The 57671-nt window shown below is 62.3% G+C and carries 35 protein-coding genes (1 of these 35 running past the window's edge); 30 read left to right on the forward strand and 5 right to left on the reverse strand.

Annotated elements, in window-relative coordinates; genetic code table 11:
• The 5 genes from HYT87_07770 to HYT87_07790 form a co-directional block, all read left to right on the forward strand.
• On the forward strand, positions 1-24565 hold a 24565-nt coding region (locus HYT87_07770), incomplete at its 5' end, for a hypothetical protein (GenBank protein ID MBI2059651.1).
• A complete protein-coding gene (locus HYT87_07775; protein MBI2059652.1) occupies positions 24562-25128 on the forward strand; it encodes a hypothetical protein in 567 nt (188 codons plus the stop codon). The genes HYT87_07770 and HYT87_07775, both read left to right, overlap by 4 nt.
• The gene (locus HYT87_07780; GenBank protein MBI2059653.1) at positions 25115-28732 is read left to right on the forward strand and encodes a right-handed parallel beta-helix repeat-containing protein; all 3618 of its coding nucleotides are present in this window, start codon (positions 25115-25117) and stop codon (positions 28730-28732) included. Before HYT87_07775 ends, HYT87_07780 begins: the two co-directional genes overlap by 14 nt.
• Before the next feature lie 128 nt (positions 28733-28860).
• Positions 28861-29163: a type II toxin-antitoxin system Phd/YefM family antitoxin gene (locus HYT87_07785; protein ID MBI2059654.1), complete on the forward strand. Its 303-nt coding sequence runs from the start codon at positions 28861-28863 to the stop codon at positions 29161-29163.
• Positions 29164-29201: 38 nt separating this feature from the next.
• Entirely contained in the window at positions 29202-29576 is a 375-nt protein-coding gene (locus tag HYT87_07790) for a type II toxin-antitoxin system VapC family toxin (protein MBI2059655.1), read from the forward strand.
• 37 nt (positions 29577-29613) lie between these two features.
• Here the strand turns inward: HYT87_07790 and HYT87_07795 are convergent, their stop codons facing one another.
• From HYT87_07795 to HYT87_07805, 3 genes are read right to left on the reverse strand one after another with little or no spacing between them, the layout of a single operon-like run.
• Positions 29614-30162, reverse strand: a complete 549-nt coding sequence (locus HYT87_07795) for a pilus assembly PilX N-terminal domain-containing protein (protein ID MBI2059656.1) — start codon at positions 30160-30162, stop codon at positions 29614-29616.
• Complete coding sequence (locus HYT87_07800; GenBank protein ID MBI2059657.1) at positions 30159-30869, reverse strand: hypothetical protein; 711 nt, start codon at positions 30867-30869, stop codon at positions 30159-30161. The genes HYT87_07795 and HYT87_07800 overlap by 4 nt, the downstream gene beginning before the upstream one ends.
• A complete protein-coding gene (locus HYT87_07805) occupies positions 30866-31621 on the reverse strand; it encodes a hypothetical protein (protein MBI2059658.1) in 756 nt (251 codons plus the stop codon). The genes HYT87_07800 and HYT87_07805 overlap by 4 nt, the downstream gene beginning before the upstream one ends.
• Positions 31622-31680: 59 nt before the next feature.
• Between HYT87_07805 and HYT87_07810 the strand changes: the two genes are divergently transcribed.
• The gene (locus tag HYT87_07810; GenBank protein MBI2059659.1) at positions 31681-32658 is read left to right on the forward strand and encodes a four helix bundle protein; all 978 of its coding nucleotides are present in this window, start codon (positions 31681-31683) and stop codon (positions 32656-32658) included.
• Between the two features lie 42 nt (positions 32659-32700).
• Positions 32701-33876: a tRNA pseudouridine(13) synthase TruD gene (gene truD / locus HYT87_07815; protein MBI2059660.1), complete on the forward strand. Its 1176-nt coding sequence runs from the start codon at positions 32701-32703 to the stop codon at positions 33874-33876.
• Between the two features lie 89 nt (positions 33877-33965).
• Here the strand turns inward: truD and lysA are convergent, their stop codons facing one another.
• Positions 33966-35210, reverse strand: coding sequence for a diaminopimelate decarboxylase (lysA, locus tag HYT87_07820; protein ID MBI2059661.1), 1245 nt, complete (start codon positions 35208-35210; stop codon positions 33966-33968).
• 67 nt (positions 35211-35277) lie between these two features.
• Positions 35278-35868 carry a hypothetical protein gene (locus HYT87_07825; protein ID MBI2059662.1) on the reverse strand — a complete coding sequence of 197 codons (591 nt, stop codon included), beginning with the start codon at positions 35866-35868 and terminating at the stop codon, positions 35278-35280.
• A 279-nt stretch (positions 35869-36147) separates the two neighbouring features.
• Here HYT87_07825 and pilM point away from each other — a divergent pair, with 279 nt between their 5' ends.
• From pilM to HYT87_07940, 23 genes are all read left to right on the forward strand, one after another.
• Positions 36148-37200, forward strand: coding sequence for a type IV pilus assembly protein PilM (gene pilM / locus HYT87_07830; GenBank protein ID MBI2059663.1), 1053 nt, complete (start codon positions 36148-36150; stop codon positions 37198-37200).
• Positions 37201-37204: 4 nt separating this feature from the next.
• A complete protein-coding gene (locus HYT87_07835; protein ID MBI2059664.1) occupies positions 37205-37849 on the forward strand; it encodes a PilN domain-containing protein in 645 nt (214 codons plus the stop codon).
• Complete coding sequence (gene pilO / locus HYT87_07840) at positions 37849-38523, forward strand: type 4a pilus biogenesis protein PilO (GenBank protein ID MBI2059665.1); 675 nt, start codon at positions 37849-37851, stop codon at positions 38521-38523. Before HYT87_07835 ends, pilO begins: the two co-directional genes overlap by 1 nt.
• Positions 38504-38989: a hypothetical protein gene (locus tag HYT87_07845; protein ID MBI2059666.1), complete on the forward strand. Its 486-nt coding sequence runs from the start codon at positions 38504-38506 to the stop codon at positions 38987-38989. Before pilO ends, HYT87_07845 begins: the two co-directional genes overlap by 20 nt.
• The gene (gene pilQ, locus HYT87_07850; GenBank protein MBI2059667.1) at positions 38973-41168 is read left to right on the forward strand and encodes a type IV pilus secretin PilQ; all 2196 of its coding nucleotides are present in this window, start codon (positions 38973-38975) and stop codon (positions 41166-41168) included. The genes HYT87_07845 and pilQ overlap by 17 nt, the downstream gene beginning before the upstream one ends.
• A gap of 1 nt (position 41169) precedes the next feature.
• Positions 41170-42336, forward strand: coding sequence for a chorismate synthase (gene aroC / locus HYT87_07855; protein ID MBI2059668.1), 1167 nt, complete (start codon positions 41170-41172; stop codon positions 42334-42336).
• A 5-nt stretch (positions 42337-42341) separates the two neighbouring features.
• Positions 42342-43091 (forward strand): hypothetical protein, encoded by a 750-nt coding sequence (locus HYT87_07860; protein ID MBI2059669.1) that lies wholly within the window; start codon positions 42342-42344, stop codon positions 43089-43091.
• Between the two features lie 32 nt (positions 43092-43123).
• Positions 43124-43795, forward strand: coding sequence for an ABC transporter ATP-binding protein (locus HYT87_07865; protein MBI2059670.1), 672 nt, complete (start codon positions 43124-43126; stop codon positions 43793-43795).
• A 122-nt stretch (positions 43796-43917) separates the two neighbouring features.
• Positions 43918-45012 (forward strand): tRNA 2-thiouridine(34) synthase MnmA, encoded by a 1095-nt coding sequence (gene mnmA, locus HYT87_07870; protein ID MBI2059671.1) that lies wholly within the window; start codon positions 43918-43920, stop codon positions 45010-45012.
• A gap of 88 nt (positions 45013-45100) precedes the next feature.
• On the forward strand, positions 45101-46507 hold the full coding sequence (mtaB, locus tag HYT87_07875; GenBank protein MBI2059672.1) for a tRNA (N(6)-L-threonylcarbamoyladenosine(37)-C(2))-methylthiotransferase MtaB: 1407 nt from the start codon (positions 45101-45103) through the stop codon (positions 46505-46507).
• Complete coding sequence (recO, locus tag HYT87_07880; protein ID MBI2059673.1) at positions 46488-47321, forward strand: DNA repair protein RecO; 834 nt, start codon at positions 46488-46490, stop codon at positions 47319-47321. Before mtaB ends, recO begins: the two co-directional genes overlap by 20 nt.
• A gap of 62 nt (positions 47322-47383) precedes the next feature.
• A complete protein-coding gene (locus tag HYT87_07885) occupies positions 47384-49081 on the forward strand; it encodes an arginine--tRNA ligase (protein ID MBI2059674.1) in 1698 nt (565 codons plus the stop codon).
• A 97-nt stretch (positions 49082-49178) separates the two neighbouring features.
• A complete protein-coding gene (locus HYT87_07890; protein ID MBI2059675.1) occupies positions 49179-49403 on the forward strand; it encodes a hypothetical protein in 225 nt (74 codons plus the stop codon).
• Between the two features lie 93 nt (positions 49404-49496).
• Positions 49497-50216 (forward strand): SPOR domain-containing protein, encoded by a 720-nt coding sequence (locus tag HYT87_07895; GenBank protein ID MBI2059676.1) that lies wholly within the window; start codon positions 49497-49499, stop codon positions 50214-50216.
• Positions 50217-50288: 72 nt separating this feature from the next.
• On the forward strand, positions 50289-50810 hold the full coding sequence (locus tag HYT87_07900) for a nucleotidyltransferase domain-containing protein (protein ID MBI2059677.1): 522 nt from the start codon (positions 50289-50291) through the stop codon (positions 50808-50810).
• Positions 50807-51232 carry a HEPN domain-containing protein gene (locus HYT87_07905; GenBank protein ID MBI2059678.1) on the forward strand — a complete coding sequence of 142 codons (426 nt, stop codon included), beginning with the start codon at positions 50807-50809 and terminating at the stop codon, positions 51230-51232. The genes HYT87_07900 and HYT87_07905 overlap by 4 nt, the downstream gene beginning before the upstream one ends.
• Before the next feature lie 190 nt (positions 51233-51422).
• Positions 51423-51656 carry a type II toxin-antitoxin system prevent-host-death family antitoxin gene (locus HYT87_07910; GenBank protein MBI2059679.1) on the forward strand — a complete coding sequence of 78 codons (234 nt, stop codon included), beginning with the start codon at positions 51423-51425 and terminating at the stop codon, positions 51654-51656.
• Positions 51653-52036 (forward strand): type II toxin-antitoxin system VapC family toxin, encoded by a 384-nt coding sequence (locus tag HYT87_07915; GenBank protein MBI2059680.1) that lies wholly within the window; start codon positions 51653-51655, stop codon positions 52034-52036. The genes HYT87_07910 and HYT87_07915 overlap by 4 nt, the downstream gene beginning before the upstream one ends.
• 114 nt (positions 52037-52150) lie before the next feature.
• The gene (locus tag HYT87_07920) at positions 52151-52708 is read left to right on the forward strand and encodes a prepilin-type N-terminal cleavage/methylation domain-containing protein (protein MBI2059681.1); all 558 of its coding nucleotides are present in this window, start codon (positions 52151-52153) and stop codon (positions 52706-52708) included.
• 579 nt (positions 52709-53287) lie between these two features.
• Complete coding sequence (locus HYT87_07925; protein MBI2059682.1) at positions 53288-53773, forward strand: type II secretion system protein; 486 nt, start codon at positions 53288-53290, stop codon at positions 53771-53773.
• A gap of 140 nt (positions 53774-53913) precedes the next feature.
• A complete protein-coding gene (locus tag HYT87_07930) occupies positions 53914-54618 on the forward strand; it encodes a prepilin-type N-terminal cleavage/methylation domain-containing protein (GenBank protein ID MBI2059683.1) in 705 nt (234 codons plus the stop codon).
• The gene (locus tag HYT87_07935) at positions 54618-55430 is read left to right on the forward strand and encodes a prepilin-type N-terminal cleavage/methylation domain-containing protein (GenBank protein ID MBI2059684.1); all 813 of its coding nucleotides are present in this window, start codon (positions 54618-54620) and stop codon (positions 55428-55430) included. Before HYT87_07930 ends, HYT87_07935 begins: the two co-directional genes overlap by 1 nt.
• Positions 55430-57671, forward strand: the 5' portion of a protein-coding gene (locus HYT87_07940) for a hypothetical protein (GenBank protein MBI2059685.1). Its footprint extends 1220 nt past the window's final position; only the first 2242 of its 3462 coding nucleotides appear in the window; the start codon lies at positions 55430-55432; its stop codon lies beyond the right edge, outside the window. Before HYT87_07935 ends, HYT87_07940 begins: the two co-directional genes overlap by 1 nt.

The raw sequence follows: 57671 nt of genomic DNA on the forward strand, positions 1-57671 counted from the left end.
CGATCCTAATTCAAACGATTTCGGCGACCTCAACGTGGTGGAGTGGAGGGGTACCGTCTACACGACCCTCGCGGACTGGCAGGGGTCCGGCAACGGCTTTGACGCGAATGCCACGGAGGGCGCCCCGCAGTTCATCAGCACGCAGGCTCCATTCGATTTTCACGAGCGGTCCAACTTTGGAACGTGGTGCCCCTGCGGGATGCAGGACGACCCCCTCGACGGCTATCCGGCCACTCCGATCTGCAACGGCTGCTCCGCGGGTGTGAACGCGGCCTGTGACCGGACCACCGCAGACCCCGATTGCTGGTTCACCTTCTCCAACCATTCCCTGGCCATCGATACCGGAGCGAACGCCGGTTCATACACCAGCTTCTCGAATGAAGTGAAGGACAACGGCGGACGGCGGAACGCCGGCCGCTACGGGGATACCACCGAGGCCTCCCTCTCCGGCTGTCTCACCTTCGACAACTCCTGGGTGGGGAAGACGAACACGTCGTGGAGCACGGCGAGCAACTGGTCCACGGCGGGCGTACCCGGCGCGGGCCAGGCCGTCTGCATCGGCGACCCCGCCGGCTTCGCGAACAATCCGATCCTTAACGCGGACAGCATCATCGGCTCGCTCACCGTCCGCTCCGCATTCGGGTCCGGGCTTCTCGCCGGGGTCCTCGTCATGGACAATGCGAGCGGCACGGGAGGCGGCGTCTGCGGAGGCGCCACGCGGGATTGCATTCTCACCGCGACGGGTAGTGTCGATTTGCAGACCGGCGCGACGCTCACCTTCACGGCAGGCGACGCGGGACGCCTGCGTATCGGGCGCAACTTCACCCAAACCGGCGCCTTCGGCACGAACAGCGGAACGGTTGAACTCTGCGCGGGCGCCGATGACGCCGCCGTGCCTGGAAATCCGGATTGCGGCACGGCCGCAACACAGTGCATCGACGCCTCGGGCGATTTCTGGACGCTCAAAGTGACGAACGCGCTCGGCGCCTCCGCCGCCTGCCCGGCGCCGTGCGCGGGGTCCGGGTTCGTCTGCACCGGATCGAACTTCGGCATCAAGAACTCTTTCGACTCGAACGGCAAGTTCCTCGCGTCCGGTGGCGCCGTCACACTGAACGGCGCGAGCGCCGAAACGATCACCGGCGCGGCGGGCGACGCCTTCGCCACGCTCACGATCAACGATGCGAGCGATCCCGGCACGATCACGATGGACTTCAACGGGACCGTTCAGGTGAATACGGCGCTGAACGTGGCCGACGGCAAGCTCTCGATGACGGGTCCCGATGTCCTCGCGTTTGCGAACGGCGCCGCGCTCTCGGTGACCATGCCCGACGGATACCTCACGACGAATCTGACCGGCGGCAAGCCGACGATTCGCGGTCCCGTGGACGGCGGCAACAACTGCACGGGCACGTATGGCTTCAACCTGGACGGCACGGCGTCCACCCTCGACGTCAACGGCGTCGTCCTCCGCTGCCTCAATGACACGGGCCTGAATTTCTCGGCGGCCGCCTTCGCCCGATTCCAGGATGCCGAGTTCCTTCGCCCCGGACTGGTGGTCACCAACACCTCTCGCCACATCAGCCTCCCGGCGGCAGCCGCTTTCACCCTCATCGGTCCCACCTTCGACGGCAACGCCAACTACAACATCTACGAGGCGGCCGCGTCGACGGCCACGGTGACCGTGGCGGGCGGGCTCGGCGCGAAAGGTGAAGAGACGGAGTCGGGAGCCGACGGAACGGGCGAATCGAACGATTGCGACAACGGCGACGATACCTACAGCTCGGGGCTGTTTGGTTTCGCCGCGAACAACGGTTGCGGCGACAACTCCACCGCCTCGGAAGGAAAGATTTCGTGGACGTATCCCCATTTCACGTGGACGGGCACGATCAACTCCGATTGGAACAACCCCGGCAACTGGAACCGCATCGACAAGGGGGACTCCTGCACCACCGCCACCGAGCTCTGGCCGGGGCAGAGCGCGGTCTCCCAATACTGCGACGTCCTCATCATGGACCAGGCCAACGACCCGGTCATGAACGTGGACGGCATCACGCGCGACCTGACCGTGGCCAACAGCGGCGTTCTGAATCCAAACGGCAAAATCCTGTCCGTCTACGGCAACCTCACCAAGGATTCCAGCTCGACCTTCTCGTCCAGCGTCGACCTTCGGGCCGTGGGCGGCAACAACCAAAACTTCGTTTTCTCGGGCGCCTCCACGCAGACGATCTCCCAGCTCACCACGAACAAGACCGTGGGCAAAGCGATGACGCTCAACACGAGCCTGATTGTGAGCGGGACGACAACGGTGACCTCGGGAACCTTCCGATTGGGCGGCGGAATCACGTTCGAGCCGCAGGCCGCCCTTACGGTGAGTTCGAACGGGACGTGGGATCTCGGATCGAGCTCCACCACGAAGCGCGGCAACAACGTCACCCTCGACGGGACCTTCGCGTCGGCTGGAACCAGTGTCATCACGACCAACGCGCGCAACGCCGTGGAAGCCTCCGCCGATCCCTGCGGCGCGCGCAATGCCTTCAATGTCGGCGCCGGCGGCGCCGGAACCCTGAACGTCTCCGGGCTGACGTTCCTCTGCGCCGATGCAAACGGGTTCCAGATCCAGAACGGCGTGACGCTCACCGCGCTCAACAACGTCACGTTCCGCCATGCCCCGTCGGGTGGGACCCATCTTACGATCAACCGCGCGGCCGGCTCGGCAGCGAAGACATTCACCGGCATGGCCTTCGATCCGACCTTCAACGAAACCGGCTGCGCCGGGGCCTCGGGTCAAATCGTCCGCAGCACGGGCGGCGCGGGATCGGGAGCGATCACGATTCAAGACTACGAGTACGGCGGCACGTGTACCGACCCGGATGCGATGGATACCGAAACGACCATCGACAATGTCTGGCGCAGCAAGACCAACTGGTCGGGCAACTGGCGGAAACGTCTTCCCGTCACGATCAACAATACGACCGGCGCCGCCTTCGACGAAGGCCGAAGCGTACACTACAAAACCAGCGTCGCGGCCTCGCCGGGGAACGCCGTCTGCAATGGGAGCGAGGACGCCACCGGGCCGGACAAGCGCGAGGATTTCCGGCTGATGGCTTCCGATGGCGCCCAAATGGACCACATTCCGGTCGAGATCAAGAACTTCAATTGCCCGGGGGCCGGCACTCACGACATCGAGTTCTGGTTCAAACTCCCGCGCCGGGTCCCCGCCGGAGGGTCGGACACCGGAGTCTCCTTCATGTACGGCAACGACGGGAGCGCCACGACGTCGCCTTCCCAGCCGACCTACGACGACAGCGAGCTCACGGCCTCGGCCGTCGATTGCGACGCCGTGGACGGCGCGCCCGACTACTGCGGAGAGGGCGCCGAGGTCACGATCACCGGCCTCTGGAACGAGACTCATAACTGGACGCCGTGCTTCCTCCCGGACGCCTACACGCAGGTCGTGATCGACGAAGGAGTCACTCCCTTCCGTTTTTCACCCACGGTGAACGTGCCCGTGACGATTCGAAAACTCGACGTGATCGATTCCCGCGCCACGGCCGATACCACCGACGCCCTGGTCGTCACTACGAACAACCTCACGGCCAGCGGCAATATCGAAATCCTGACGAACGGGAAGATCGATGCATCCGCGTCCTCCGCCGCCATCACGCTCGCCGGTTCGTGGGGAAACTCCGGCTCGTTCCTGGCCGGGCAAACCACGGTCACTTTCAATGGAACGGCGAGTCAGTCCATCTCGGACACCAAGGGCACCCCGGACCCCTTCTACAACCTCACGATATCCGATCGCGTGAACGGCACGTGCGCCGATCGGAAGGTTTGCGCAAGCACGTCCTTTACCATCAAGAAGAACTTCGTTTCCTCCGGCGATTTCGAGTCCACGAGCGGAACGACCACCTTCGGCGGAACGACGACCCAGACGCTCACCGCCGCCGCGGGGGACATTTTCAACAACCTCACGATCAACAACTCCGGCGCAACGCAGGCCGACGAAACCGTGACGGCGACCAACTCAACGTTTTCCGTTACCGGTTCCGCGGGCGGCACGCTGGCGGTCTCGGATGGAACCCTGAAACTGGTCGGCGCCACCATCGCGAAAGTCAAGACGGCGGTGGACGTCCAGTCCGCCGGCACGCTGCGAACGGAAACGTCCGGCGGCACCCCATGCTTCACCAATCCGCAGAGCACGTCGTGCGGCGCCTCCTCGGCCGGGAACAACTTCGCGTTCACCGTATCGGGGACGTTCGACGTGAGCGGACTTGCCGTGGACCGCGCCGATGCGAGGGGATTGGACGTTCAAAGCACGGCTACCGTGACCCAGGCGAGCGAACTGTTGTTCACGAACAGCCTGGGCGGGGGCGCCTCGGCCTACATCAATCTGCCCAATTCGGCGCTCGCCTATTCATTCCTCCTCCCCAGCTTCGACGCGGCGCCCACCTACAACATCCGCGCCACAACGGTGAACCCCACCGCCGGCGTGATTGGAGCGGGAGGAGCCAAGGGGCAGGAGGATTCCACGGGCGGGAACGGGATCGGCGGCGAGGAAAACGATTGCGACCCGAGCGACGCCGGCTACACGGGCGCCGGCGCCGGATGTGGAAGCACGGTGGACGGCAGCCAGGGCCAAATCACGTGGTCCTACCCGAACTTCATCTGGGAAGGGGATTGCAGCGCGGCGTGGGACGACGGCCGAAACTGGAAGACCCATTCAAACGCCGCCGACTATCCGGGGTGCACCGGCGGCGCGCCCTGCACGGCCGGGTCGCATGACGTGTTGATCCAGGCGCCGATTGCCGCCGGTCCCGATCAGGACGGCGACGGCTGCACGGCCTCCAACAACCCCACGCTGTCCGCCCCGGCCGCGATCACCCTCCGCGATCTTACCCTGGCCGGCGGCGCCAACCTCACGTTGAGCAACACCTCTCTCACGCTCTCCCGCACCTTCTACAAGTCCGGCGCGGCCGCGGTCTCCCACACGGCCGGCACGCTCATCCTGAACGGCGCGGATGTTGGGGGAGCGACACACGACGTATCGATCTACGGCGCCACGGAGCTCAAGAATTTCCAGATCAGTCACGCGAACATCACCGCGCGGTTCATGGGCGGCCCGCTGACGATCGACAACAGGCTGAACGTCACCGTCGGAACGTTCGATCTCAACGGCAACCGCGTCATCGTGCAGGGAACGACCACGCCGGCCTCGGCGCTGACCGTGACGGGCACGCTCTACATGCCGGGGTCTTCGAGACTGGAGCTGGAAGACGTGGCCGCCTCCCTCACCGCCTCCATCACCACCGGCCGGCTCACCACGCTGAAAAATACACAAGGCACGCCCACGATCACCGCCAAGCCGCCGGGAAGCGCGCCGGTGTGCAACGCAGACCGCTCCAAGAGCTTCGCCTTCAACTTGACCGGGACGTCCATCCTCGACGTGGACGGCCTCAACTTCTCCTGCGCGAACATCGCGGGCTTCACCGTCGCCGCCGGGACGAACATCTCCAAGTTCAACAACGTCAGCTTCACGAACGCCACGCCGTCCTCCGCCTACAACGGCGCCACCCACATGACCATCACCGGCCCGGTGACGGGCACCACCTCCTTCAGCTTGATCTCGTTCGACGACAGCTACGTGGAGCAGGGAGTCGTGTCCGTCGGCGCCGTCGTTCGCGCCCGAGGGGACAACGCTCCGGTACAGGGCTCCTGCAACTCCGATCCGCCGGGGGGGGGGTGCGAACTCTTCACGTTCACTCAGTACAGCTACGGAGGCCTCTCCGCCCCCCAGACGGTGGATGAAACGCTCAACGGAAGTTTCATCCGGTGGACCCGCACCGCGAACTGGGCCGCGCGGTGGGACAAGAAACGGCAGATCACGATCCGCGAGTGCCCGGCCGGCGCGTGCGACGCGAACGACGTGGCCCGGCTCTACTTCGACTCCACCACGGTTCCGACCGGCTCGGACCTGTGCGCGGCCAGCACGAGCGCCGTGAAGGGCAACGACATCCGGATCTACTACGCAGCCTCGCCTCCGCAGGAAGTCCCCCGCCAGATGGTCCAGATGAACTGCACGACCAATGTCGTGGAGATCAAGTACAAACTGGTCAATACGATCGGCGGCGTGCCCAACAACGACTACTTCCTCATGTACGGCAGCTCGAACGCGCCGGATCCCTGCACGCAGAACCCGACGATGTGCGTCACGCTGGACGAAACCCTTTTTTCCGACGGCTTCGAACGGGGCAGCCTGACGACGAACTGCTCCGACAGCGGCGCGGGATCGTGCAACGGCGATACCGGCATCGGCGCGGGCTGGATCGAGAACCAGTGCAACGCGACGCTCGATGACGAAGCCATCATCAGCGACGCCTCGGACAACCCGAACGTGGTCGGCGGCGGCCGCGGCCTGGAGGTCGGGGGCCTCAACAACGGTCCCGGCGTCGTCTGCGCCGACACGCCCCAAATCAACACCACCGGAAGACGGGATGTCCACGTCATCTACTACCGCCGGACGATGGACAACTTCGCCGGCGGCAACGACAACTACCGAGTCCAGTTCCTGGATGTCACCAGCACCGTCCGCGCCATTGAAGGTCCCACCGGCTCGGGCAGCCCGTGGACCAAGATGGACTTTCTAATCACCACGCCCGCCTGGATCGACAATGGCGCCTGCGCCCCCAACTGCAACGTTCGAGTGAGGTTCAAGGACGACGGCCGGAGCGATCCCCAACTGGGCGAGGACATGTGGGTGGACGATATCCAGGTCGTGGCGCTGCCACTCGATCTGGACGGAAACGTCGCGTTCGGCGGCTCTTGCGGCCGGCGGATCTGCTTCAGCGCCGTAGAAACGGACGTCCGGGGCAAATGGTCCGAACCCTTCAACTGGTCGCCCAAGCAGGCCACGGATGCCAACACGGACGTGATGATCAACAACGCAACCACGGCGTTCCGGTGGGATCCGGACGTGGACGTGGCCAGTGCGGCTTTTTCCATCCAGGTGGTGGACAGCCGCTCCTCCGAGGCCTCGGATGCAAATCAACTCTCTCTCTCTCCCGCGGCGACCCTCACCGTCACCTCCGGTTTCACCGTCGGCGCGAACGGGAAGGTCGGCGGGCTCCGGGAGGACAACCTCACGCCCGGCATTGAGGCCAATCTCGATGTGAACGGGATGCTGAGCGTGGACGCCGGCGGCACTCTCGATTTCACCGGATCGAGCAACACGTTGACCGTCGCCGGAGATTTCACCTCGAACGGAACGTTCTCCCCCGGGTCGAACACGATCACCCTCGACGGAAGCAGCGCGTCCAATCAGGTTCTTACGACGGCTCCGGCAACCGCATTCAATCATTTGACGATCTCGTACACCGGAACGGGCGATGTGACGACGGCGTCCACCTTCAGCGTGGCGGGCAATTTCACCTCGAACGGCCAGCTCAATCAAAGCGCGGGAACGATCACAATGAACGGCACGGGTGCCCAAACGTTCGCCACCGCGGCAGGGGACATCCTCGGCGCCCTCACGGTGAACAACACGGCCGACCCGGCCATCAACCAGGTCGTGATGACCAATTCCACCGTCCGAATCAACGGGGCCGTAACGATTTCCCAAGGGGCGTTCAAGATCCAGGGATCCAGCGTGCTCAATGGAGGCACGGGGCTCACCGTCGGCGCGAACGGCCGGCTGATCGTGAACTCCACAGGGGCAGGAAAGCCGCTCATCGATTCAACGGGCGCCGGCACGAATATCAGCTTCGCGGTCACCGGCAAGCTGGACGTCAACGGCCTCACGCTCCGGCGCCTCAACAACTTCGGCCTCGTCGTCAACAGCGGCGCCCAGGTCCTGGCCTTGAACGAAGTCGGCTTCGAGACGGGGCAAAACGGCGCGGGATCCGTCTACATCGGCCTGCCGACGGATGGCGTCGACTATTTCTTCCTCCTTCCTACGTTCGACGCGAATGCGGCCTACAACATCAAGGTCGCCGCGGGCTATCCCGGCGTCAACACCGTTCGCGTCGAGGCGGCCGCCGGAGCGAAAGGCCAGGATGACTCCACCGGGGGCAACGGGATCGGCGGCGAAGAAAACGATTGCGATCCCGGTGATGCCGGGTACACGGGAAGCGGGGCAGGGTGTGGCAGCACCACCGATGCAAGCCAGGGACGCATCGCGTGGAGCTACCCCAATTACATCTGGGACGGCGACAACGGCGTCGGCGGCGATTCGGATGGCCTCTGGACGACGGCGTCCAACTGGAAGAGCGGCCTCGCGCCGTCCACCGGGGACTGCCCGAGCACCGACGACGTCCTGATCGCCACGCCGGCCGTGAACGATTGCAGCGGCGGCACCGCCCCGTGCTGGCCCGCCTTCGGCGCCGGATCGGTGTTCGTCAACAACCTCACCTTGGCCGCGGGAACGACCCTCACCGTGAGCACGGCCGGGACCTTCGGGATCTGCGGCGACTTTTTCAAGAGCGGCACGGCCGCGCTTTCCCACACGGCAGGAACGATCGAAGCCAGAGGAGCGAACAGCAAGGATTTTACCCTCCTCGGGAACGCGACGTTCAATGCCTTCCGCCTCAACAAGGGCGCCGCAGCGACAACGCTCACGCTCAAATCGGGCGATCTCACGGTGAACACCGTCACGAATCTCGACGTCGGCACGCTCGACCTGGCCGGGCGGACGTTGACCTCGGTCGGAAACCTCACCGTCGCCGCCAATGGAGTCCTGAACCTGACCTCGGTTTCAGCGCTCAAGATGGGAAACACCGCCGCGGCTGCCGTCAACGGGAAACTGACGAGTCCCTCCGGCAGCAACCCGACCATTACCGGGAACGGCGCGCCTTGCACCGCGGGCCGCTATGGATTCACGGTGTCCGGCGCGGGCGCCATATTGGACCTCTACGCGCTGAACTTCTCGTGCGCCAACGCCAGCGGCTTCAACGTTCAATCGACTGTTCCGGTCGGCGGATTCGTGAGGATGGACAATGTCAACTTCACCAACGCCTTGTCCGGGGGAACGCACTTCCGCGTCGATCGCTCCGCCGGGCCGGACGGCTTCACGTTCTCCCTCCAGAATCCGTCGTTCGACAACTCGTTCACGGAAGGGTCGGGCTTCATCGTTCGGGCCGTGGGCAACGGCGCCCCGGCGCAGGCTTCGTGCAATCCCGATCCCCCCGCCGGCGGCTGCGAAATCATCACGTTCAACAACTTCTCCTACGGCGGGAGCGGCAGCCCGCCCAACCTGGACGAGCAGACCAGCGGCATCCTTGCCCGCTGGACGCGCGCCCAGCGGTGGAAGGGCAACTGGCAGAAACGCCGGCAGATTACGATCAACAACACGGGCTCGGCCGCGGATACCGTCCGCCTGTACTTCGACGGGACAACCAATCCCACGGCGTCCTCGCTGGTCGGCCAGACGTTCTCGGCTCCAAATTGCGACGACCTCCGCGTGTACTACAACGGAGCGCCGAAACAGGACGTGGCGCGGTCCGTCCTCCAATGCACAAGCAGTGTCATCGAAATCAAGTTCAAGCTGGTGAATGCGATCACGAGCGCGCCGAACAACGAGTATTTCCTCTACTACGGCAACCCCGCGGCGGCGACCCCCCCGACCTACACGGCCGATACCGTGCTTTTCCAGGACGGCTTCGAGCGGCCTACGGGAGCCACCGTGGGCAATGGGTGGGTCGAACAGGTGGCCGATCCTGAACTCACCGGTATCTGCGCCGCGGGGGGATCGAGCGCAGGCGTCGCCGTGGGCCACACCAACAGCGACCCGAACGGCGGCGGCGCCGCCGGCGGTTCTCTGGCGAACTCCTTCCTCTACCGAACGTTGTCCACCTCCGGATCCAGGCGGATCGTCGTGACCTACACCCGGAAAACGACCGCGGATAACAACTTCGACAACAACGATTTCTTCCGGATGGAGGCCTGCTCCGCGGCCGGCGCCTGCGCCCCCGTCACCGAAACCGCGGGATACCCGTGCACGGCGCTTTCCGGCTCGCTCTCCTGGGTCGGGGCGCGGACGAGCATCGACTACAACCAGCAGTTCGCCACGGTGGAGTGCGTTCTCGGGGCGGCCTACGAAAACAACGCCAACTTCGCCCTCATGTTCGACATGGATCGGGACATCGCTTTCGACGAGGACCTGTGCGTCGACGACGTCAAGATCGAGTCCAAACCCCTGAACATCGACATGAAGACGGGACAGGCCTCCGTGAGCGCCGTGGAGGAGCCGACAACGGGTGAATTCACCGATCCCTTCAATTGGACTCCGTTCGGCTCGCCGGACACCACCACACTGGCCCGCATTGAATATGGTGAATTGATCTCGGGCGTGGCGAACAATTTCCGCCACGGGCCGGATGTGGATGCCGCGACAACCGTGTTCTCGCTGGACGCCATCAACACCCAGTCGGCCGTGGATGGCGCAGGGGATGCCCTCAACATCACCACCGCCGCCCTAAGCACCATCGGGTACATGAACGTCGGGACGAACGGGAAGGTGGATGCCTCAACGTCGTCCGTCACGCTCCAGGTGGGAGGCAATTGGACCGACGCCGGCGCGGTCGGCAAGGGGTATCTGGCCGGAACGACCACGGTGCAGCTCAACGGCGCGGGCGCTCAAGTCGTAACCACTTCGAAGGACCTGTACAACCTGACCGTCTCCAATACGGCGGCCGCCGGAATCAATGTGACGACGGCCTCCAGCTTCAAAGTAACCAATCTCTTCAGCTCGAACGGCAAGTTTGTCGCCTCCACCCCCAGCACGATCACGCTGGAGGCCGCCGCGAACAAGGCGTTCGCCGCCACGGGCGCCTGCACGGGACCGGGATACACGGATTGCGATGCCTTCTTCAATGTCACCTTCAACAACACCGGCGCCGCGGGGTCGGATCGGTACAGCGCCTCCGACTCCCGATTCCGCGTGAACGGCGTGATGGCCCTCACGGACGGCGTCTTTGTCCTGAACGGCGATGGCGCGGATGCCGATGCCCTCAACGGCCAAATCATCTTCGGACCTTCGGCCCTCCTCGATCTCCAGGCCGGGGCGGAACTCGAAACACGCAAAACCAATGCCGCGAAGCACTGCGACGCCAACGATGCGGCGCCCTGGGCGATCGACGATCCGGCCAATACCTTCCCGAAACTGACCACCAGTTCGGCCGCGTCCTATTTCGCTTTCAACAGCGCCGGCACCATGGACTTCGACGGCCTGATCGTCGAACGCCCGAACAACAACGGTCTGACGATCACCTCCACCGCGAGCGACCGACTCGTGGCCTTCCGCGATGTCTGTTTCGTGAGCGGGCAAAACAGCGGCGCCCATGCCCGCTACTTCGCCGCGCCGAACGCGAGCGTTTCCTACTTCCTCCTCCGGCCGTACTTCGACGCCGGCGCGATCTACAACGTCTACACGCCGAACGCCGTGCCCACGGTAACGATGGCCCAGGCCCAGGGTCCGACGGGGGAGGAGACCGAAAGCGGCGCCGACGGCACCGGCGAGTCCAAAGATTGCGATGGCGGCGACGCCTCCTACGCGCCCACCCCCAGCGCCGCCGCGCCCACCAACGCCGGTTGCGGCGATGCGGGCGCCACCTCGCAGGGTCGCGTCATCTGGGTCTACCCCGGCTTCATCTGGACCTCGGCCACCGGCGTGGCCAACAAATGGGACGACGCGGGCAACTGGTCGTGCGCCGTCACTCCGACTTGCACGGACGCCATGTGTGACACGGATGGCAACGGCGGCGGGGACGTGACCGGCGCCAAGTGGCCGGATGTCACCACGCCGGGATGCACGATCCTCATCTTGGATCAGGACGACGACCCCGATCTCTCAGGCGCGCTGAATGCCGTGTCAAAAGACCTGGTCGTGGCGACCGGAACGCTGAACATCACCACGTCTGGAAATCTCGACGTGACCGGCGATCTCTTCCGCGGCGCGGATTCGGACCCCGCCACCTTCAATACGGGGAACGGCGACGCCGAGATCAACCCGTCCGTCGCCGGCGGACCGATCCGCATGGGAACGGCGGCCGGAACGGATGCGGCGCTCCAGCGGATCACGCTCTCGGGCGGAGGCGCCCTCCGGAAACTGACGATCCGCAATGGGAACAACGGCGCGGACACGACCCCCAACACGCCGGACGACGGAACGGTCCGCCTCGAAGACAACATCTCGATCCGCAATGTCGTGAACGTGGATGACGGCATCCTCGACCTGAACGGCAAGACCGTCTCGATGGACGATGCGGCGAGTTTCAGCGTCAACCTGAACGGCCGGCTGAAAACGAGCGGGGTAAGCACGATCACCGCCATGGATTCGAACACGGCCACTCCGGAGATCGATTGCCAGGCCTCCCGCTTTGTATTCGACATCAACGGCAGCGCGGATATCGACGGGCTTGACGTGGCCTGCGCCAATTCGAACGGCATCCATGTCGCCTCGACCGCCACGTTGACCACCGCCGCCCCCCAACTGGAGAAGTTCCGCGATGTCCGTTTCCACCAGGGCGTGTCGGGCGGAACCCACTTCACCATCGAACGTCCAAGCGGCTGGAGCAACGATTCCGCCGGCACGCTCGACTGCCCGGACGCCGGACTTGTCCTGTTCCGCGACTTCAAGTTCGACGGCACGTTCAATGAAGCGACGGGCCATATCGCGCGCGGCAGCGGCGTGGCGGGAGGGGCCGAAGAGCGCATCCGGTTCTGCGACTACTTCTTCGGCGGCGTGAACGATCCGTCCGGTCTCGATCAGGAAACGAACATCACCCTCCTGTGGGGCCGCTCGCCCGTGTGGAACGGCAACTGGGACTACAAGCGCGCCGTCACCGTCTGCCCGCCGGGGATCTGTCCCGCGCCCCAGAGCACCGCGAAGAAGGGCCGCGCGCGCATCCATCTGACGGGCGCCGACGCGGCGGACGTGTTCGGCAACAGCCGGGCCGACGCGAACGACGTGCGCATCGTCGGCTTCGTGGCGAACACCGGCAAGTTCGAGGTTCGCGAGGTGCAGCGCGTGATCGACACCTTCAACGCGACGGACGTCATCCTCCGATTCGACCTCATCCAGGACGCGAGCGTGGACAACCGCGACTACACCCTCTACTTCGGGAACCCCGGCGCCGCCGCCCCCGCGGCGTGGACGCCGCCCTCGAATCCCCCCGTCACGCGCGATCAGGACAGCGGCCATGTGACCGTTGCCGCCCGCTCCACGATCGCCGGTCTTTGGTCCGAACCCTTCAACTGGACGCCGATGGGGGCGCCGGATGAAAACAGCACGGCCGTCATCGACGCGTCGACTCAGTGCTTCCGGAATGCGCCGACGCTCGATGCCGCCGTGGATCTGGCGAAGGATTCCACCAACGATGACGACTACAAGGTGTTCTCGATCCTGGCGAGGGACACACGCACCGGTTGCCCCCCGGCGGCCGCCGCCGCGCTGACCCTCACGGCCGAACCGTTCCAGGTCCAACGCGACATGTGCATCGGCATCGGCGGTTCCACCTGCGCGGGCGCAACGGGACTCAGCGCCCAGGTGGATGCCGCCGGCCTGACGACGACTTTCAAAATCGGCCGCCACTGGCGCGACAAGGCCCCGGCGGCGCAGGGATTCCTGCCGGGCAATACGACCATCGAACTCAACGGGACCGGCCTCCAGGAAATCGATATCTCCAACAACAAGGATTTCTACAACCTTACGGTGACGAATTCCTCCGCGGCCGTCAGTTGCGCCGGACCGACGAGCGGAGTGTGCACCGATGATTCGTTCGGCGTGCTCAAGAACCTGACCTCGAACGGACGCATGGGCGTGGGGCCGGGCGTTCCGGGAACCGTCACCTTCAGGGGGAGCGCGAACCAATCGCTTTCCCTCAACGTGGACGGCGCCGCGCCGGACGACAATCTCAACAGTGTGACCGTCGACAATTCGGGCGGGGTCCCCAACAACGTGGTCACTTTGACCGCCAACGGGCGCATGGACGGAGCTCTGGCCGTCAACGGCGGCGTTTTCTCCATCACGGGCCTCAAACAGATCAAGGTCGGCTCGGCCGTGAGCGTGGCCTTGGGCGGGACGTTCCGCGCGGCGCCCGACGGGGGAGGAAAGCCGATCCTGGTGGACACCAGCAGCTCGGATGGGGCGGCCGCCAATTGTTCGAGCGACTATTCTTTCGATCTGGACGGCGTGGCGGACGTGAGCGGGTTGGAAGTCCGGTGCGTCGACGCGGCCGGAGTGGACGTGAGCGTTTCGGGCACTCTGACGGCTTGGAATGAAGTCGAGTTCTCCAGGCCTTCCAGCCCCGGCGCCGGCTCGCGATACATGAACTTCGCCAACGTCGCGAGCATCTGCGCGGGGGCGACGTGCTCGATCCTCCTCAACAGTTTCGATGCCAACACGGACAAGAACGTTCGCATCGCCGCCGGCGCCGGCCTCGCCCTGGACATGGTCAATGCCCTCGGCGCGAAGGGCCAGCGGGAGGCCTGCCCGGGCGCCGGAGGCAATAACCTGGGCGGGGAGGAGTACGACGACGACCCGGATGACGTGACGGGCGGCGGGAGCGTCGATTGCCCCTTGACCGAAGGCCGCATCACCTGGCGCTACGCGCACTACCTGTGGCTCGGAGGCGCGGGGGCCGGTTGCGCCACGGCCACCGCTCAGGCGATCTGCTGGGAGAACGCCAACAACTGGCAGGTGAACCCGACCTCGGGCGGAACGTGCGATGCGCCGCCCTCCTATCCGAACAACGCGGCCGCAAGCAACGGGTGCGACATCCTCATCCTGGACCAACCCAACGATCCCACCTTGGTGACGGATATCGACATCCGTGACCTCCTGCTGGTCGGCGGCACGGTCCTGACCGTCAACGCCGGATCCACGACCCAGTCGCTACGCCGCGAATTCTTCAAGAGCGCCGCCGCCGACATCGCCCACAACAGCGGCACCTTCACACTCTCCCAGGCGGGCAACGCCAACCTGACCGTCTTCGGAGGGGAAACATTCCAGTCCCTCCGGTTGGACAAGGGAGTCCTGGCCGACACCATCACCCTGAACGGAGGCAATCTTGCCGTGCTGGGGAACACGACCCTTGACAGGGGCACGCTCAACCTGAACGGATACAGTCTGACGCAAGGGACGGCGGGCGGTGGGAACCTGACGGTGACGGACGGCAACGGCGGCCTCACACTCACCGGAGCGTCCCAACTCGTCATGGCCGCGGGACGAACCGCCCTCGTGGCGGGCAGTTTCACGTCCACGCCTTCCGGGGGAATTTCCCCGACCGTCACGTCCACGGCGCCCGGCGGCAGCGGCGCGGACTGCGTCGACCGCTTCGGAGCGTTCGATGTCACGGGCGGAACGGTGAACGTGACGGGCATGAATGTCTCCTGCGGAAACAGCGGCGCCGAGGCGGACGGATGGAATATCGGCGCCGGCGCGACACTCGCCAATTTCAACAACGTGTCCTTCACCAAGACCCGTCCCAACACGACGCATTTCACGATCAACCGCGCCGACACCGCCGCCGCGGCCACCCTCACGGGCCTCTCGTTCGATTGCTCCTACTATCAGAACTGGACGGGAACGCCCGCGTCCTGCACCACGCTCGGAAGCGGCCGTATCGCGCGCGGCGTGGGCGGCGGCACGCCGACACAGCCCACCTGCGATCCCGATCCGCCGGGGGCCAACTGCGAACAGGTTACCTTTGCGCAGTACACCGTCCCTGCCGGCGTGAACCCGAGCGCGCAGGATGAGGCCCTGAACGGCATGTTCATCCGATGGACCCGGATCCTGCGATGGGGGGGCGACTACGCGTTCAAACGCGCGCTGACCGTCGCGAATCCCGGCCCGGGGAACTACGCCGCCGGTGACGTGGGCGAGGTGGAGCTGACCGGAGCAGCGGCCACGCAGATCTACGGGGCGTCGCAAACGGACGGGGACGACTTCCGACTCTTCTACGCGGGTTCCGGCGCGCCCGTCGAGAGATCCATCGACCGGGTGAACTCCACGTTCTCGCTCACCCTCGTCAAGTTCCGGTTCCAGATCAACCCCGCCGTGAACTCCACCGCTTCGGATCCCAACTACCTTCTCGTCTACGGCAATCCGAGCCTGGCCGCCGGTCCATCGGTCGATCTGGGTGACAAACTGCTCCAGGACAAATTCGAACGCGCGGCAAGCACCAACCTCGGCAATGCCGAATTCCCGGCGGGCGCACCGGGACCGTTCGCATGGTCCGAAACGGTGGGCGATTCGGACATCAAGGCCGGCGTTCTGGAAGGGGTGGGGACTCTCGTGGTCGGCGGGGCCGTGGCGGGTCTGAACGCGGACGTCCAGATCCCGAGGCCGACGACCACCTACGCGAGTATTTCCGTATCCTACAACCGGTCCTCCGGCACGAATTTCGGCGGAACGCTCGCCGATCAGTACATCGTCGAATGGACAACGGCGAACCCGCCCGTCGGCGCCTGCGGCACCTGGAACGTCGTCGAGTCCATCGGCAACTCCGTCGGCGGAACCGTTTCCTTCAACCTCGGCGGCGGGGCCAGCAACAGTCCCGATTTCCGTCTGAGATTCTGCCAGATCAAAGACAGCGGATTTGACGGCAATCTGGCCATCGACAACCTCCTCCTCACCGCGGGAAGCGTCGATGCGCCGCCTTCGAGCATGTCGGCGGGAGCGGCCGTTTCCATCAAGGGCGACATGAGCGAGTACTTCAACTGGACCGTGAGCGGCGCGCGGGCGGGCAACGGCGCCATCGGATCGGATACCAATACCGAACTGGAAATCGACTCCGTCGCCCAGGCCTTCTACTACCGCCCGGAACTCAACGCGAACATCGGCGTTTTCGCGCTGCGGGCTCTCAGCACCACGTCGGGCGATCCCACCGATACCAACGCCCTATACCTCCACGATCCCGACTCGAATCCGGCCGCCAACAGCGTCACGCTGACCACGCAGGGGCAGGTCAAGATCGGCGACAACGCGGCGGGAAAAACCGCCCTCGTTCAGAACGCCCTGCAAGTCCTGGACGTGGGCGGGGAGTTCCTCGTGGATACGGGCAGCACCGTCAACGCCACGCTCCCGGCGGTCGGGACCGGCACGATCCGGACGGCCGGCAACTTTACGATCAGCGGCACGTTCACGCCGGGGAGCACGACCGTGGAGTTGGATGGGACCGGGACCTCCGATCAGACGATCAGCCATACGGGCGACTTCTACCATCTGACCGTCTCGCGGACGGGAACGGGAAAAGTGATCACGAGCAATTCGTTCGCCGTGAAACGCAACTTCACCTCCAACGGCAAGTTTGCCGCCTCGGCCGGAACCGTCACGCTCAATTCCTCCAGCGAAAACCAAACGCTCACGACGGCCTCGGGAGACGCCTTCTTCGGCCTCACCGTATCGAACACCGGCGGCGGGACGACGGTCTCCACCGCCACCTCCTTCGCGGTAAAGAAGGACTTCACGTCCAACGGCCGCTTCGTCGCCTCCGCCGGAACGGTGGACTTCAGCGGCACGACCAATCAATCCGTTTCGGCGGCGGCCGGAGATCAGTTCTTCGGTCTCACCGTATCGAACGGCGGCGGCGGCACAACGGTATCGACCTCCTCCTCTCTCGCCGTGAAGGGGAATTTCGCATCCAACGGCAAGTTCTCCGCTTCGGCCGGAACGATGGACTTCAATGGGACCGCCAACCAGACGATCACCACGACAAGCGCGGATACCTTCAGCGGTCTCACCGTCTCCAACAGCGGGGTCGGGGCAACCGTGTCCACCGCAACGTCTTTGGGCGTCCTGGGCGGCTTTGCCTCCAACGGAAAGTTCAGGGCCACGGCCGGCACGATCACCCTGAAAGGGACCGCCAACGCGGGCCTGACCGTGGCGACGGGCGACGAGCTCTGGACGCTTGCGATGGACAAGACCGGTACGGCGGGGAACGACATCCTGACGGTCTCGGGAGGGTCCGCCAAGGCGCTGGGCGGGCTCACGCTGACCGACGGGATTTTCCGGATGACGGGTCCGGTATCGCTCACGGTCACGGGAGCGATCAGCCAAGCCTCTGCCGCAACGTTGCAAACGGACCAGACGGGTGGGAAACCGACGCTCTCGGGTCCGGCCGCCGGATATCTGGCCTACGCGCCTTCCGGGCCGCTCAATCTCGACGGCCTCGCGCTGAACCGACTCACCAACCCCGGGCTGGACCTCTCGGCGAACCCGACGCTGACGTTTTTCCGCGACGTGGATTTCACGAATGGGCAGAACGGCGCCTCTTCGCGCTACGTGACTCTGCCGGCGGCGGCCGTGAACTGGACCTTCCGCCGCCCGGGCTTCGACGCAAGCGCCGTGTACAACGTCTACACCACCTCGGCATCGCCGATCGTGTTCGTAGCGGGTGCAACGGGGGCGAAAGGTCAGGACGACAGCACCGCGGGCAACGGCATCGGCGGCGAGGAAAATGACTGCGACCCGAGCGATACCGGCGGCTGCGGCGACACCTCGGACGCCCTCCAGGGCCAGATCTCCTGGGCGTACGGAACCTACATTTGGGAGGGCGACGTGAGCAGCAGTTGGGCAACGGGCGCGAACTGGCTCGGCAACCCGGCGGGTCCGCCCACCACCGCGGATGACGTCCTCATCATTGCGCCTCTTCCCGGCGGGTTTGACCCCGTCATTGGCGCGGCGGCGACGGCCAAGCGGCTCTGGATAGCCGGCACGGGGAACCTGACTGTGGGTGCAAACCTGGCCATCGAAGGGGATCTGATCAAGGCGGCTACTTCGACGTGGAGCCACACGGCCGGGACCGTGACGTTCCAGGGCGGGGTGAACCAGACGATCAACGTGGGCGGCACGCCGAACTTCCTGAACCTGACGATCGCAAAGGGGGGCGGAACGGTCTCGACCGCAAGCAGTTTCAACGTGGCGGGGAACTGGAGTTCGGACGGCACGCTGAGGGCCTCGGCGGGAACCGTGACGTTCAATTCCGCCACCGCCGATCAAACGTTTGCGGCCGTTGGCACGGACGAGTTCTACAATCTTGCCGTCTCGAAAGCAGGCGCCTTCAAAGTCACCACCGTCTCCTCCTTCAAGGTCAAGAACAACCTCGCCTCCGACGGCCGGTTCGAAGCCACCGCGGGAACGGTCACCTTGGAAGGAACAGGGAACAAGACGTTCACGGCGGCGTGCCCGACGCCCTACACGACGTGCGACGAGTTCTTCAACCTGAGCCTCAACAACAGCGGTGGGGCGGGATCCGACCAATACAATCTCGGAGCGTCGGACTTTGAAGTCAAAGGCGCGCTGACGCTCGTCGACGGCGTGATCAACCTCACCGGCACGGCCAACGTCTACTTCGGTCCGGGTGCGACGCTCAACGTGCAGGTCAACGCCGAACTGGAAGCGCGCAAGTCCACCGCAAGCGAGCACTGCGACGCGGATGACGCTTCCCCATGGAGCATCGGCGCCGCATCCTTCCCGAAGCTGACGACCTCCGCCGGAAACTTCGCGTTCAGCCCGAACCCGGCCGGCAAGCTCGACTTCGACGGCCTCATCATCGACAAACTCAACGACAACGGTTTGACGCTGGCGGCCGGGACCAATCTCGTGGCCTTCAACGATGTCTGCTTCACCGGCGGGCAGAACGGCGCCTCCTCCCGCTACATCGCCGCGCCCAGCGCCGCCGTGTCGTACCTCTTCACGAGGCCCTATTTCGACGGCAGCGCCGTCTACAACGTCTACACCCCGGACTCCACGCCGCTGGTCGTCATTTCGGGGGCGCAGGGCGTGAAGGGTCAAGAGGACGCCGTGGATGGCGACGGCATCGGCGGCGAGGAGAACGACTGCGACGCGGTGGACTACGGCTACGCTCCGACGCCGAATGCCGCCGCGCCGACGAACGCGGGTTGCGGCTCGACCGGCAACTTCGCGCAGGGCCGCGTCATCTGGTCCTACCCGGCCTTCACGTGGACTTCAGCCACCGGTGTGGCCACGAAATGGGACGACGCAGGCAACTGGTCCTGCGTCGTGACGGCGACCTGCTTCGACGCGGACTGCGACACGGATGGAGCCGGCGGGGCCGACACGACCGGCGCCCAGTGGCCGATTGCGACCACGACGGGATGCACCGCCTTGATTGTCGATCGGGACGATGACCCGGATCTCTCGGGCGCGCTGAGCGCCGCCGTGAAGGATATGGTCGTCGCGTCGGGCACGTTGAACGTTTCCACGAGCGGACTCCTGATGGTCTACGGCAACCTCTTCCGAGGGCAGGACAATACCCCCGCCACGTTCAACGCAGGAGACCGCGACGCCGAGATCAACCACACATCGGGAGAGGTTCAAATGATGGGGGCGAGCGCGTTGCAAAGCGTCATTCTCGTGGGGGGGGGGAGCCTGTGGAATTTCACCGCCGCCAACGCGAGCAACGGCGCCGACACGTTCAACAACACGGCGGACGACGGGACCGTTCGCCTGGAGGACAACGTTTCCATCCGAAACGCCATCACGGTCAACGACGGCATCCTCGACCTGAACGGAAAGACGGTCCACGTGGACAACGGCAAGACCTTCACGATCAACACGACCGGCCGGTTCAAGGCCGCCGGCACGTCCACCGTCACCGCGATCGATTCGAACACCGGAACCCCCTACGTGGTGGACTGCCAGGCCTCCGGATTCGTCTTCAACGCGAACGGAGCGCTGGACGTGACGGGCCTGGACTTCTACTGCGCAAACGACAACGGCTTCAACATGGCCGCCACCGCCCTCACCGGGGCGTCGGAGAACTTCCGAAGCGTCGCCTTCCACGACGTGGTGGACACGGCCGGCATCGCCGGGGCGCCCACTCACCTCACGGTGGCCCGTCCGGAAGGGTGGAACAACGACAACGGCGGCGCCTGGGATTGCAGCAACCCGGGCCTCACCCTCTTCAAGAGCATGCAATTCGACGGAACGTTCGGGGAAGGCACGGGACAGATCGTCCGCTCTTCCAGCGCCGCGGGCGGCGCCCAGGAACGCATCCGCTTCTGCACCTACTTCGCGGGCGTCATCTCCAACCCCGACAAGGACGACTGCGACGTGGACACCAAAACGCCGGTCCCGCCGTGCAGCGCCGATGCGGACGAGATCGACAATGTCTGGGAGCGGTCCGTCTACTGGGCGGGCAACTGGGATTCCAGGAGGTCGGTGTTGATCCACCCGTCCACGCCCGCCAGGGGCGAGGTCATCATCCACCTGACGGACGGCTCGAACGGAAACCCGACCGCGGCCACCCTCTACAACGCTTCCTCCTCCGCCGTGAAGTGCGACGATTTCCGCGTCCTCGCGTACGTGGCCAACGACAACAAGTTCGAGTATCGCGATGTCGGACGGATCATCGACAGTTGCACCAACCTCGACGTTCAAGTCCGCTTCTACGTCCTCAAGAACGCCGGAGACAGCAACCTCGACTACACCCTCTACTACGGGAACCCCAATGCGACTGCGCCGGGGCCGTTCACGCCTCCGAACCCCTCCGTAACGGTGAGCACGGACGCCAACTCGCCCGGTTCGCCATGCGGCAAGAAAGTGTGTGTCCAGGCCGAAGTCTCGACCGCCGGCCTGTGGTCGGATCCGTACAACTGGGTCCCGGCGGGGAGGCCGGACGAAAATACGTACGTGACGCTCGACGACTCGACCGTCGGCTGCGCCAACGCGCCGCCCGGCGGCTGCTTCCGCCACGATCCCGAACTGGATGGTGAGCAGACAGGAACGGCCACGGGGGCGACCGCAACGACGCTCTCGGACACGGCCCAGGCCTGGGCGACCAACCAATGGGCGGGTGGGACCGTTGAGATCACGTCAGGCACGGGGGTAGGCCAGACGAGAAGCATCCTGAGCAGTACGAACACGACGGTCACAGTAGCTTCGGCGTGGGGCACCACGCCGGCATCGGGCTCCGGCTACAAGCTCGCCGTGCAAGGCTTGGCGCTGTATCTCGACGTGCTCGACACGACGTCCAGCGCGGCGGATAACGACGCCCTCAACCTGCTGGGCGCCAATTCCATGAAAGTCGGCTGGCTCCAGCCGGGCAACGATGCTCTCTACTACACGTCCGATGACGTCTCCGTAGGCGGCAACGTCACGATCGGCGCAAACGGAAAGGTCAACGGCGCGGGGGCCACCGGCACGATCCGTGTGCGCGGCAACTTCACCAACAACGGGGTTGGAGCGGGAGCGTTCACGGCGGGGAGCACGCGGGTGATCTTCGACGGCACGGCCGCTCAGACGCTCGGGGGCGGCAACGCCACCACCTTCTACAATCTCTGGACCCTCCGCGCGAACGCCACGCCTCTCTACATCAGCGGCGCGACGACGACTCTCAACGTGACCAAAGGCTTCACCCTCGCCTCCGGTGGGATCTGGGACCACTGCGCCGGAACGGTCAAGATCGCCGGCGGCGAGACCGTCACCGTGAACGGCAACCTGCGGACAAACGATGCGACCAACTGCGCTTCGGCGGCCACGCCCACCGTTACGTCAACGGACGAAGTGACCCCCACGCGGTACAACTTCAACCTGAACGGCATCGTGGAGGTCAACGCCCTCAACTTCAAGTTCGCCACCTGCGCGGGCATGAACATCACGGCGACGGGAATAATCCTGAAACTCGACAACGTCAACTTCACCAACGCCCAGTCCGCCGGAACCTGCGGCCACCTCACGATCAATATACCGGGGCCGGCAAGGGAAACGCTCTTCAACGCGACCTTCGACTCAAGCTTCAATATCGCCTCGGCGGGCTACTCCGGCGAAACGGCCAGCGTGGGCTACAATGTGAAAGTGTGCGATACGAACGCGACAAACCATATCAGCGGAACGGGCAACGACGTGGTCGTCACCGTCGGCGCGCCGTCCGCGGGCGGCGGCGCCGGGTTCGGCGAGAACTTCGACCGCGAAGACCCCCCGGATGACGGCACGGGCGCCACGAGCAACGACTGCGCCGCAGCCAACGACGCCCGGATCGATTGGTCGAGCAACATCTCCACGACCCCCGGGCTGACCGTGGGTAAGGTCCGCGGCAAACCGGCGGTTGCGCTGGACGTGTTCAGCGTGTTCAAAGGCAACTACCTCGCCACGGGGAACGCAGCGGGCACCCAGGGCATCTATCTCATGGGCAACAACGCGGGCCTGAAATACGGATCGAACGCCGGCTACACGTGGGACCCGGTGGCCACGGGCGACGGCGAAATCGTCGGCGAACCCGTCTACGTGAGCGAACGGTGGTGCCCGGACAATCGGGACACCGTCTACATGGGCACCACCACCGGGCGCGTCCTCAAGCTCATCGACACCGGAACCCCCACCGGCGGGACGTGCCCTGCCGATGGCTCCGGCCTCTGCGCCATCGATTTCAACGGCGGGGCGGCGGGCATCGGTTTGTCCCTGGGCGATGAGGTCACCGGCCCCATGGCGGCTGACGGCGAATTCCTATATGTCCCCGTGCTCCAAGGAGGAGTGCCGAAGCTGAAATCCCTGGAACTGGGCGACAGCTACGATTGCAACCTGGCGACGTGCGATGTAGCCACGGATCCGCCCGGCGGCGGCTGCGCGGGCTTCGCGGGGAATTGCGCCTCGGATCCGATAGCGGCCGGCTGCCACGAGCTGTTCACCCTCTGCAACAATCTTGGCTTCCAGGACTGCGCCGCGGTGGGAACCGGAACGGGTCGCGTCGAATCGCGCCCCGCGGTCATTACGGACACCGACGCGGATTGCGGCGTACAGTTCACCTACATCACGCTCGCGGGCCTTAATGGCTCCCCGGGAGGCGTCCTCCAGCGCGGCAAGGTGAGCAAGTTCGCCGCCTCGCCGGGCTGCGGCTTCCAGGCCACTCCCACGTACTCGATGGGGACGGCCTACGCCACGGCAGGCGACGTGACGGCCAACATCACCTTCGACACCTATCTCCTCGCGGGCAGCGTTCTCGAAGGAGCCGCCAACCCGGTCTTCTATGCCCTCAACCCCACCGGGATCAATCTGGCGGGCACGGACCTGGACAACGACGGCGTGGCGCCCGGCGGCGGCGAACTCACGGCCGATTTCCCGTATCCCACCGTGTATCTGGATGGGGCCAACACCACCGGAAACCGAGGCGCCGGCGGAATGCCCGGCGCCATCACCCTCGGCAACGTGACCACTCAACCGCTGCTCCATCCCACGGAAGCATTCGTTCTCTTCGGCGACTCGAACGGCAGGCTGCATTGCATCATCACGGACAACAAAGTCCCGATCGCCGCGGGTCAGCCGGGCGGCGGGGAGCCGTGCGGCCCCTCCTGGCCCGTTCAGCCGCAAGCGGGCCAAGCCATTGCGGCAGGGCCCCTCGCCTACGACGGCGCGGTGTACTTCGGATACCCAAACGGCCGGGTCTACTCCTATGTGATCGACAGCGACATCACAACGAATGGCGCCCAACCGCTGGAATCGTATGTCTACAATCTCGGCGTCAACCTGAGCGGCGATATTTCTCTCTCGGAGGAAACCCCGCGGCGGATCCTCGTCGGGGCCTCGGACGGCCGGCTCTTCTGGCTGCCGAAATGAGACTTCTTGTTGCCTTCCTCATGGGACTGTGGCTTGCAGTACCGGTCTGGGCCGAGAGCCGCCCTGTTCGGGCGGTAGACAGCAAGGCCCTCAAGGAAAAGTTCTCCTTCACCACAAGGGCATCGGTGCCCGGAATCGAACGGGCAGGGGCGACGTTCGAAACAGCCTTCCAGTACCTCGGCGGCCTCAAAGGCGTGGAAAAGATCGCCCTCCGGACATGGGACCCCATCTACGAGATCGTTTCCGGCTCGGGGCCGTCCGCCTGGGCGGGAGAAACCGTGATGGATCGCGCGAAAACCAATCTCGTGAAAGGCCGTTCATTCCGGATTCCGGCCGGCTCGGTCGGCGCGGGGGAGTTCCGCTTCCGTCTCAAGCGGCGTGTGCCTGAAGCGGACGAACCATGGATGACGCTCGAAAAGGAGCGCCGGATCAAGACGCTGTCGGTCGATGAAGTCGAGTTGAAGGGGAAGGAACTGGGACTCTACGACGTCGAATTCGAGGTGGAGGTGAAATACTCGGACGGCCGGGCGGAGAAGACCGCTCTGAATATTGAAGTCCGCTGAAGTGCTCCGCTCTGCGTCATTCCTCGCCCTGCTGTTCACCGTTCACTGTTTTCTCCTCGCTCGCTCCGCCTGGGCCGTGTGCCCGGACGGCGCGGCAACGACGTGCTACTACGTAAACGATTGCTGTACGAGGAATGATGTCTATACGTACGCAGCGGATGCGGACATGGCTACCGGGGATGACACACTGGCGTGCGCCTCTTACGAGAGTACGGCGACCCCGGCCCGAAGTATTCGCGAGATCATCACGAGTTGTCCTCTGGCGGCCAACACTCGTATTTTTGTCGACACAGGATTCTATCTCAGCCGCCAATACACCGTGGACTGTTCGGTCGTGGATACGGCCAACGCCTGCGAGCTGGGCGGCGCCGATCCCGCCGGCGTGGCGCCCTTCAATGATGCAGGAGCCGCGGGAAACATCCTCATTCAAGTGCCGAATATCGCCATCATCGGCGTCCCTTTCCCCGGCGGAACCGTGGTGGACGGTCACGGCGCCACCGGCGGCGGCTCGGCTCAAACCAATGTTTTCTACATCGATGGTCCCGGCGGCGCGGACAGCGTGCGAATCCAGAACATCGACATACCCCACGGCCAGCGAGGGATCTTCATCGACGATGCCGACAATAACATGATCGAAGGCGTCCTTTCACGGGACCATACAGGGGGGCCGCAGACCGGCATCGAGGAGCAACTCGGAAGCAACAACTACTTCCGAAACGTCGTCACGGCGAACAACGGGAAAAGGGGTCTCGTTCTCCTGGGGGCCGCAACCGCGGTTGTGGAGAACGGCACGTTCTACATGGATGGGTCCGCCGGTGGCGACATGAACGTTCTCGTGGGCAGCCAGGGTGGCACGGACTCCAGCAATGTGTCGATCCGGAACAGCATCTTCTTCATCGAAACCGGAAACAGGAGAGGACTCGTTGTGAACGACGGCAGCCAGGCCGGCTTCCGCAGTAACTTCAACAATTTCATCCGCGACACGGCAAGTGCGGACTGCGGTCGTTGGAGGGGGACGAACGCGACCACGTTGGCCGACTGGCAGGCTTGCACGGACAACAACAACTGCGGCGACGGTGCCACCTGCACCGCCGCCACCACCGAGTGCCTGGACGGCGGCGGCGGCGCCGACTCCTGCGATTGCGAAAGCGGCTCCGAACTTCTGGTTGCAACCACCCACCCCGTTGACAGCGCGGACCGCGATTTTCACATGAAGGGCCGATTCGGCCATTTCGACGTCGGCGAACCGACGTGGTTCAACACCGCCGATTCCGACGGGGACGGGATCATCGATGAGGGACCGTTCGAGATCTTCACGTGGGGGGACGAGATCACGTACACCGTCTCGCCCCTCGATACGGGGTGCAACGTGGCCACCGGAGCCTGCGCCGCGCGAGGGATCGCTCCCACGGGTAATTCGAGCAATTTGGAGCACGAAGGCAACAGCGACCGCCCAAACGCCGAGGGATACGCCCAGAACTACGGCGCCTCCCGCGGCAGCTTCACGCTTCCACTGACGGCCGCGGTCGTCCAGGGCACGCTGGGCGACCCGGACCTCATCGGGGGAACGCCGCCCACGCGCACCATGGGGGTGGGGGAGCCCGCGCTCATAGTAACGCTCACCCACACCGGGGGGGCCGCGAACAGCGATACGTTCATCCTCGGCGACATGGATCCGGCAGACGTGTGCACGGCGCCGGGGACACTGGCCGGCCCCGGGTCCTCTTATCTCCAGATTACGGACGGCGTGGACACGATGGTCGCCTACCTATCCGACATGAAAATCGGCGTCCCCACCGACTGGTGCATCGATCCGGGCGAAGCGGCCACGCTCTACTTCCAAGCCTACCGGCCGATGCCGGAGGGTTTCTACAGCGGCGACTACTTCGCCACGCTCGTCCTGAGAGGCTGGATGTACATCAAGGACCACTTCAGCATGGCGGGAATCAACACCCTGTCCTTCTTCCGCGATTTCATCCAGAACAAGCCCCGGCAGATGCGCGGCACGATCGGAGGGGTCAACAATTTCGGCGCGTTCGTGGACGGCCTCGTCCCCTTTCCGGACCAGGCGGTTACGACGACCAACAAATGGACCGTTCGCGGAGGCGGCGTGGCCACGGCGGACGTGGCGCGCCCGATCTACGTGCCCGGCTGTTTCGACGCCACCAACGCCGGCGCCAACGCGAACAACTCGGCCTTCACCATCCGCGCCGTGGACGGAACGGCGGACAACATCGTCCTCAGCGTATGCGAGAATGGGACCGGCGCGTACAGCCTCAGCGCGTCCGTCGGAGGGTGCGACGGCGCGAGCGACAGCTACGTCCTCATTCAAGACATGAACGGCGGCACGTATCGCACCTGTTCGGCCACGGCGGGCGTTGTGACACCGTGCGCGCTGGCCACGACCTGCGCGGCCGGCAGCACCGCGGTGACCTTCAACACGGGCGGAGATATGGGGGCGCTGTGCAACGGCCCGGCCACCGTCGAACTGGGACTCTACGATGGCGCGGCCGTTACCGTGCGCACGATCCCCGAGCCGGTTTACATTGTGGACAGCGCCACGGCCAACTGCCGCACCTCCCGCATCCAGTACGTCCAGGGCACCCGGGATATGATTCCGGGGGGGGCGATCCAGGATACCCGTGCGGTGGGCGCCTCATTCGACCCGGAGCTGTCCATCCGGACGGTCTGGAACGATCGGGGGACGATTCAGGATGATCCGGCCAACACGTTTTCGGGCCTCACGATCATGGATGCCGAGGCCCAGAGCGTTACCGATGCCTCGCCGCGCACGGTGAGCTCCTACTGCGATCCGACGGGCGACAGTTGCGACGGCGGCGGCGCGAACCCCCTCCAAGTCGGGGAGAGCATGTACATCACGTTCGACGATGCAACCAACAACGGAGTGGACGACGCAGCGCCCAACATCCCGGCCGGCATGTGCAACGGCACCGCTGAACTGCGGCTCAACGTGCGCGGAACGGAAGGGGCGGACGGCGTGGCCCTCAATGAAAATCCCACGGTGGTGGACGGCGTAACCATTTCCGGCGGATACGACTGCATGACCTGCATGGCCCAGACCCTCGAAATTTCCGGCGGTGACTCCTCGGCCGGCGACAATCGCGTCACCACCACGGCGGGTACATCCACCACATTGCGCGCTCAACTCTACAACACCGGAACGGCCGCCTTCACGATTGCCGCGGGGACCTGTCAGGGGCCTCCTTGCGTGGGCGTGGGTACGGCTTGCTGTACGGCGGGCACATGCCTCACGTTCACCGATGGCACGGCCGCCGGCACGTTCTGTGCCCCGGCGAGCAATGCTCGCACGTGTGGAGCCGACGTCTTCGCGTGCGCGGGGGCCGACAACTGCGCCTTGGGCTGCGCCGTCGGCGCCGGGACGCAGGCGCGGGTGACCTTCGCGGCCACCGTCGTCCCTGCCGTGATCCTGACAACCGAGCCGCCCAGCCCCTACACGCCGACGATCGTCATGACCGGGAGCCTGAACGAGACCTGCGACCCGGACGACATCGATGTGGATCCGGCATCCACGGGCATCGGCGACAAAGTCACCGAATCCGGCTGGATCGAAATCGAACGGTAGCGCCAAGCGCCGCGAATCGTGGCTCGCCATATGCGAAGGGGGCGCATCTCATCTTGAGATCCAGGCTGAAGCTGAGTTCTGATAGCCGGTAGTTGACACATGACTATACACGTGTCTATACTTGTATCATGCAAAAGGTAAACGCCCTTCAACTCAGGCAGTCTCTAGGCAAGATTTTGAGAAAGCTGGAGAAGACCGGCGAGCCCATCCTGGTCGAGAAGAATCGCGAGCCCAAGGCGGTGCTCGTGACGGTGAAGGATTTCAAAGAACGCTATCTGGACTTGCCCAGGCCCTCGCTCGAAGAGCGAACTCGAATCGTGGAGCGAATTGATGAACTGGCCAAAAGGGTGGCCCCGGAAATCGAGCCGACCATACCCGGCGTGAACGATATCGTGACGCTTATCCGGCAAATGCGGGGTCCCCTTCGCTGAGAATCGTTCTGGATTCCTCGGTGGCTGTCGCTTGGTTCGTGAGGACCGGGGAGCCTTGGGTGGAACCGGCTCTGAAATGCAGGGAGCGGATACGATTGGGGACGGACACCGCCATCGTCCCGGAGCTCTTCTTCTTTGAGATGGTGGCCGTCTTGTGTCGCAAACTGAAAGCGCCGGAACCTGTCGCGGGCGCGCTTCGAGAATTGGATAGCTTCGTGCGGCTAAGATTCGCGCTGGATACGGCCTTGGGCGATCTGGCCGTGGGGCTGTCCATCGCCCACGGGCTGAGCGGATATGATGCCGCCTATGTGGCTCTTGCAAGGCTGACTGAGAGTCTGTGGATCACGGCGGACCGGAAAGCGCATGAGCGTGTGGCGGCGCTAGGGCTGTCGCGGCTGGTCGGGCCGCCGTGATGAGGGAGCATCCAAAAGATGCTCCCCTACGAGTCACTCAGTCCACCGTCGTGCGAATCCGGCGCTCGGCGAGGATTCGCCCTGAATTTCCAAGTCGCCGGCCCACCGAATCGATCGTGCGCTTGGTGCAGGATTCTGAATCTCCGCCATCCGCATCGACAAATTCGGTGTCGGTGACGCTGATGTAGGCCGTCCCGTTCGGAAGCTGCACTTGGCAAAGGGTCGGCTTGGCGGTAAGGGAGGACCCCGCGGCCTCGTGACAATCCGGAGTCTCGCCGGGTTGGCCCCAATCGCAGTCCGATTCGAGATTGTGCACGGCCCATGCCACCCCGGCCTCGGCGATGTAGAGCGCCTCCCCCGAATAGAGCTGCCTCAGGCTGGCCTCCTGCTCGGTCGTCGTGACGCGATAGAGCAGAAGCCCGATCGCCGAAATGGCGATGAGGATGAAGAGGGTGGTGATGAGGTTGATGCCTCTGCTGCCAAGAGTTCCTGGTTCCTGGTTCCTGGTTCCTGGTTGCGGAGAGAGTGTCTCCTTCTTGTTCCTTCCAGGAACGAGGAACTTGCCACCAGGAACTTCTTGAATCATCGCTCCGCCAAATCCCTCGGAAAGACGCTCGTTCGGAGCGTGACGTTGCGCAGGGGGTCCGTGGTGCTCGTCCCGCGGCGAAGCTGGAGCTCGATCTGGACCCGCCAGATGAAACACATGTCGGCGGCGGCCAGCGCCCCGTCTGGAATCTGGGTCCCATTGTAGCGATAGTATTCGAATAGGTCCGAGTTGACCACGTTCCGGGCAAGGGCTTCCCACGAGGTGCAGGCGTCGCAGGCGACGGCGCCGACCGCCGCGGCGGTGCCCCGCTCGAGGGTCGTGCCGTTCTTGCGGTAACACACGCGGGGAGTGTCGGGGAGGTTTGAGCGGAACTCGAACTGGTCGTCCTTTGCGCAGAGAACGTCGGTCTCGGGCGCGCTGGTGGCACAGCCCGCGGGAACGGGGAGGGTGTTGTCGGAGTCCGAAAGCATCCGGATATCCCGCGTCATCTTCTCCAATGCCTCCATCCCCTCCTTCACCATGTCGCGCCGCTCGGCCTGCGCGAGCCCGCCGCGGATGCCTTGGGAAACGATCAGTCCGAGCACGCCGGAGAGGGCGATCGCGAGGACGATGACGAGCACGAGTTCCAGCAAGGTGAAACCGGAAAAGGTTCCTGGTTCCGGGTTCCTGGTTCCGGGTTGAGGAGAGAGTGTCTCCTTCTTGTTCCTTCCAGGAACGAGGAACTTGCCACCAGGAACTTTCTTCACCGGTTGACCACCATCGTCGTCAGATCGATGTAGGCCTGGTCCTTGGTCGTCCCGCCCCACGAGATCCGGACCGAGATGTACTTGAGATCGGCGTTGCCGGTGCCGGGGAAAGTGGACGACGAGTAGGTGGTGCCGTCGGAGGCGGGATAGCAGGTGCCGAAACATTGCCCGCTGCATGTCCCGTATCCTTTTCCGGACGTGTAGCAGACGGTGACGCGCTCGCGGAAATCGGAATAGTAGGAAATCGTCGTGCACGTGTTGTCGGCGATCAGGCCGACCCGATCCGTCCCCCCTCCCCCAAGGGGTGGGCAGCCGTCGATTTCGCTGTCCATGCCGTCGTAGTCATCGATATCGGTAAAGGGGAGGGACAGGGCGCCGCCGCCGTCGCGCGACTTGTTTGTTTCAGGACCGAGTCCCATCGCATCCGTCACCGGACTCGTGCACGTGCAGTAGGTCCCGACGGCCGGGCAGGTGTCCGGCGGCGGACAGTCCACTTGCGCCGACGTTGCCGAGATGTAGTTGTCCCACTTGTGCGAGAGGATTTCCTCCATGAGGTCTTGGCCCAGGGCGTAGGCTCGATTGTAGCTCTCCACCTGAACGCTGAGTTTCTTGCTCTGCCATATCGGGCGGAGGGCGACCACGAGGCCGACGGTGAGGAGGACGATCACCACGACCAATTCGATTAGAGTGACCCCTGAAAAGGTTCCTGGTTCCTGGTTCCTGGTTTCGGGTCCCTGGGCTTTTGACGACATCTCGATGACATTGTAGCATGGTGTGTGCCATAGAAAACTTACTGGAGGGATCGGGGAGCATGAAAGACATCGAAGAATCGGAAGTTTTCAAGCGGGCTCACACGCTCGTCCTTGAAGTGTACCGACTGACCGAGCGGTTCCCAAACCGGGAAATGTTCGGCATCTCCTCTCAACTGCGGAGGGCCGCCCTCTCCGTGACTTCCAATCTGGTTGAGGGATCACAACGGATGAACCAAGCGGAGTACCGCCACTTTGTGAGCCTCAGCAAGGGATCGGCCGCGGAGGCCCGATACCAAACGCGTGTGGCCTACGAACTTGGGTATCTTTTGGAAAAGGATTTCAGAGAACTGTCCGCTTCCTACGAAAGAGTCATCCGCATGCTCAGGGGTCTCTACGCGTCGCTCGATGGAAAGCGGCCTTCCAGGAACCAGGAACCAGGGCCTCTCTTGCCCACTAGGAACCAGGAACTAGGAACTAGGAACTCCGGAGCGTTTACGCTCTTGGAAGTCATCGTCGCCCTCGTCCTCATGGCGGTGCTGGCGGGTATTGCCATCAGCCGGATGTCGGGGTCGAGCCGGGTGAAACTGGAGCAGGCGGCGCGAATGATGTCGCACGACCTGAACTTCGCGCGCGACTGGGCCATGACGCACGCGACATCCGTGCGGGTGATCTTCGACCGGTCGACGGAAATCTACGGCGCGTCGTACTGGAGCGTGGATGCCGGCGCGGGAGCCGGCGCCTGGGAATGGATCTCGTCCTACAGCCTCGGGAGCGCCTTGACGGTGGATATGGACGAACAGTTCGAAGGGGTGGACATCGCGGACTTCTTCATCGACGGCGCTTCGGTTCCGACGGCCAATCCTCCGGACGGCGTGGGCTACACCAGCTTTGCGCTCAGCAGCCTCGGAACGCCGCGGCATGCGTACAACGGGACGCCCCTGACGTCCATGAATCGAGTTACGCTTTCCTTTGGAAGCTACACCGAGTACGTGTCGATCCAGCCGTACTCCGGCTACATCTACGTCTGCTCGCAATAGAATCGTCGAACGTCGCGCGGCGAACGTCGAACGCCAAGAACCATGAAGATCAAAGTCAAGAGCGATGATTTCGTTGTCGAAGAAGTCCTGTCTGCGCATCCCTTGTCCGATCGGGGCGACCACGTTTGGTACAAGTTGAGAAAGAAGGGCCTGACCACGCCGGAAGCGGTGGGAATCCTGGCGCGGCGATGGAGTGTCCCGCCTTCGAAGTTCCACTACGCGGGACTCAAGGACAAGTATGCGATCACGACTCAGACCCTCTCGGTTGAAGGTCCTTCGGGCGATGGTCGGCGCGAGAAAGGTGACGACCTATCCGCCGAACCGCTGGGCCGGTCGGACCGTCCGGTCGGACCCGACCTGCTCGAATCGAATCGGTTCACGGTGGTGGTGCGGGATATCCCGCCTCTGGAGACTGAAAAGATCGCCGCGGCCTTCATGGAGGTCCTCAATTTCGGGTTTGTAAACTATTTCGGCGAGCAGCGGTTCGGATCGGCGCGCCACGGTCACGGCTTCCTCGCCCGTGAACTGCTGAAAGGGGAACCTGAAAAAGCCCTGAAACTGTACCTGGCGACGTGGGATCGAAAAGACCGCTCGCGTCTCAAAGCGTTCAAGAAGCATGTGAATGAGAACTGGGGGGACTGGTCGGCCTGCCTCAAATCCTCCCAGCGATCGACCGAACGAAGCATCATCCATTACTTGAAGGATCACCCACAAGACTTCATGGGCGCGGTAAATCGCATTCCACGATCACTCCTTTCGATCTTCCTTTCCGCCTATCAAAGCTATCTGTGGAATGAGACCGTGCGGCGCCATCTTTCGGAAGCCTTCGGGGGCGAGGTCCGCCTGTTCCCCTTCCGAAACGAGCATGTCCACTGGGCCTTCTATCGGATCATGCCGGACGCGGTTTTCGCGCGGCTGGAGGACCTCAACATTCCGCTGATCGACAAGCGGGTGGTGTACCCCGACGAGTTCATGGAGAAGACTATTTCCGCGCTTCTGGCGGAAGAGGGAGTGGAGCGGAGTCAGTTTGGGCTGAAAGGTATTCGGAACGCTTTTTTCAAGTCATCTCCCCGGAAGATTGTGGTTGTCCCGGAAGATTTTGAGATCGACCCCACGGCGACGGACGAAGTCCATGCCGGGAAAAAGAAAGTCGTCCTACGCTTCTCGCTCCCTCCGGGCAGCTACGCGACAGTGCTTCTTAGACGGCTGGGGGCGTGAGGCGTGAAGGGTGATGAGTGATGTGAAAGACACGGTCGATGGATTTCCGCGGGGTTTCTCCTCACCTTTCACCCTTCACGTTTCACGACTCAGAGCAGCGCCTCAAACGTCTGCCTGGGTCGGATGATCTCCACCCGGTCCTCCTCCACCATCACCTCGGCGGGCCTCAGCCGGCCGTTGTAGTTGGACGACATGGCATACCCGTAGGCGCCTGCCGAAAGGACCGCCAGGAGGTCGTTCGCCTCCACTCGGGGCAACCGCCGGTCGCGCGCGATGAAATCGCCCGATTCGCAGACCGGACCCACCACGTCAACCTTTTCCGTTCCCCTGGCCTGCTTGCGTACGGGGAGGATCTCATGGTGGGCATCGTACAGCGTGGGGCGGATCAGATCGGTCATCGCGGCGTCCACAATCACGAACCGCTTGCCTTCGTTTTCCTTGCGGTAGAGAGCCCGCGTGAGGAGAACACCCGAGTTGCCCACAAGGCTCCTGCCCGGCTCGACAATCAACTTAAGGTCTTTACTTATAAGTCCCTGAAGTAGCGTCTGAATGTATAGAGCCGGGGAGGGGGGAGCCTCCTTCCGGTAGCGGATCCCGAGACCCCCGCCGGCGTCCACGTATTGAATGCGGATGCCGCCCTTTCCGAGTTCATGGACGAGATCGAGCACACGGCGGAGGGCGTCCTGAACGGGGGCGAGGGTCACCATCTGCGACCCGATGTGGCAGGAGATTCCTACTACCTGGACATGGGGCATTCCTTGGGCCTTGCGATAGAGGGGAAGGGCCCGTTTCCACGGAACACCGAACTTGTGTTTCTTGAGCCCCGTGGCGATGTAGGGGTGCGTCTTGGGATCGACATTGGGATTGACGCGGAACGATATCGGCGCGCGGCGCCCGATGGCCGCGGCGGTTTGTTCGATCACGTCAAGTTCCGCCTCGGATTCCGCATTGATCATGAGAATGTCGTTCCGCAGGGCGAATTCGATCTCCGATCTCGTCTTGCCCGCCCCGGAAAAAACGAGCGGACATCGGGCGCCCCCGGCCTCGGTCTGGGCCGTCTTGAGCGCCAGGAAAAGCTCGCCGGCGGAAGTCACATCGAAACCGGCTCCCAGTTCGCGGAAGGTCCGGAGAATGGCCAGGTTCGAATTGGCCTTCACGGAGTAACACACGATCGCTCGATCCTTCGCATCCGCCTCCTTGAGGCCCTGGTAGCGGTCGATCAACTCGCTCCGGCTGTACACGTAGAGAGGCGTGCCGAACCGCGCGGCCAAGACGGCCAGGGAGACGCCCTCGAGGTGTAGATCGGCCTTCCTGTAGGTGAGATACGGGGTCACGCCGTATCCCCTCCGACAACATTTGAAATCTCAAATCTCAAATTTGAAATCCCGGAGGGTGGTGGGATCACTTCATCCCCTCTTCCGCGGGCGGTAACACGAAGCTGACTTCGTTGGAATCATCGCTGAGACGGCCCGACTCGTTGGCGGATACCACCACATAGAACGCCTTGTTTCGCGCCTTTTCCAATTCCGAGGGCTTCTTCTTGAAGATTCGGCTCCCGGCGGCCGCTTCCGCGGCCTCCTTCCGAGCGGCCTCCTCGGCTTCCCGGATCTTGGCCACTTCTTCCGCCAAGGTGCGCGCTTCATCGGTGGGGATGTCGGCCCGGGTTGGGCGGCGTTCGCGGTAGCGGACGCGCTTGACCGTTTCACGTTCGGTTCTCTCGTCGAACTTGACTTCCCCCACCGCATGATACGGCGCAAACTCGATCTTCCGAAGCACCTTGAACCCGGCCAGATCTTTCAAGGTCCAGCCGTTGGCGTTGCGCCGGGGAATACTCCAAGTCAGGACGATGTCTTCGCCTTCCTCGAACAGGGTCAGGTCGATGATCCTCTGGGGAACCACGTCCTCCGGTGCGTAGGGTTTCTCCTTCCTTCCGCAGGCGGCCACCCAGGCTCCGCAGACCAACATCGCAGCCACGGAGATTCCACGTTTCATGGACGGAGCGTTCGTTCGCGTCATCGGCGCTTTGTCATAAGGTCCGGGCGGGGTAATGTCAACCCCGAGTGAGAATCTTGGCGTCTTCTTGACCGATCGCGCCGGCGATGTCCAAGCTGCCATTCACGAGTGGATACACCTTATGGTATTGACCTTGCCATGCATACCAAAGATTGGGCTTTTGTGTTGACATTCTCGGTATTTAGCCTTAAACTCACATGATGGGATGGAAAAGACAGGACTAGACTATACATGAGGTTTCTCGGGGGCAGCCAAGGAATGGTAGGTCTCGACATCGGATCGTCGGCCATCAAGCTCGTTCAGGTTACTTCGAAGCGCGACGGTTACGATCTCCAGAACCTGTCCACGGTTTCGGTCCCTTCCAAAGCGATTGTCGACGAGGCGCTGATGAACTTCTCCGCCTTGGGCGAGGCCGTGGGAACCTTGGTGAAAGACAAGGCGGTGAAGGCCAGGAAGGCCGCCTGTTCCATTTCGGGGAACGCCGTGATCGCCAAGGTGGTGACCATGCCGGCCATGGGAAAGGCCGAAATGGACGAGCAGATCCAGTGGGAGGCCGAGCAGCACATTCCGTTCAGCATACAGGATGTCAATCTTGACTATCAGATCCTGGCGCGCCGGGAGGGTGAGATGTCCATCCTTCTCGTGGCCGCGAAGAAGGAGATCCTGGCCGACTATGAGAAAGTCGTCGCCGAGGCGGGATTGGAGCTGAGCGTGGTGGATATCGACGCGCTGGCCATGTTCAATTGCTTCTACGCCAATCACTACCTGGCGAACAAGGCGGAGTTCGCCCACGGACTGGTGGCCCTCGTGAACGTGGGGGCGTCGATGACGAACATCCTGATGGTGCGGGACGGCGTACCGACGTTTCTTCGGGACGTGCCCACCGGCGGCAACATCGTGACGACGGAAATTCAGAAGGGCCTCCAGCTCAGTTTCGAGGAGGCGGAAGCGGTGAAGACGGGGCAGACGCCCGTCCAGGCGGCCCAGCAGAGCCGGCTCGATCAGGTTTTGTCCTCGGCGCTTTCGGGCATCGTGGGCGAAATTCAGCGGACGGCCGATTTCTACCTTGGCACGGCCGGGGAGGAAACCATCGGGCGCTACCTCGTGACCGGCGGAACCACCCGCGCGCCGGGGATGTTCGATCTTCTCCGTGAAAAGCTGGGGGTTGAGGTCGAGCCCCTCAATCCCTTCCAACGGGTCCACGCGGACAACGCGAGATTTTCCCACGAGGTGCTGGATGGGCTTGCCGCGGTCAGTTCCATCGGCCTCGGTCTGGCCCTCCGCCAGTCCCAGGACGCATTCAAGAAGTAACGCCATGATGATCAAGATCAACCTTCTTCCCTACCGCGTGATCAAGCGGAAGACGGAGGTCCGCTATGTGGTCCTTGTCCTGCTCGTTTCCTTGATGGCGGCGGGTGGACTCATGGTCATGTTGGAGTCGTGGGTGGTGGTCCGCGCCCGGGGCCTCCAGAAGGAGATCGTTCTTGCGGAGGCGGAAGAGGCCCGGCTGGCGAAAATCCGGGTGGAGGTCGATGAATTCAAACGCGTGGAGGCGGATCTCCAGCAAAGACTGAACGTACTGACTCAATTGCGGCAGAGCCGCACCGGCCCCGCCCGCTTCCTCGACGATCTGGCCGCCAGCACGCCGGAGCGACTTTGGGTGGAGCAATTCTCGGAGTCGGAAATCGCGCCGCCCCCTCCGCCGGCACCCCCTCCAGGACAAGCGGAGGGTCAGGCCCAGCAAGCACCACCGCCCCCGCCGCCTCAACGGATTTTCCACGTGCAGGGCAAAACGATCGATTACAAGTCCATCGCGGAATTCATGATCAACTTGAAGAACAGCGAATCGTTCGAGGAAGTGGAGTTGGAGGAGGTCCAGGAGGAGCAGCAGGACAAGGGCGGGAAGTATCTCAAGTTCTCTCTCCGGGGCGTGATCGTGAAAGTGAGCGCGGAGCTGTAGTGGCGGCCAAGGTCGATCTTCGGGTGCAGTTTTTTCGCCTGCCCGGTCCGGCTCGGTATGGTTTGGCGGCTTCGGTATCGGTGATCGCCTTCGCCATTTTCTACTTTTCCGTTTTCATGGGTCAGCAGGGGAAGATACGCAACCTCCAGGCGGTGCTCGCTCAGAAGCAGCAGGCGAATCTCATGAACCGGCATGTCGAGCAGGAGCTTCCCCGGCTCAAACAGGTGGTCAAGGATCTGGAGGCGCAGATCAATGCAGGGCTGGCCGAGCTTCCCAACGAGAAGGAAGTTCCTCAATTGATTAAGGACCTCGAGAATCTGGCGCTCAAGCTCCGCATGAAGGTCTTTTACATGAAACTTCAGAATGAAGTGGCGAAAGGATTCTATGCGGAGGTCCCCGTGGAGGTGAAGATCCGCGGCGCCTATCACAACACGGCAATCTTCTTCGACGAGATCAGCCGGTTTGCCAGAATCATCAGCATGACGAACATTCAGATCGGGCAGGTGACGAAGGACAAGGAAGGGAGTCCGCTCGTCACGACGTCTTGCCAGGCCACGACGTTTCGGTATCTGCCAAGCACCTTGCCCCAGGCGCCGGGTACGCCTTCAGGCGCGGGAGGGGGCGACCCAACTCCGAGTGCAGGGAAGCACGACAGTGGCTCACAAGAGTTATAGCCCGGCGCTCCCCATCCTGGTCCTTCTCGGCCTCGTGCTGGGTTCGTGCAAGGGGAAACAGCCGCCCGCGCCGGTCATGGCTCCCTCTCAGGCCGCCCGACCGCCCGAACTGCGCGAGGAAACTCCGAATGCGGTGAAACGGAGATACCGGTATGTTCCTGAAAATAAGCGTGATCCATTCCGGACGTACGTCGAGGCGGCTGAAGTGGTGGGGGCGCGGGATTGCGGCCTGAAGTATCCACGCGAGAATTTCAAGTTGGTCGGCATCATGTGGGGCGATGTCGCTATAGCGGCGTTTGAAGATGAAGCCGGCGAGGGCTGCTTTCTAAGGGTGGGAGACCGACTGGGAAAGGAGAAAACAGTCATCAGAGAAATCCTGTTCGATCACGTCGTCGTGGTCGAAAAGCCTCTGGGAATTGGACCGGAAATCTCTCATGAGATGTGGCTCAATGAAGCGGCGAAGTAGCTTCGTGGCGCGAGGCGCGTGGCGCGTGGCGCGGGTCCTGGGGTCTTTTCTTTTTACATTCTTATTCACGATTCACGATTCACGACTCACGACTTACGACCCCCACGATGGGGGAAGTGCCGCGAGAGGGCAGGAGCCCGGAGCGGCCGGCTCACGACTTGCGACTTACGACTTCCGACTCACGACCCCCCCCGCCTGGGCCCAGGACGAAGATGAGGAGGAACTGGAGGAATTGGACGAGGTGGAAGAGCCTTCCGAACCTGCTCCATCGGCCCCTTCGCCCAAAGCGGAGCCCTCGCCTGGCGGCAAAGACAAGACGACGGAGGCCGGTGAAACTCCGGGCGGCGGTGATGAGGAGGCCGATGAGGACGAGGAGTTGGAGGAAGTCGAGGAGGATGCCTCCGGTCGGGCGAAAACGCCCGCTCCGGTCGGATTGAACGTGGACAGGATTGACTTCAAGAAAGAAGAGGGGTGGGCGCGCATCGTGGTGACCTGCTCGGCCCCCGTCACGTACCAGACGTCCCAGATCGAGGCGAAGGCGGTGGCTCTCGATATCCAGGGAGCGATGCTTAAGCCGGACCTCCAAAGGATTCTTGACGTCACCGCGTTTCAGAGCGTGGTGCATGCCATCGTACCGACTCAATTGCAGGGCGCGCCGAATCCAGTGGTTAGGGTCTTGGCCTCTCTGATGCAGCCGGCGGCGTTTCAAGTCGATGCGAAGGGAAGAACGCTCCTGTTCTCCTTCAAGGAGCCACCGGGAGGGGTCGCGCCCGGGCCGGCCCAACTGGCCGGGGAGATCAACATCACCGAGGAGTCGTCGGATCGCCGGAAAGTTTTTACGGGTCCCCGGATTTCCCTCGATTTCAAGGAGATCGATATCGACAACGTTCTCCGGCTCCTGGCGGATGTCACCGGGATCAACATTGTGGCCGACGATGACGTGCAGGGGAAAATTACCATCAAGCTGAGCGACGTTCCGGCGGACCAGGCGCTGGATGTGGTGCTCGAGACGAAGGGGCTTGGGCGCGTGGAGATCGGCGATCGAATCTTCCGGATCGCGCTAAAGACGCGTCTCGCGGAGGAGATGTCGAAGAAGGTGGAGGCCAAGAAAGCGGAAGAGAAGGCGGAGCCGTTGGTGACGAAAGTAGTGGCGGTGAATTATGCTTCGGCAGCTGAATTCGAAGGATTGATCAAGGACTCCATCCTGACGGAACGCGGCAAGATCAAGGTCGACACTCGTTCCAACACGATTGTCGTCAAGGATGTGAACAAGGCCGTCGCCGAGGCGATCACCCTTGTTCGTCGGCTGGACATCCAGACCCCCCAAGTGCTGATCGACACCAAGATTGTCGAGGCGACCACCAATTTCCTTCGCACCGTCGGCGCCCAACTGGGCGCCACTTTGAATCTGGATCAGGCGCGGGGGGTGGCGATGGGTCCGGTAACGGCGGCTCAAGTGGGAGGCGCGGGGGTGACTGGGACGACGGTCCCTTCCCTGAACAACAACTTTCTGGTGGACTTTCCGGCTGGAGAAATCGGCGCCGGTCGGGGCAGTGGGATAGGGCTTTCGCTGGGCACACTGGGAAACTTTGCCACGGTCAACTTCATTCTGTCGGCACTGAAGGAATCGGGTGAAGGCAGGGTCGTGGCCAGCCCTCGCGTGACCAGCCTGGACAACAAGGAGGCCATGATTCTTCAGGGCGAAGCGATCCATATCTTGACCGTGACGGCCCAAGGCTCCGCCGTGCAGGAAATCGAGGCGGTGCTCCGTCTTAGGGTCACACCCCACATCACAACGGATGGAAGTGTTTATCTCAAGATCAAGCTGGAACGGAACGAAGCCGATTTCAGTCGACTGGTGGCGGGAATCCCCAACATCATCAGGCGTGAGGCCGAAGCGGAGCTTCTCGTCCGGAACGGCGAAACGGTGGTCATAGGGGGTGTACATACGCGGATCGCGCGGAAGGCGAAATCCGGCGTCCCCATCTTGTCCGACATTCCAATCATCGGTATGCTGTTTAGAAACAGTCAGAGAAGGGAGTCGTCGGATGAACTGGTGATGTTCCTGACTCCGCGAGTGCTCAATTTGCAGAATATCGAAGCTGTCGAGACCATCGCCGAGCAGTCGGAAGAGGAGGCACTGAAGGAAATGAAGAAAGACGTCAGCATGGCCAGATAGCATGTTGCGATATCTGACCGCCGGCGAATCCCACGGCCCTCAGGTGACGGCCATTCTGGAGGGGCTCCCCGCGGGACTGCGCCTTTCGCGGGAGGATATCGATGCGCAGTTGACTCGGAGGCAGGGAGGGTACGGTCGGGGGGGCAGGATGAAAATCGAAACCGATCGCGTCGACATGGTTTCCGGCCTCCGGTTCGGAGAAACCCTCGGCGGCCCGCTCACCATGGTCGTACGCAATAAGGATTGGGAGAACTGGAAAAGGGAGATGGACCCCTTCGAGGGCCCGCCTGAGAGTCACAAGCCGTTCACCCGGCCAAGGCCGGGGCACGCGGATCTGGTCGGCGGCCTCAAGTATGCTCATGAAGACCTTCGAAACGTGCTGGAGAGGGCCTCGGCCAGGGAGACAACCGCTCGCGTGGCCGTGGGCGCGGTATGCCGGCGGCTGCTTCACGAATTCGGCATCCGGTTCCTGAGCTATGTACGCGAAATCGGCGGGATAACCGTTGAGACCGGCGACCTGCCCTTTGATGAAAAGTCCGATCTGTCCGATCGATCGGATCTCCGTGTCTTCGACCCCGATGCCGAGGCGCGCATGAAAAAGAAAATCGACGAGGCACGAAAACGAGGTGAAACGCTCGGAGGGGTTTTCGAAGTTGTCGGCTTGGGAATCCCGCCGGGGCTGGGGAGTTTCGTCCAATGGGACCGGAAGCTGGACGGCCGGTTGGCCCGGGCACTCATGAGCATCCAGGCCATCAAGGGTGTGGAAGTGGGAATAGGATTCGAGGCGGCTCGCTTGCCGGGTTCGGAAGCCCACGACGAAATCTTCTATGAGAAGGCTTCGACATGGGGATTCTATCGGAAGACGAACCGAGCGGGTGGTCTTGAAGGGGGCATGACCACCGGCGATGCGCTGGTTGTCCGAGCAGCCATGAAACCTCTATCAACCCTGATGAAGCCGCTTCAGAGTGTGGACATTCGAACGAAGGAGCCGTTCATCGCTCAAGTCGAGCGGTCGGATGTGTGTGCGGTCCCGGCTGCCGGTGTGGTGGGCGAGGCGGTGGTTGCTTTCGAAATTTGCGAAGTATTCTTGGAGAAATTTGGGGGCGACAGCCTGGAAGAGACCCGGCGCAACTATGAGGGGTACGTTCGCCAGGTGAAAGAGAGGTGACCGCGGTGGACAAGACAATCTCACGATTCTGTTTCGGCTTGACCGCGCTTGCGGCGGGTGCTTGTACGGAAGTGATGGGTCCGCCGGACATGGTGCTGGAGGCTGATTCGGTGCAGGTGTCCGATGCGGAAGGGGATCAAGTTTCCTCCGGGGGCTTTGCGTTCTATGATGGCTGGAGCTACGTCGTAAACGTTCTGGCCTATAGGATCGTGGAGGAGCAGGATGCTCGAAAAGAGCCGGTTCCGACCATTAATCGTGACGGCGCTCGCATCCAAGTCCTTCCGGGTGTGCTCGTGGATCTCCACATGGACTATTTTTTCGTTTCGGATTGCACGCTTTTCCCCGCCGCGTCCTCCCTTCGCCAAGACGAGGAATACTGGCAGCTCTCTCAGGTCGGGGTCCAGAGCAAGGACTGCGCCATCCTGCTCCCCGCCGATCAGCTCGAGGCTCAGAAGAAGGGGGGCGCGTTGCCGGAATGCCTCCTGATGGGCATCGGGCCGGAGGACAACGGCAAGGTGGTCCTCGCGCGCACGGGACCCAACGGTCGGTTGATCCTGAAAATGCGATTTACAGACCCCGACCCGGACACCGATATTCAGGCGTTCTTTATGAAACTTCTCGCCATCTCCGGAGGCGCCTCGATGGCCTTCCAAATCCCCACGGAGGCCGGCAACGTCTGCGGTCAGACCGGCGGCGGGCTCGCACCGCCGCGGCTGCCTAGCTTCTTCCGGCGGCCTCCACCCCGGCTGAGATAGCGTAAACAAGTCGAACAGCGTAGGCTGGCGCCGTGGAAATCCGCGCTGTATCTTTGTGCAAGTCTTTCCGTCACAAGACAGGTGTAATCGAGGTCCTCAAGGGTCTCGATCTGTCGGTGGGCCAGGCGCAGGCCGTGGCCATCATGGGAGCCTCAGGGGCGGGGAAGAGCACGCTCCTTCATATTCTCGGTACGCTGGATCACCCCACCTCCGGAACGGTGACCTACGATGGCTTGGAGCTGAATGGCCGAAATGGCCAGGATCTGACCCGGTTCCGCAACGAAAATATCGGATTCGTATTCCAAGCCTTCTTCCTCCTCCCCGAATTTACGGCCCGGGAAAACGTGATGATGCCGGCATTGATCCGGGGCATGACTCCCGCGGAGGCGCAATCCACGGCGGAGGAGATCCTGCGGGCGGTCGGTCTCGAAAACAGGTCTCGACACAGGCCGGGCGAGCTTTCAGGCGGCGAGCAACAACGGGTGGCCATCGCGCGTGCGCTGATCCTGAAACCGCGGATTCTCCTGGCCGATGAACCGACGGGGAATCTCGATCAGAACACGGGGGCTGAAATCTTCGAGCTGCTGCGGAAACTCCAGCACGACGGCGGGATGACGCTCATCATGGCCACTCACAATCTCCACCTTTCGGCCAGGATGGACGTGGCTTACCGGCTGGAGGGCGGCAAGCTTCAGCCCGCCTGATCAGCGGTCGGGGGTCGGCGTTCAGAGGTCCGGAACCAGGAACCAGGAACCAGGAACCAGGAACCAGGAACCAGGAACCAGGAACTAGGAACTAGGAACCTTCCCACGTATACTTTCCAGCCATGCTGAAGGAACGTATCGCCGTGCTCATGAGCGGCGGAGTCGACAGCTCCGTCGCCGCCGCCCTGCTCAAGGAACAGGGACATGACCCTATCGGCCTCACCTACAACATCGGTCCCTCGCGAGTTCACGGAATCGCGGGTTCACGGGATCACGGTTCACGCTGCTGCGGCATGGACGACATGACCGATGCCGCGACCATCGCATCCCAACTTGGAATTCCCCACTATGTCCTCAATGTCCGGGATTCGTTCGCGCGCGGGGTCATCGGAGATTTCGTCGAGAGCTACCTGAAGGGCGAAACTCCGCTGCCCTGCGCCCACTGCAACACGCGGGTGAAGTGGGGAGAAATGGCCGATCGGGCCAGGGAGATGGGGGCGAGCCGCATGGCCACGGGGCACTATGCAAAAGTCGATTGGGATGCGTCGCGAGGCCGGCACGTATTGAAGCGGGCCATGGATCTTGAGAAGGATCAGTCCTACTTTCTTTTCGGCCTCAGCCAGGAGCAACTTGCGTCCGCGATCTTTCCGCTTGGGGACCTCACCAAGCCCGAAGTTCGTGAGCGCGCCGAGGCGTTGGGGTTGGTCGTCTCCGACAAGAAGGACAGCCAGGAGCTTTGCTTCGTTTCCTCCGGCCACTACTCCGAAGTCATTGCGCCTCACGCCTCACGCCTCACGCCTCACGCCGCCGGAGAGATTGTGGATGTCTCCGGCGCCGTCCTCGGCACTCACGACGGCTTCTTCAAATTCACCGTGGGGCAGCGGCGGGGTCTCGGACTGAACGGCGGACCTTACTACGTGAAATCCATCGATTCCGCCACGAGGAAGGTCGTGGTCGGCAACGCGGATTCCACATTGACCGACAGCCTGACGGCTCGTGATCCCAATCTGATCGGCTACGAGTCTTGGGAGTCAGTGGGGAGGGTTCGCGCCCGAGTTCGATACCGGCACAAAGGCGAATGGGGTTCGGTGCGATGGGACGGCCAAAGACTGAAGGTGGAGTTTGAAAATCCGGTTCGAGCCGTTGCGCCGGGGCAAGCCGTGGTCTTCTACCGCGAGGATGAAATCGTGGGCGGAGCGTGGATCACACCGGGATGAGCGTTCAGCAGTCAGCGGTCAGCCTTCAGCCCGAAGTCATCTGGAATAGCCACGTGACTATAGTCCTAGAGCTGAAAGCTGATTGCTGATGGCTGAAAGCTCAAACACAACGTTCACCGTCATCTCCATGGGCTGCCGCACGAATTATTCCGATTCCCAGGCGCTCAAGCAGAAACTGGCGGCCGAAGGGTTGCGATACGTTCCCTTCGCGCCGGGGATCCCTGCCGATCTGTATGTAATCAATACCTGCACCGTGACCTCCCGCGCAGACTTCGATTCGCGGTCATGGGTTCGCAAGGCGAAGCAGTGGAATCCCGACTCAACTGTTGTGGCCACGGGATGCTATGCGCAAATTCAGAGCGCCAAGCTTCTTGGGGCAGGTGCGGACTTGGTGCTCGGCAATCTGGAGAAGGATAGGATTGGAGAGGTTCTGCGCCTCGCTCTGGAGGACAGGCGCCCGGTCGTGAGCGAGAAAATCAGGCGAAAGGGTATTCCCTTCGCAACGGGGACGTCCGACGACCAGGATCGAACCCGGCCCGTCCTCAAACTCCAGGATGGCTGCGATCAGTGTTGCAGTTTCTGCATCATTCCCACCACGCGCGGGCACTCCCGAAGCCTCCCTCCGGACGCGGCGGTCGAGCAGTACAGGAGACTCGTCGGACTGGGCGCCCGGGAAGTGGTTCTCTCGGGTATCAATCTCTCTTCATATGGAGAGGACCTCGTGCCCCGAACAACGCTCGCGGACCTCCTGAACCGCTTCGAGGGGGAAAAAGATGGCGCCTGGATCCGCATCAGTTCGATCGAGCCGAGCGGATTGACCGAAGACCTTCTGGCGGTCATCCGGTCGAGCCGAAAAATTTGCCCCCATTTCCACGTGCCGCTTCAGAGCGGCGATTCGGAAGTGCTCGAGCGAATGAATCGGCCATATTCGATTGAAAAATATGAGGAGAAGATCCGCGCCCTGGCCAATGTCCGGATTGCGGCCCGGCGGGATGCCGGCCGTACTCTCGACGTTTCCGGTGGACAGGAAGTCCATGATAGCGGTGAGAGTGAAATGTGCATCGGCACGGATGTGATGGTGGGCTTTCCTGGGGAGTCGGAGGCGCAATTCGAAAACACCCTGCGCGCGGTCGAGGGCCTGCCTTTCGCCTACCTGCACGTGTTTCCCTATTCCGTACGTTCGGGTACCAAGGCAGCGAAAATGAAGGGCCTCGTCGACCGGAAAACGCGCCAACGCCGGTCCACAACGATGTCCCGTCTCGGAGATCGGAAGAGAACGGAATTCCTCCAACGGCAAGTGGGTTTCGTCCATGAAGCATTGGTCGAATCTCGCGGGAAACGGCCAGCAGAGTGGCGGGCCACGACGCGGAACTATATCCGGATGTCCTTCTCCGGTTCGGGCGATCTGCGAAATCGGATTGTGAAACTTCGGGGGTTGTCCGTTGAGGGCGTGCGTTTGCATGCAGCTATGGTTCATGAGGAATCTGGCCACTGAAGCGATTGTCCTCAAAGCGACTCCTTTCGGCGAGTCGGACCGTCTGGTCACTCTATTCACGCGCGAGGCCGGTCTTCTTTCGGCCATGGCCAAGGGTGCGCAACGGAGCCGGAAGCGTTTCGGTGGTACGCTGGACTCTCTCTCGAAAGTGCAGGCGATGGTCCAGTGGCGGAAATCGAATGCGATGCCGCTCCTCGCGGCGGCATCCCTCGTCGATTTTGGATTGGGCATTCGATCGGATCTGCGGCGTGTGGCCCAGGCTTCCTATATGGGCGAGCTCATTTGGCGTGGTTCGAAGCCGGGCGTGAGGATGATGGACCTCTACGATGCCTGTTGCCTCGTCCTCGGCCGACTGGCGGCGGAGGGACCGGAGCCGGATACTCTCGCGTGGTTTCTGCTGAAACTTCAGACCGCCCACGGCTATCGGCCCAAACTCGATGTCTGCTCGATCTGTCAGGGTCCCATCGGGGCGCCCAACGGAAATCGAGGGCCACGAACCACGAGCCACGATGAAGTGCCCATGAGCTACAAAAGCGGCGGCGTCGTTTGCTCCCGCTGTGCGGATCGTGCGGAAATCAATATGCAACTCCCCGTTGGCGCTCTCTCCTGGCTCCAGTCTCTTTCCAATCCCGCCGTCGCTGCTTGTCTCCCGTCGCCTCACGCCTCACCCTTCACGGCTAACGACTTGCGACTCACGGCTCACGAGCAGCGTGCTGCTCAGCAATTCCTCCACCGTTTCATTCTCTTTCATCTTGAGTTCCAACCCGCCTCATGGCGCTGGTGGCATCGGATCGTTGAAAGAACCGAGGCCTGAGGTATGAGGGCCGATGTGGATTCCTGCACTCAGTCCTCAGTCCTCGGTCCTGGGGGCTGGATATGAAAGCCAGGCTCGCCCACGCCTTCGCGGAGTCCATCCGCGAGGCAGGCTACCCCGCGCCGACTGGAGAAGAAACCGACCTTGTGGATCTCAGCCGCGATCCCCGGTTCGGCGACTGGTCCTCAGCTGCGGCTTTCTCCATTGGCAAATCGGTCAAGAAGAATCCTCGAGATGTGGCGCAGGAGTTGTCCAATCGCATGAAGGAAAAGACGGGCGCTGAAACCTGCGAAGTGGCGGGTGGGGGATTCGTGAATCTCCGGCTCCCCGCAAAGATCTGGCATGAAGAACTCTGGCGAGCCTACCAGACAGGGCCTGCATTGGGGAGAAATTCCGGTCTGGAGGGACGGAAGATCCTGCTGGAGTTTGTCAGCGCCAATCCGACGGGACCTCTCCATGTGGGTCATGGCCGCAACGCCGCGATCGGCGATGCCCTCGGGCGGCTCCTCGGTGCCGCCGGAGCCACGCTCCGGCGCGAATACTACGTGAACGACATCGGCGGCCAAATAGAAACCCTTTGCGCCTCCGTCCTGCTCTCCATGGGAATCGAGACGCCCATGTCTCAAGAGCCGGGAGTTGAACTCTACCGCGGTGATCACATCGATGGCCTGGGCGAGCGACTGAGGGAATCGCCCGAGGAATCGGCGACGGTCGAGAGCTTCAAGGCAGGGCGGCTCCCGTGGGCTGTACTTGTGGCAACGCTCGCGCCGGGTCTGGTCCAGGCGATGCTGGAAAACATCCGAAAGGATCTTGCCGAATTCAGAGTCCCTTTCGACGCCTGGCTGCATGAGAGCCGGCTTCAATCCCAAGGCGCCGTGCGTGAGGCACTGGCAAAACTACAGGAGGCGAATCTGGCCTATCCCAAGGACGGAGCCGTCTGGTTCAGGTCGACTCAATTTGGCGACGAGAAGGACCGCGTTCTCGTGCGGGAGACAGGCGTTCCGACCTACTTCGCCTCGGACATCGCCTACCACTTGGAGAAGGCCGGTGGCGACTGGACGGAGTGGGTAAACATTTGGGGGGCGGACCATCACGGCTACATCAAACGGGTGGCGGGCGCTCTGAACGCGATGGGAAAAGATCCGGAACGGCTCAAAGTCATTCTCGTGCAGATGGTGTCGTTGATCCGTGGCGGGCAGCGCGTGGAGATGTCCAAGAGGAAGGGTACCTACGTCACGTTGAGGGAGGTGTTGGACGAAGTCGGCGCGGACGCCGCTCGATTCTTTTATTTGATGCGGGAGGCGGACAGCCAGCTCGATTTCGACATGGACCTGGCGAAAACCCAATCGGACAAGAATCCTGTTTACTACGTCCAGTACGCTCACGCCCGCGTCGCCAGCCTCTTTCGGCACGCTACCGATAGGGGTCAGGGGTCAGAGGTCAGGGATCAGGAACCAGGAACCAGGAACCAGGAACCCAATCTGGCCTCTCTCACTTCTCCCGCCGAACTCGATCTCATCAAATGGTCCACCTACTTCCCCTGGATCGTCCTTGGAGCGGCGAAGGCGAAGGAACCGCATCGCATCGTCTTCTACCTCATCGATCTTGTGCGAAAATTCCACAGCTACTACAACGAGCAGCGGATCGTGACCGAAGACAAGGAGGGCAGTTTCGCCCGGCTGGTTCTGTGCCGGGTCTTCGGCACGGTCGTCAAGAACGGCCTCGAATGGATCGGCGTCTCCGCCCCGGAAAAAATGTGACCCCCCGAATGAAGTCATCCTGAGCGAAGCGAAGGATCTCTCGGATGAACCGAAAATGCGGTTTTCTATCGGGATAGCTTGTGATAAGATCATACCCGTGGGTATTAATATCGACGAAGTGATCGAGAAGGCATTGGAGTCGGCCTTCTCCCGTGCCCTCCAGCAGACCATTGAAGGCAAGGCGGAAATCCTCTTCAAGCGGGCATTCGAGAATGGTTCTCCTGTAGCCAGGAAGCTCGAACAGAAGATCGAAGAAGGATTTCAGAAGTTCTTCGAGAAAGGTATTCAGTGGGAGAAGAAGAAAACCGGTTTCAAGAAATGAGATCCTTCAATTCACGATTGACGATTCACGACCCCCAGGAAGGGGGAAGTGCCGCGGGAGGGCAGGAGCCCGGAGCGGCCGGTTCACGATTCAATGGCTGACAACATCGGTCGAACCAGTTCGCGTTACGAATTCAGCGCCGATCCGAAGCAATTCGCGCTCCTGCTTGGAGTCGCGGGCCTTTTCGTGGTCGTTGTTTTCTTTTCCGGAGTTCTTGTCGGGAACATCGTGGCGAAACGACAGGCCAGGCCAACGCTGGCATCGGCGACCGTGCCGGGTGAGGCGGGCGACAAGAAAAGCGGGGCGATCGACGAAGAGCGGATTTTGAAGGAGTTGGATGCCTCCGCGGCTCCGGAGCCGGGAATGGCGACTCCTCCCGTTGAGTCCGCGCCGCTCCCCATGGCCGAGCCTGAGCCACCCACCCGGGAGGCAGCTCCACCGCAGATCAAACGGGAGGTTGTGGAACTCACGCCTCCGCCGCCGGTCCGGAAACCGAAACCAACATTCGTCCCCTCCGTGAAACCCAAACCAGCTCCCTCACTTGCCACTCGCCACTCGCCACTCGCCACCGGCTCAAGCTACTACTCCGTCCAAGTCGCCGCCTTCCGGGAGCGGCCGCTGGCGGACCGATTCGCGAACAATTTGAAATCGAAAGCCTACGAAGCGTACGTTGTAAAGGCCAACCTGCCGAGCGGATTGTGGTACCGTGTTCGCGTCGGCAAGGTTACTTCCGAGGCGCAAGCCCAGTCCCTCCACTCCAAGCTCGTCAACCGCGAAAAACTCGCCGGCATCATCGTCCACGAAGGCCGGTAGCCCGCCTGCGGCCTTCACCAGGCTTGCTCGTGCCTGTTTGAAGCGTCCGGGTCTTCATGTCAGGATGAAAGGGTGAGCCGTCAAGATCCGAACCGGAGAGAACACAGCGCAAGACTGGAGGAACTGGCGCGGGCGTTCGCTGAAGCCTTGGTTCGGGACTGGAAAGATCGCCTCCTGTCCGTTGTGCTCTACGGCTCGGTCGCGCGTGGCGAAGCCGAGAAGCACTCGGACATCGATGTCTTGGTCACGGGTGATCCCATTCCGACGCCGTATGACCAGAGACTCCACCTGATCCGTTCCGCTGAAGCTTCCGTCGAGCCTCTGAAGTCCCGCCTCGTGGGCCAAGGTTACTTCGCCGAATTGGCCGTGCTGATCAAGCGAAAGGAGGACATCGACTGGCACACGCCGATCCTTCTTGACATCACGGAGGACGGCAGGATCCTCTACGACCGTGGTGACTACATGAAAATGACACTGGACGTGATCCGGTCCCGGCTGAAAGCACTCGGCTCGAAGCGAATTCACCTTCCGGACGGGACATGGTTCTGGGATCTGAAACCTGACTACAAGCCGGGCGACATCATCGAGATATGACCAATCACGAGATCTGGCGAAATCTCTTCTCACACGGCGAAGACATGATCCGAACGGTGGAGACGGCGCATGCGGACGCAAAATGGGCTCTTGCCGTCCGCTGGGCGCAGGAATCTTTGGAGTTGCTATTGAAGGGCGTCCTGCGATTCCTGGGGATCGAGACACCGAAAACGCATGATCCGGGCAAGGTCATTCGGTCGTGTCCCGCGCGGTTCTCCGGGTGGAGCCGGGAAGAGATGGACTTTGTGTGCGATCTGTCGGCGTTCCTGCGAGAGTATCGCGAACTGAGTTTCTGTGGTGACGAAGACAGGCATCTTCCACCCCAGGAGATCATCACCAGGGAAATGGCGAGGCGGGCCGTGGACGGGCTGAAGCGCGCCCATGCCCTTTGCCTTCGCATCCTGCCCTCCCGACCGGCGTGATCGCCGCGTCCGCGTGAACTGAAGCGCGAGGGCCGGCATCCGGTGGGGAACGCAGCCTCCTTGAGCCGGAGACGGACGGGAGCGAGGCGCAGAGGATCGACAAGATGGCCCGCGCTTTCCATTTGAGCCGTGACCGCACCGGGGAACGAAGCCGCTTGACCAATCAGACTAGACCTGTAGACTAGTAGGTATGAAAGCAAGAGAGATCGGAGCCTTTGAAGCCAAGACGCATCTCTCGGAGGTCTTGGAGGAGGTCCGAAAAGGCCGCGCGTACGTGATTACGAAACGAGGACGTCCCGTGGCCGAATTGCGCCCACCCACGCTGCCCGACCGCCGGCTCCGGTTCGGTTGCGACAAGGGACGGGTGGTTCTCGGCTCGGACTTCGATGCGCCCCTTGACGACATGAAGGAGTATTCAAAGTGAGAGTGCTCTTGGACACGCATGCCTTTCTATGGTTTGTAACCGGGGACAGGCGATTGAGCCGTCCGGCGCTCCGCGCCTTGGAGAAGAAGGGGGACGAGATCTTTCTCAGCGCGGCGAGCGTGTGGGAAATTGCCATCAAAGCGAGCTTGGCTCGGCTCGTGCTGCCGGCGCCCGTCCGAGAGTATGTCGCCGAGAAGATGGAGCAGGGTCTCCGTCTCCTGCCGGTGGAGTGGTCCCATGCTGCCGCCGTGGAGAAACTGCCGTTCCATCACCGCGACCCGTTCGACCGATTGTTGGTGGCGCAGGCCTTGGCCGAAAGCATGCCGATGGTGACGGGCGACCGGACCTTCCGCGCGTACGGTGTCGAAGTGATCTGGTGAGAGAGCCGCATCCCAAGCTGCTGGATTTCGCTTCCCACCGGTCATCCGCCGTCCCGATGGCGGCCTCCGATTGGCGCTTGACACACATGTGGGTTTTTGCCAGTATTGCCCTGAATGGGAGGAAATTCTATGGTGAGATCGCGAATGAGCCGCAATTCAATCATGACCGGTGTTAGTATTTCCAAAGGGAGCCGAAGTGGTTTCACCCTGATCGAGCTCCTCGTCGTCATCGCCATCATGGGAGTCCTCTCCGCAATCGCCATTCCGCAGTACCTCGGATATCGCGAAAGAGCGAAATCCGGTTCGCTGTTGCTGTCTGGGAATCAGGCGCAAAAGTGGGTTCAGGGCTGCATGGATGCTTTTGCGGCAGGTCAGGTTCCAAAGACGCAGACGGGGGCAGCCGCCGGAATTCTGAATGCGGCGGCGTGCTGTGCCGCCTATGGCACGGCGACGTACTGGGATAGTGGCGCTCCACTACCTCTTTCGCCCTTCTCGGGCAGTTCGGTTTCCGGCGCTTGCCCGGCAGTAGCCGCAAACACAGCGCTGTTTGGAGTGGCCGCGGCTCAAGGCAAAGTTGCACTGATTCCCGCGCCACCCGCATGCGCGGTCACGGTCACGAACTGTGTGAATGGTGTGGTTGCGGTCCAGACTTTTATCGCCTCCAGCGATTGATCCGAACATCAGGTAAGTTCCATCCAATCGGTCAATGATTGGCTGGGTCGAGGGATTCCGGCTGATTCCAAGTCGTAGTTTCAGTTCGTTTCTCCCGCTGCCTGGGTTTCTCATCGCTCTCACGATCCTCGCCTCATGCATGTTGCTCGGTTTCCCAAGCTATCGGGCGTATGCGGTCCGCAGCCGCGATGCAAGCGCCCAAGTCGATGCTCGGGAACTCAGGGTGGCAGAGGAACGGTTCTTCGTCGATCACGGCGTCTACACGAGCGACTGTGCCGCGCTTTGCGATAATTCCTTTGGATTATCAAAAGCGGGTACTCAGTGGTTGAGTCTTGAAATCGAGCCTTCAGAGACGGGTAGGCCTACTTACACTGCGAAGATTTCTCATCCTCGCGGCACCCGGATCTACACGGCCACCCCGGAAGGAATTTCAGAACAGCCCTGCGGGCCGGATGCCGCGCCGGGCTGTCTGTCGGGTCCCGGAAAATGCGTGCCGGTGAACGCCCCCTGCTCATGTGGCTCCTCCCTCCCAGACCGGCCCGCTTGCAAGTTCTAGAGGCATGGAGTAAGGTGGGCAAGATGAAGCGGCTCCTGCTTGGGTTCACTCTCATCGAGCTCCTCGTCGTCATTGCGATCATCGGGGTGCTGTCTGCCATCGCCACTTCCTCGTATGTAGGCTATCGTGCGCAGTCCAGAAATGTTGGTTGCAATGCCGATGCCATCAAGTTCGGCGTGGCGAATGAACAGTACTTCAGCTTGAACATGAAGTACATCCCTACTGTGGGTCAGTGCAATCTTCTGTGCACAAACTCATTCCTGGCCTCCAAGATCCAGGGCACGAGCTGCGCAATAACCTACGTTCCCGCCCCGGCGGCCAACCCCGCCACGTACACGGCAACCCTCTGGCATCCCAACGGAAATACAAAATACGGGATTTCATCAGGCTCCTCCAACATAACGGCAACGGCGTGTGGAGGCGCGAATTGCGGCGGAGCGGGCATATGTCCGAACCTCGCAGGGTGCTGCTGCCCAGGCCAACCCCCGGGCTGCCCCGCCTGCTATTAGTCCAAGATCCGTCTTTTTTTTCAATACCACGGTTCCAAGCAACGAATGCTGTCCTCTGCCATCGTAACCTACTGTAATTCCATAAGTTCCTGGACCTTGCGAGACGGGCTGGCACGGTTCTTGTTATCTCTCATGGCATTGTGAAGGTTGAGACTGTTCCTAATATCGGACCCAAGGGCGGTTTTTCGCTCGTCGAACTCCTCGTTTCCATGGTGATCCTTGCCGTGGGCCTCACCGCCACGGCAACGGCGCTCCTTCGTATCCAGCAGAGCGTGCAGATTGCGTTCCATCAGTCTCAGGGCCTGCACATCCTCAATGAATTGCTCATGCAGGTCTCTACCGTCAACTCTGCCAATAACCCCGGTATCGGTTTCTCGGTGACTCAGAACGTGCCGCTGGTGGACAATTTCTTCAATAGGGCCGGTGCCGGTACGTTCACAACCAATCCCCGGATGGATGCAGGGAGCGGTGGCCTGACATGCACAAGCGCCAACACGACCGTCCAGAATTGCCTGTTCAAGTTCTTCAATACACAAACGAACCAGTCGGAGAATATCATCAATGGCAACAACGCACTCGGAACCTGCCCGGTCGGTGGGCCTATCAATACAACCTGTTATGACCCTGACCGGCTGGACCAAGACACCACCCGCTATAGGATTTCCTGGGCGATTACCAACAGGGCCGATAGCGCCGGCATCGGCGGCAATGTGCAGACCTATAACGCTTGCGAAGGGGCTACTCCGGGGCAGAATATTCTCGCCCGGCAAGTGACGCTAACGGTGCAGTGGCAAGAGCGGGGGCAAACCTACACCAAGTCTCAACCGCTTTTCCTGGGCTGCTGATGGGAAACAACTTGAAGCAGGACCGCGAGCCACGGATGGGATTCACGCTCTTGGAACTCCTGGTGGTGATGGCCATTACGGGAATCATAGCGGCCGCCAGCATGGCCATGTTTGCCGCCTTCAACCGCACCTACCGGATGCAGGCCAACATTCGCCGCGCCCAGCAAACCATGGCCATCGTGGGAAACCAGGTCATCGAGACCATCGCCAAGGCCAGTGGGGGGTTTCAGGGGTCGATGACGGTCGTAAATACGTCGAACTGTGGCGGCAACCCCTGCAGGCGGATGGGATTCGAATACTCGGTCAGCAAGACGGCGGGGGAGATGGGGGTGGCCAACACCACTGCCCATGTGGTCCAAGCGAAGGGAACCGTGAACTTCGGCGCGCTGACGACTGGAACAGGCTATTGGTGCCTCGCAAGGACGGCGACCGGGAATTGGGCGGGAAATTGCAACATGGATGGGAATGGCAGTTGTCAGACGTCCGATCCCGCCGCAGATTACTTCTGCCGCGGCAACGGCAGGGTGGGAGGGGCGCCGCTCCCCTCCGGAACACTCCAGTTCCGGAATATCCAATTCAATTGCTACACGAACGACAACCTTCCCGTCGCTTGCAATGCCGGCACGCCCAAGCGAATTGAGCTGGTCGTCCAGGCGAGGGTCTGCGTGGAAACCGGCTGCGCCTCCGCTTTCGTCGCGCTTCCCACCCCATCCCCGGCCGGGAGCGGCTGGCTGGATCAAACGTGGGCGTCCTCGCAGGTTATCCTCAATGATTTCCAAACCCCTGGCGGCGGGAACCGGAGGCCCTTCTGATGTCGGCGAGAGACACCCTCGGGAATCAGAAAGGCTTTGTACTCATCCTTGTGCTCATGATGCTGGCCGTGACCACCGTCATGATGACCGCCGCCGGAGGGGAAGCCGTTCACTGGCACAAAACCATTAATGCAGAGCAGGACAAGATGTTCGGCAAGAGCAACCGGCTCTCCAAGATGGCCGCGATTTCCATGATCTATAGTCGCCTGATGGGGTCCCACAAGTATGCGAGTGGGGAAACGCAGACCGGATTTCAATCGGCGGTCAATTACATCCAAGGCAAGCCCAAGAGCGAGTATGCAAGTAACCTCGTTGCCAGCGGAAACGGTCAGACGTTCACCGATCTTACAGTCGGTGTCAATCTGAGCGGGACGACCAAGAACTTGGGGAATGGATTCCTGATCAAGTGCGACCAAGACGTCGAGAATTGGAGGAACTCGGAGGGGGGGAACGTGAGCGCATCCTACCGGGTCCGAAATTCAGTCGATATCCGGAAACCGGCCGACCCGACGCTTAATCCGGATCCGGATGCCGGGACCATCATGCGTACGCTGCTGGGAATAGGTCTCACCGTGGAGATCTGCCGCCAGGACGGGTGCAGCGAATCCTTGACCGCTCAATCCTGCGACGTCGTGTTCACCATGGCTTTCCTTTCCCCTTTCGATTACCCGATCTTTATCGAAGAAACATTGACATGGGGGTCGCCGGCGGGCGCCACGATCAGTTGGGGTGATTTCACGGTGGACCGCGGGATGGCCTACTTCGGCGCAGGCGCCGAGGATCCGAACGATCTGATTGCTCTCGGGGAAGTGTTCCACACTCCCAAAGAAAAGGACAGAATCGCTTGCGATCCTGATACAACTTCCAACTGCGTGTTCGACAACAACAGCGCCACCGTCCACGGCGGGGACTGGCCCCGTGTTCTCAACGGGTCTCAGGAGCACGACATCGACAACCACGTGATGAAGATTCCCTTCCCGGAAGCCTGCAAGAAACCGCCCGACAGCGTCGGCTCCATCGGTAAGGAATGCTACAAGCCTTTTACCGACCTGATGAATTGCATCGATAACTGCAAGAACCCTCCCGGTTGCGGGACCCGGTTCGACAACGGCGGAATCGACGGGATGATTTCCTGCAAATGGGACGACAACAGTAACGGGACGATCGAATACAGCGAGCCTTACACGGACGATACGACGGTGGCTTCCATCGGCGCCGGCTGGGCGTGGACCGCCGCCCTTCCCACCTTCAATGGCAACGTCTCCGACTCCAATGCGGGCTCCGTGCCCAACATCAGTCTCGGGTGCTCGTCCAACACGACTTGGGCGACGATTTTCGATCCGCTCTGCCTGACGGGCGACGGCGTTATCAGCGGGAGCAACACGATCCAAAACTTGATCATCAACGGCAACTTGGACGTGACGGGCAGCGCGAACCCCTGCACCTGCCCGATCCTCGGGACCACCACGTGCAACGGTCAGTGCAAGTGCAACCCCTGCTCAAGCTGCAACGGTTCGTGCGGCCTCGCCGACCTCTTCGGAACCGGCTGCAACCTGACCAATCCGACGTGTTGTATCCCGTGCATCCCCGGCTGCATCCGGGATGTCCACTGTGGTTACAATGTAGGGGGCACCGTGGTGGTGAAGGGCAACGCGCGGTTCCGGAACCATTTCAAGTTGAACCCGGGCAGCCGGCTCTACGTTTTGGGAAATCTCGAAGTGTACGACGCGAACCTTTCAGATGAGATCCGCCTCTGCACGATTCTGCCATGCTTGGAAGGGCAGCTCATGTCCCTGGGCGTGGGGAAATACGACTTCCATGTTTGGACCAAGGAAAATAGCATGATCTATGTGCGGGGGGATGCCTTCATCAAGGGCGCCGATGTTGGCCCGCTGACGGAAGCGACCCTCATGGGCTATCAACTGATCTGCTCGATCCTCAATCCGATCCTCGGCCTGTTCGGGATTTCGTGTCCGACCTCGTCGCCCTATATGCTCCTCGGCCCGAGGCCCAATTTCGGGGGAGAAACCAACCTGGCGAACACGATCAAGGATGATTCGCTCATCTTGGTGCGCGGGCTAACCCCCACCGTGCGCGACACCAACGCCAATGGCAACCTGGCGGATGAGAACCCCCAGACTCCGGAGGGGAATAATCTTGGAGATCCGGGTATCTGGGCCCCCAACAACTTCACACCGGCCAACTCCGCCTGGCACTCCGTCGGCCATTACAAGTGGAAGA

The organism is Nitrospirota bacterium (genome assembly GCA_016180645.1).
Classification (GTDB): domain Bacteria; phylum JACPQY01; class JACPQY01; order JACPQY01; family JACPQY01; genus JACPAV01.

Bases quoted from the DNA above. Each gene is read 5' to 3' on its own strand.
- truD (MBI2059660.1), top strand. From the start codon at position 32,701: ATGAAGATCAAAGTCAAGAGCGATGATTTCGTTGTCGAAGAAGTCCTG.
- pilQ (MBI2059667.1), top strand. From the start codon at position 38,973: ATGAAGCGGCGAAGTAGCTTCGTGGCGCGAGGCGCGTGGCGCGTGGCG.
- aroC (MBI2059668.1), top strand. From the start codon at position 41,170: ATGTTGCGATATCTGACCGCCGGCGAATCCCACGGCCCTCAGGTGACG.
- HYT87_07910 (MBI2059679.1), top strand. From the start codon at position 51,423: ATGAAAGCAAGAGAGATCGGAGCCTTTGAAGCCAAGACGCATCTCTCG.
- mnmA (MBI2059671.1), top strand. From the start codon at position 43,918: ATGCTGAAGGAACGTATCGCCGTGCTCATGAGCGGCGGAGTCGACAGC.
- HYT87_07810 (MBI2059659.1), top strand. From the start codon at position 31,681: ATGAAAGACATCGAAGAATCGGAAGTTTTCAAGCGGGCTCACACGCTC.
- HYT87_07795 (MBI2059656.1), bottom strand. From the start codon at position 30,162: ATGATTCAAGAAGTTCCTGGTGGCAAGTTCCTCGTTCCTGGAAGGAAC.
- mtaB (MBI2059672.1), top strand. From the start codon at position 45,101: ATGGCTGAAAGCTCAAACACAACGTTCACCGTCATCTCCATGGGCTGC.
- HYT87_07805 (MBI2059658.1), bottom strand. From the start codon at position 31,621: ATGTCGTCAAAAGCCCAGGGACCCGAAACCAGGAACCAGGAACCAGGA.
- HYT87_07885 (MBI2059674.1), top strand. From the start codon at position 47,384: ATGAAAGCCAGGCTCGCCCACGCCTTCGCGGAGTCCATCCGCGAGGCA.
- HYT87_07775 (MBI2059652.1), top strand. From the start codon at position 24,562: ATGAGACTTCTTGTTGCCTTCCTCATGGGACTGTGGCTTGCAGTACCG.
- HYT87_07925 (MBI2059682.1), top strand. From the start codon at position 53,288: ATGAAGCGGCTCCTGCTTGGGTTCACTCTCATCGAGCTCCTCGTCGTC.
- HYT87_07895 (MBI2059676.1), top strand. From the start codon at position 49,497: ATGGCTGACAACATCGGTCGAACCAGTTCGCGTTACGAATTCAGCGCC.
- HYT87_07920 (MBI2059681.1), top strand. From the start codon at position 52,151: ATGGGAGGAAATTCTATGGTGAGATCGCGAATGAGCCGCAATTCAATC.
- HYT87_07785 (MBI2059654.1), top strand. From the start codon at position 28,861: ATGCAAAAGGTAAACGCCCTTCAACTCAGGCAGTCTCTAGGCAAGATT.
- HYT87_07905 (MBI2059678.1), top strand. From the start codon at position 50,807: ATGACCAATCACGAGATCTGGCGAAATCTCTTCTCACACGGCGAAGAC.
- recO (MBI2059673.1), top strand. From the start codon at position 46,488: ATGAGGAATCTGGCCACTGAAGCGATTGTCCTCAAAGCGACTCCTTTC.
- HYT87_07825 (MBI2059662.1), bottom strand. From the start codon at position 35,868: ATGAAACGTGGAATCTCCGTGGCTGCGATGTTGGTCTGCGGAGCCTGG.
- HYT87_07935 (MBI2059684.1), top strand. From the start codon at position 54,618: ATGGGAAACAACTTGAAGCAGGACCGCGAGCCACGGATGGGATTCACG.
- pilM (MBI2059663.1), top strand. From the start codon at position 36,148: ATGGTAGGTCTCGACATCGGATCGTCGGCCATCAAGCTCGTTCAGGTT.
- HYT87_07835 (MBI2059664.1), top strand. From the start codon at position 37,205: ATGATGATCAAGATCAACCTTCTTCCCTACCGCGTGATCAAGCGGAAG.